The sequence below is a fragment of the Arthrobacter sp. ZBG10 genome (assembly GCF_001238605.1).
Lineage (GTDB): Bacteria > Actinomycetota > Actinomycetes > Actinomycetales > Micrococcaceae > Arthrobacter.
This window is the reverse complement of sequence record NZ_LFQH01000036.1, coordinates 1-57,479: the sequence shown is the minus strand read 5'-3', so window position 1 is coordinate 57,479 and position 57,479 is coordinate 1. Positions and strand designations below refer to the sequence as shown.

General features: G+C 67.4%; 50 protein-coding genes and 1 tRNA gene (1 of these 51 running past the window's edge). 21 read left to right on the top strand and 30 right to left on the bottom strand.

Annotation, left to right across the window (positions count from 1 at the left end):
* Both ACU18_RS09445 and ACU18_RS09440 read right to left on the bottom strand, forming a co-directional pair.
* Window positions 1–205, bottom strand: the beginning of a protein-coding gene (locus ACU18_RS09445; protein ID WP_050685299.1) for a GNAT family N-acetyltransferase. It extends 335 nt beyond the left edge of the window; 205 of the gene's 540 nt are visible here — the first part of the coding sequence; the start codon lies at window positions 203–205; the stop codon falls past the left edge of the window.
* 4 nt (window positions 206–209) lie between these two features.
* On the bottom strand, window positions 210–2,186 hold the full coding sequence (locus ACU18_RS09440; RefSeq protein ID WP_050685298.1) for an FAD/NAD(P)-binding protein: 1,977 nt from the start codon (window positions 2,184–2,186) through the stop codon (window positions 210–212).
* Window positions 2,187–2,502: 316 nt separating this feature from the next.
* Between ACU18_RS09440 and ACU18_RS09435 the strand changes: the two genes are divergently transcribed.
* Genes ACU18_RS09435 through ACU18_RS09405 form a run of 7 tightly spaced genes read left to right on the top strand, consistent with a single transcriptional unit; the run spans window position 2,503 to window position 9,803 of the window.
* A complete protein-coding gene (locus ACU18_RS09435) occupies window positions 2,503–3,543 on the top strand; it encodes an amino acid ABC transporter permease (protein WP_050685297.1) in 1,041 nt (346 codons plus the stop codon).
* The gene (locus ACU18_RS09430; protein ID WP_050685296.1) at window positions 3,543–4,352 is read left to right on the top strand and encodes an amino acid ABC transporter ATP-binding protein; all 810 of its coding nucleotides are present in this window, start codon (window positions 3,543–3,545) and stop codon (window positions 4,350–4,352) included. The genes ACU18_RS09435 and ACU18_RS09430 overlap by 1 nt, the downstream gene beginning before the upstream one ends.
* Window positions 4,353–4,362: 10 nt before the next feature.
* Complete coding sequence (locus ACU18_RS09425; protein WP_050685295.1) at window positions 4,363–5,394, top strand: ABC transporter substrate-binding protein; 1,032 nt, start codon at window positions 4,363–4,365, stop codon at window positions 5,392–5,394.
* A complete protein-coding gene (locus tag ACU18_RS09420; RefSeq protein ID WP_050685294.1) occupies window positions 5,391–6,521 on the top strand; it encodes an LLM class flavin-dependent oxidoreductase in 1,131 nt (376 codons plus the stop codon). Before ACU18_RS09425 ends, ACU18_RS09420 begins: the two co-directional genes overlap by 4 nt.
* Entirely contained in the window at window positions 6,505–7,332 is an 828-nt protein-coding gene (locus tag ACU18_RS09415) for a DUF1684 domain-containing protein (protein ID WP_050685293.1), read from the top strand. The genes ACU18_RS09420 and ACU18_RS09415 overlap by 17 nt, the downstream gene beginning before the upstream one ends.
* Entirely contained in the window at window positions 7,329–8,405 is a 1,077-nt protein-coding gene (locus ACU18_RS09410; protein ID WP_050685292.1) for an LLM class flavin-dependent oxidoreductase, read from the top strand. Before ACU18_RS09415 ends, ACU18_RS09410 begins: the two co-directional genes overlap by 4 nt.
* A gap of 9 nt (window positions 8,406–8,414) precedes the next feature.
* Entirely contained in the window at window positions 8,415–9,803 is a 1,389-nt protein-coding gene (locus ACU18_RS09405) for an NtaA/DmoA family FMN-dependent monooxygenase (RefSeq protein ID WP_050685291.1), read from the top strand.
* 72 nt (window positions 9,804–9,875) lie between these two features.
* On the opposite strand, the gene ACU18_RS09400 is transcribed toward ACU18_RS09405, so the two are convergent.
* From ACU18_RS09400 to ACU18_RS09375, 6 genes are all read right to left on the bottom strand, one after another.
* Entirely contained in the window at window positions 9,876–11,471 is a 1,596-nt protein-coding gene (locus ACU18_RS09400) for an APC family permease (RefSeq protein ID WP_050685290.1), read from the bottom strand.
* Window positions 11,472–11,517: 46 nt separating this feature from the next.
* Window positions 11,518–13,158, bottom strand: a complete 1,641-nt coding sequence (locus ACU18_RS09395; protein ID WP_050685289.1) for a GMC family oxidoreductase — start codon at window positions 13,156–13,158, stop codon at window positions 11,518–11,520.
* Window positions 13,159–14,676: an aldehyde dehydrogenase family protein gene (locus ACU18_RS09390; protein WP_050685288.1), complete on the bottom strand. Its 1,518-nt coding sequence runs from the start codon at window positions 14,674–14,676 to the stop codon at window positions 13,159–13,161. It lies immediately after the preceding gene.
* A gap of 123 nt (window positions 14,677–14,799) precedes the next feature.
* Window positions 14,800–15,402, bottom strand: a complete 603-nt coding sequence (locus ACU18_RS09385; protein WP_050685287.1) for a TetR/AcrR family transcriptional regulator — start codon at window positions 15,400–15,402, stop codon at window positions 14,800–14,802.
* A gap of 94 nt (window positions 15,403–15,496) precedes the next feature.
* Window positions 15,497–16,480, bottom strand: a complete 984-nt coding sequence (locus ACU18_RS09380; protein WP_050685286.1) for an ABC transporter substrate-binding protein — start codon at window positions 16,478–16,480, stop codon at window positions 15,497–15,499.
* A gap of 219 nt (window positions 16,481–16,699) precedes the next feature.
* A complete protein-coding gene (locus ACU18_RS09375) occupies window positions 16,700–17,569 on the bottom strand; it encodes an aldo/keto reductase (RefSeq protein WP_050685285.1) in 870 nt (289 codons plus the stop codon).
* A gap of 140 nt (window positions 17,570–17,709) precedes the next feature.
* Between ACU18_RS09375 and ACU18_RS09370 the strand changes: the two genes are divergently transcribed.
* Window positions 17,710–18,699, top strand: a complete 990-nt coding sequence (locus ACU18_RS09370) for an LLM class flavin-dependent oxidoreductase (protein ID WP_050685284.1) — start codon at window positions 17,710–17,712, stop codon at window positions 18,697–18,699.
* A 180-nt stretch (window positions 18,700–18,879) separates the two neighbouring features.
* Entirely contained in the window at window positions 18,880–21,546 is a 2,667-nt protein-coding gene (locus ACU18_RS09365) for a trehalase-like domain-containing protein (RefSeq protein ID WP_050685283.1), read from the top strand.
* Window positions 21,547–21,549: 3 nt separating this feature from the next.
* Here ACU18_RS09365 and ACU18_RS09360 read toward each other — a convergent pair whose 3' ends face one another.
* The 3 genes from ACU18_RS09360 to panD all read right to left on the bottom strand — a co-directional run bounded on the left by ACU18_RS09360 (window position 21,550) and on the right by panD (window position 24,204).
* Complete coding sequence (locus ACU18_RS09360) at window positions 21,550–22,680, bottom strand: FAD-dependent oxidoreductase (RefSeq protein ID WP_050685282.1); 1,131 nt, start codon at window positions 22,678–22,680, stop codon at window positions 21,550–21,552.
* A 49-nt stretch (window positions 22,681–22,729) separates the two neighbouring features.
* Window positions 22,730–23,656, bottom strand: a complete 927-nt coding sequence (locus tag ACU18_RS09355) for an AEC family transporter (RefSeq protein ID WP_050685281.1) — start codon at window positions 23,654–23,656, stop codon at window positions 22,730–22,732.
* A gap of 116 nt (window positions 23,657–23,772) precedes the next feature.
* A complete protein-coding gene (panD, locus tag ACU18_RS09350; protein WP_197273551.1) occupies window positions 23,773–24,204 on the bottom strand; it encodes an aspartate 1-decarboxylase in 432 nt (143 codons plus the stop codon).
* Between the two features lie 132 nt (window positions 24,205–24,336).
* On the opposite strand from panD, the gene ACU18_RS09340 reads away from it, so the two are divergent.
* Window positions 24,337–24,765: a hypothetical protein gene (locus ACU18_RS09340; RefSeq protein WP_050685279.1), complete on the top strand. Its 429-nt coding sequence runs from the start codon at window positions 24,337–24,339 to the stop codon at window positions 24,763–24,765.
* Here the strand turns inward: ACU18_RS09340 and ACU18_RS09335 are convergent.
* Window positions 24,718–25,680, bottom strand: coding sequence for a LysR substrate-binding domain-containing protein (locus ACU18_RS09335; RefSeq protein WP_050685278.1), 963 nt, complete (start codon window positions 25,678–25,680; stop codon window positions 24,718–24,720). The genes ACU18_RS09340 and ACU18_RS09335 overlap by 48 nt on opposite strands.
* 149 nt (window positions 25,681–25,829) lie before the next feature.
* On the opposite strand from ACU18_RS09335, the gene ACU18_RS09330 reads away from it, so the two are divergent.
* Together ACU18_RS09330 and ACU18_RS09325 are read left to right on the top strand one after the other, a co-directional pair.
* Window positions 25,830–27,290 carry an amino acid permease gene (locus tag ACU18_RS09330; protein ID WP_050685277.1) on the top strand — a complete coding sequence of 487 codons (1,461 nt, stop codon included), beginning with the start codon at window positions 25,830–25,832 and terminating at the stop codon, window positions 27,288–27,290.
* 233 nt (window positions 27,291–27,523) lie between these two features.
* On the top strand, window positions 27,524–31,018 hold the full coding sequence (locus ACU18_RS09325) for a bifunctional proline dehydrogenase/L-glutamate gamma-semialdehyde dehydrogenase (RefSeq protein WP_050685276.1): 3,495 nt from the start codon (window positions 27,524–27,526) through the stop codon (window positions 31,016–31,018).
* An 86-nt stretch (window positions 31,019–31,104) separates the two neighbouring features.
* On the opposite strand, the gene ACU18_RS09320 is transcribed toward ACU18_RS09325, so the two are convergent.
* Complete coding sequence (locus ACU18_RS09320) at window positions 31,105–31,419, bottom strand: hypothetical protein (RefSeq protein ID WP_050685275.1); 315 nt, start codon at window positions 31,417–31,419, stop codon at window positions 31,105–31,107.
* Window positions 31,420–31,551: 132 nt separating this feature from the next.
* The gene (locus ACU18_RS09315; protein WP_050685274.1) at window positions 31,552–32,406 is read right to left on the bottom strand and encodes a LysR family transcriptional regulator; all 855 of its coding nucleotides are present in this window, start codon (window positions 32,404–32,406) and stop codon (window positions 31,552–31,554) included.
* Window positions 32,407–32,546: 140 nt separating this feature from the next.
* On the opposite strand from ACU18_RS09315, the gene ACU18_RS09310 reads away from it, so the two are divergent.
* Entirely contained in the window at window positions 32,547–33,929 is a 1,383-nt protein-coding gene (locus ACU18_RS09310) for an MFS transporter (RefSeq protein ID WP_050685273.1), read from the top strand.
* A 2-nt stretch (window positions 33,930–33,931) separates the two neighbouring features.
* Here the strand turns inward: ACU18_RS09310 and ACU18_RS09305 are convergent, their stop codons facing one another.
* The 4 genes from ACU18_RS09305 to ACU18_RS09295 form a co-directional block, all read right to left on the bottom strand.
* Entirely contained in the window at window positions 33,932–35,182 is a 1,251-nt protein-coding gene (locus ACU18_RS09305) for an amidohydrolase (RefSeq protein ID WP_050685272.1), read from the bottom strand.
* 178 nt (window positions 35,183–35,360) lie between these two features.
* On the bottom strand, window positions 35,361–36,542 hold the full coding sequence (locus ACU18_RS09300; RefSeq protein ID WP_050685271.1) for a N(5)-(carboxyethyl)ornithine synthase: 1,182 nt from the start codon (window positions 36,540–36,542) through the stop codon (window positions 35,361–35,363).
* Entirely contained in the window at window positions 36,539–36,679 is a 141-nt protein-coding gene (locus ACU18_RS19905; protein WP_197273550.1) for a hypothetical protein, read from the bottom strand. The genes ACU18_RS09300 and ACU18_RS19905 overlap by 4 nt, the downstream gene beginning before the upstream one ends.
* 152 nt (window positions 36,680–36,831) lie before the next feature.
* A tRNA-Gly gene (locus ACU18_RS09295) sits at window positions 36,832–36,905 on the bottom strand.
* Window positions 36,906–37,137: 232 nt separating this feature from the next.
* On the opposite strand from ACU18_RS09295, the gene ACU18_RS09290 reads away from it, so the two are divergent.
* A complete protein-coding gene (locus ACU18_RS09290) occupies window positions 37,138–37,599 on the top strand; it encodes an SRPBCC family protein (protein WP_050685270.1) in 462 nt (153 codons plus the stop codon).
* Window positions 37,600–37,607: 8 nt separating this feature from the next.
* Here the strand turns inward: ACU18_RS09290 and ACU18_RS19275 are convergent, their stop codons facing one another.
* Window positions 37,608–39,437, bottom strand: coding sequence for a CAP domain-containing protein (locus ACU18_RS19275; RefSeq protein WP_082178263.1), 1,830 nt, complete (start codon window positions 39,435–39,437; stop codon window positions 37,608–37,610).
* Between the two features lie 111 nt (window positions 39,438–39,548).
* Between ACU18_RS19275 and dcd the strand changes: the two genes are divergently transcribed.
* A complete protein-coding gene (dcd, locus tag ACU18_RS09280) occupies window positions 39,549–40,124 on the top strand; it encodes a dCTP deaminase (RefSeq protein WP_050685269.1) in 576 nt (191 codons plus the stop codon).
* 29 nt (window positions 40,125–40,153) lie between these two features.
* Here the strand turns inward: dcd and ACU18_RS09275 are convergent, their stop codons facing one another.
* The 6 genes from ACU18_RS09275 to ACU18_RS09250 form a co-directional block, all read right to left on the bottom strand.
* Complete coding sequence (locus ACU18_RS09275; protein ID WP_050685268.1) at window positions 40,154–41,335, bottom strand: cation:proton antiporter; 1,182 nt, start codon at window positions 41,333–41,335, stop codon at window positions 40,154–40,156.
* Window positions 41,336–41,340: 5 nt separating this feature from the next.
* A complete protein-coding gene (locus ACU18_RS09270) occupies window positions 41,341–41,823 on the bottom strand; it encodes a cation:proton antiporter regulatory subunit (protein ID WP_050685267.1) in 483 nt (160 codons plus the stop codon).
* Between the two features lie 40 nt (window positions 41,824–41,863).
* Entirely contained in the window at window positions 41,864–42,556 is a 693-nt protein-coding gene (locus tag ACU18_RS09265) for a cupin domain-containing protein (RefSeq protein WP_231686040.1), read from the bottom strand.
* 38 nt (window positions 42,557–42,594) lie between these two features.
* The gene (locus ACU18_RS09260; RefSeq protein WP_050685265.1) at window positions 42,595–43,539 is read right to left on the bottom strand and encodes a PmoA family protein; all 945 of its coding nucleotides are present in this window, start codon (window positions 43,537–43,539) and stop codon (window positions 42,595–42,597) included.
* Window positions 43,536–44,636 (bottom strand): Gfo/Idh/MocA family protein, encoded by a 1,101-nt coding sequence (locus ACU18_RS09255; RefSeq protein WP_050685264.1) that lies wholly within the window; start codon window positions 44,634–44,636, stop codon window positions 43,536–43,538. Before ACU18_RS09255 ends, ACU18_RS09260 begins: the two co-directional genes overlap by 4 nt.
* Before the next feature lie 95 nt (window positions 44,637–44,731).
* Entirely contained in the window at window positions 44,732–46,135 is a 1,404-nt protein-coding gene (locus ACU18_RS09250; RefSeq protein WP_050685263.1) for an MFS transporter, read from the bottom strand.
* 191 nt (window positions 46,136–46,326) lie between these two features.
* On the opposite strand from ACU18_RS09250, the gene ACU18_RS09245 reads away from it, so the two are divergent.
* Genes ACU18_RS09245 through mnhG form a run of 6 tightly spaced genes read left to right on the top strand, consistent with a single transcriptional unit; the run spans window position 46,327 to window position 52,782 of the window.
* Window positions 46,327–49,344 carry a Na+/H+ antiporter subunit A gene (locus ACU18_RS09245; RefSeq protein ID WP_050685262.1) on the top strand — a complete coding sequence of 1,006 codons (3,018 nt, stop codon included), beginning with the start codon at window positions 46,327–46,329 and terminating at the stop codon, window positions 49,342–49,344.
* A complete protein-coding gene (locus ACU18_RS09240) occupies window positions 49,341–49,928 on the top strand; it encodes a Na(+)/H(+) antiporter subunit C (RefSeq protein WP_050685261.1) in 588 nt (195 codons plus the stop codon). Before ACU18_RS09245 ends, ACU18_RS09240 begins: the two co-directional genes overlap by 4 nt.
* Window positions 49,925–51,571 (top strand): Na+/H+ antiporter subunit D, encoded by a 1,647-nt coding sequence (locus ACU18_RS09235; protein ID WP_050685260.1) that lies wholly within the window; start codon window positions 49,925–49,927, stop codon window positions 51,569–51,571. The genes ACU18_RS09240 and ACU18_RS09235 overlap by 4 nt, the downstream gene beginning before the upstream one ends.
* Window positions 51,568–52,113, top strand: coding sequence for a Na+/H+ antiporter subunit E (locus ACU18_RS09230; RefSeq protein WP_050685259.1), 546 nt, complete (start codon window positions 51,568–51,570; stop codon window positions 52,111–52,113). The genes ACU18_RS09235 and ACU18_RS09230 overlap by 4 nt, the downstream gene beginning before the upstream one ends.
* Window positions 52,110–52,391, top strand: a complete 282-nt coding sequence (locus ACU18_RS09225) for a monovalent cation/H+ antiporter complex subunit F (RefSeq protein ID WP_050685258.1) — start codon at window positions 52,110–52,112, stop codon at window positions 52,389–52,391. Before ACU18_RS09230 ends, ACU18_RS09225 begins: the two co-directional genes overlap by 4 nt.
* On the top strand, window positions 52,381–52,782 hold the full coding sequence (gene mnhG / locus ACU18_RS09220) for a monovalent cation/H(+) antiporter subunit G (RefSeq protein WP_050685257.1): 402 nt from the start codon (window positions 52,381–52,383) through the stop codon (window positions 52,780–52,782). The genes ACU18_RS09225 and mnhG overlap by 11 nt, the downstream gene beginning before the upstream one ends.
* 75 nt (window positions 52,783–52,857) lie before the next feature.
* Here the strand turns inward: mnhG and ACU18_RS09215 are convergent, their stop codons facing one another.
* From ACU18_RS09215 to ACU18_RS09200, 5 genes are all read right to left on the bottom strand, one after another.
* Window positions 52,858–53,118, bottom strand: coding sequence for a DUF4235 domain-containing protein (locus ACU18_RS09215; RefSeq protein WP_050685256.1), 261 nt, complete (start codon window positions 53,116–53,118; stop codon window positions 52,858–52,860).
* A 69-nt stretch (window positions 53,119–53,187) separates the two neighbouring features.
* Window positions 53,188–55,371: a hypothetical protein gene (locus ACU18_RS09210; RefSeq protein WP_050685255.1), complete on the bottom strand. Its 2,184-nt coding sequence runs from the start codon at window positions 55,369–55,371 to the stop codon at window positions 53,188–53,190.
* Window positions 55,372–55,466: 95 nt separating this feature from the next.
* Window positions 55,467–55,652: a CDGSH iron-sulfur domain-containing protein gene (locus ACU18_RS19270; RefSeq protein WP_432246065.1), complete on the bottom strand. Its 186-nt coding sequence runs from the start codon at window positions 55,650–55,652 to the stop codon at window positions 55,467–55,469.
* 32 nt (window positions 55,653–55,684) lie between these two features.
* The gene (locus tag ACU18_RS09205) at window positions 55,685–56,743 is read right to left on the bottom strand and encodes an iron-containing redox enzyme family protein (protein ID WP_050685254.1); all 1,059 of its coding nucleotides are present in this window, start codon (window positions 56,741–56,743) and stop codon (window positions 55,685–55,687) included.
* A gap of 171 nt (window positions 56,744–56,914) precedes the next feature.
* Window positions 56,915–57,479, bottom strand: a 565-nt coding sequence (locus tag ACU18_RS09200; RefSeq protein ID WP_269430532.1) for a UTP--glucose-1-phosphate uridylyltransferase, incomplete at its 5' end; no start/stop codon positions are given.

Sequence of the window (57,479 nt, the reverse complement as noted above, 5' to 3'; positions counted from 1 at the left end):
CGGGGGCGGCGAACTCGGCTGCCGGGTACCGGTTCAGTTCGTCGGCCACCTCCCGGTCGCCGAAGAGGTCGTTGTAGCGGGTGCCGTATTCGACGGCGAGCTCGTCCAGGAGCGGGCGGACCCTGGGGTCATCCATGGGCAGGCTCAGGACGGCCAGCGAGGCCGGGTCGAGGGGGCGGTGCGCCACAGTGGGTTCGGCAGTCATGGTTTCAGTTCTTTCCGACGGCGGCTGGTTGGGGATGACGGGTTGGTTGCGGATACTGCGTTGGTGCGGTCGCCGAAGCGGCGGCGGATGCTGCTGCGAGCGATTGCGCTGCGGCGAGGATCCGCCGGGCCAGGGCATCATTCTCCCGGAACGGTGCCGCGTTGGTCGAGGGCCGCGCAAACGCGCCGGCGCCCCAGCCCGAGGTGCCGGGCCCGATTCCGAAGACCGCCGCCTGGGGTTGGCCGCAGGCGCCCACCAGCTGAAGGTCCCCGTTGACCAGAAGCTTGCCGGTGGAATGGATCCCGTCCGCCGTCAGCAGCTGCTGCTCGGTGCCGAGCCCGGTCCGGTGCAGGGCGGCCAGGGCAGGGTTGCGGGTCCGGGCCAACGAGGTGGCCGGCAGCCGGGCCTCGATGAAGGCGGTGGCGCTGATGCCCGCGCCGGACTGCCGGGACGTGGCGTGGAAGGCGCCGGTTGTTTCATCGGCTGAGACTTCCAGGCCGGGGCCAAGGAACTGCAGCAGCCCGGCGCGGTGCAGGGCCAGCATCTGCCGGAGCCGGTGCGGGGGCGGGCCGGAATCCACAAAGCTGAAGAACCCGTGCCACCAGCCGTGGACGGTCTGCTGCGACCGGGCATTGAGCCGCTCCGCGGGAACCACCCGGCCCAGTTCCATGTAGACGCGCAGCAGGGCCAGGAACAACGCCAGGGTTTCCGGATGGTCCGGGCTGTCGCGGAGGGCCAGGTCATGCTCGATGTAGCCGGCCACGGCGGCCTGGACATCCTCGGCGTCCTCGAACAGGCGTCCCTCAAACGGGCGGTCCAGCTGTTCCAGGTCAAGGTGGAGCGCGGCATCGGGTACAGCGGCGGCCACCAGGTCCCGGCGGGCGTCGCTGTACCAGTCCAGGCCCGCGTACTTCACTGCGAACGTGTCCCAGGCCAGGGCGCCGCGTCCGGGTGCACCTGTCAGCAGCTCGCGGTAGTAGCCGTACCCGGCCTCCTTGGCGATCAGCGGCCACAGGTGGCTGCGGAAGTCCAGTTCCCCGTGCTGTTCCAGCAGCCCGGCCACCGCGTCCGCGGTGAAGAACTCCAACGGACCCGGCGCGTCACCGGCAAGGGCAGCGGAGATCTTCGAGTGATAGGGAACACCGCGTCGGGACCCGGCCCACAACCGCGGTTCCCGTCCGGACGGAAGGTAGCGGAGCCCGCCGGCGGCCGCTTCTTCAAACCTGCCGCCGCGGCCTTCCATCAGGATGACCAGGAGGTCCACAAACGCCAGGCCCATGCCGGCCACAATGACGTCCTGGCCCGGTGCGATGGCCGAATAGTCGACGTCGGTGGTGTAGCTGGGTGCGGCGTGGAACCCGCCGTGGCGCCGGGCGAAGTCCTGCCACCCCTCGGACGCGGCATCAGGCAGGGAATCGGTGTGGCCCACCGCGGTGACCAGGAGGTCGGCGTGCAGGACCCGGCCGTTTGCCAGCGTGACGTCGTGGCCGCCGCCGTCGGAGGCGGTGATGTCCTCCGCGGTGGTCCGGTGCACCGTCAGGCTCCGGCCGAAGGTCCTGGCGGTCCTCCGGAAGAACCACTCAAGGTACTGGCTCTGCAGGCGGCGGGTAGGGAACGTGGCGCCGGTGAGGGTGCGCAGTTGCTCCTGGAGGGGGCGGGGAAAATCCGGGACGTCCGTGATGCTGCCGGACAGGATCCCGGCGCCCCACTCCGCCAGCGACGGCCCGGGCAGCGCCGGGCCGTCGCAGCTTACGGAGTCGTCGGTAAACATGGTGATGTCCGCGGCCATGGAGTTCAGCAGCAGGCCCGGGTCCTGGTCGTAGCGCCAGATCCGGCCCGAACCTGGGACATGCGGCTCCACCACGTGGATCTTTACGGGGCCGGCGAAAACTTCCGGCCGGTTGGCTGCCAGCCTCTCCAGGACGCCTGCCGCACGGGGCCCGCCGCCAATAAAGACGATGGCCGGGATGGTGGCTGGCATGGGGGCTCCTGGTGGCAGGCGGTGGTGGGTTGCGGCAGCGGGACCTTCGGACATTGAAGGGGCTGCCGGAGTGCCATGGTAGGCAGCGTTCCCGACGGCGGTCGAGCGCCTTGTTCACGCCCGTTAACTCCGCGTCATCCCGCGTCAAGAAAGGCAAAAAACGGACTCATGACGCCGTGCGAAGCCAGGTGAAGGAATGCAACCTGCCGCCTTGCCGGGCCTCTCGGCGCGGTCCTAGATTTGCAGCCAGCAACCGCGGCAGAACGTCGCGGACCAGGGCGGATGCTCCGGGCACAGACCAGAAGCGAGGTGGCACATGAGTTCAGCAACAACAAGGGTGGCGCAGCCGGAACAGGCTGCGGACCCGTCCGCAGGACCTGCGCCGGCTGCTGCCGGTGCCGGGAGCCAGCCGCCGGCAGGTGGCCCGGGGCGGCAGGCCGCCGATTACTCCGCTTACCGCGTGGTGGCGGCCAAACACCCGTGGCGGTGGGTGGGCACCGCGGCCGTGGCGCTGGGCGTGGTGGCGATCGCCTGGTCGCTGGCCACCAACCCCCGCTGGGAGTGGGGCGTGGTGGCCCAGTGGTTCACCGCGCAATCGGTCATCAACGGCCTGGTGGAAACGCTGAAGCTCACCGCCATCTCCGGACTGCTCGGCTTTGTGCTGGGCTTCATCCTGGCGCTGATGCGGCTCTCTGCGTCCCCGCTGCTGGTCTCGGTGTCCTGGACGTTCTCCTGGATTTTCCGGTCCACCCCGCTGCTGGTGCAGATGCTGCTCTGGTACAACCTGGGCTACCTGTACGAAAAGATCAGCCTGGGCATCCCGTTCACTGATGTCCGGTTCTTCGAAATCCAGACCACCACCCTGATCAGCCAGTTTGCCGCTGCCGTCCTGGGCCTGACACTCAACCAGGCTGCCTACTCCGCGGAAATCATCCGCGGCGGCATCCTCTCCGTGGACCAGGGCCAGCTGGAGGCTGCAGCGGCGCTGGGCATCCCGGCCTGGCGGCGGTCCACCAGGATCGTCCTGCCGCAGGCCATGCGCGCCATCCTGCCCACAGCCTTCAACGAGATCATCGGCCTGGTCAAGGGCACCTCGATCGTCTACGTGCTGGCCTACTCGGAGCTCTTCTACACCGTCCAGGTCATTTACAACCGCACCCAGCAGGTCCTCCCGCTGCTCCTGGTGGCCACGCTCTGGTACGTGGTGATCACCTCGGTGCTCAGCGTCTTCCAGTACTACATCGAACGGCACTACTCCAAGGGAGCGGTCCGCAACCTGCCCCTGACGCCGTTGCAGAAGGCCCGCAAATTCTTCGCCACCCACGCCGTGGACAGCAACCGGGCAAGGAGCCTCTGATGACTGAAACACCAACCCGCGGCCTGGTGGAAATCACCGGGGTCAGGAAATCCTTCGGCACCACTGAAGTCCTTAAAGGTGTCAGCCTCACCGTGGAACCAGGCGGCGTGGCAGTCATTGTGGGCCCCTCCGGCTCCGGAAAGTCCACGCTGCTGCGCACCATCAACCACCTCGAAAAGATGGACGGCGGCCACATTTCGATCGACGGAAAGCTGGTGGGCTACGAGGTCCGCGGCGAACGGCTGCACGAGCTGCGGGAAAAGGACATCCTGAAGCAGCGCACCGAAATCGGCATGGTGTTCCAGAACTTCAACCTCTTCCCGCACCTGACGGCGCTCGAGAACGTCGCCGAAGCCCCGGTGGTGGCACAGCGCCCCGGAAAAGCCAAAAGCACCAAGGAGGAAGCACGGCGCCGCGGCCTGGAACTCCTGGACCGCGTAGGGCTCAAGGACCGCGCCGACGCCTACCCCCGCCAGCTCTCCGGCGGCCAGCAGCAGCGCGTGGCCATTGCCCGGGCACTCGCCCTGGACCCCAAGATCCTGCTGTTCGACGAGCCAACGTCCGCACTAGACCCCGAGCTGGTCAACGAAGTGCTGGACGTCATCCGTGAACTGGCCAAGTCCGGCACCACCCTGATCATCGTCACCCACGAAATGGGCTTCGCCCGGGACGTCGCGGACACCGTGGTGTTTATGGACCAGGGCCAGATCGTGGAACAGGGCACACCCCAGGAACTCTTCACCAACCCCCGCGAACCGCGCACCAGGAGCTTCTTCTCCAAGGTCCTCGAACCCGCCTTCAACATCTAAAGGATCCACCATGGCTTTCTCCTCCAGTCTCCCCGGCGCCGGCCGCCGGCACCCGCGCCGCGTCCGCACCCTTGCCGCCCTGCCCGCCGTCGTCCTCCTGGGCACCGCAGCCTTGTCCGCGTGCGCCGACCCCGGCGCCTCCGCCGCTGGAAACGCCTCGGCCCCGGCGGAGCCGACGGCGGCCCGCAACGGAGTGGTCTACAACACTTCGCCGGACCAGCAGCGCATCCGGGCAGAGAAGGACGCCGCGCTCGCCGCCAAGGTGCCGGACCTGATCGGCAAGGACGGCAAGCTGACCATCGCCACCACGGCAGGGTCGATTCCGCTGACGTTCCACGCCACGGATGACAAAACGCCCATCGGCGTGGAGATCGACATCGCCCAGCTGGTAGCGGACAAGCTGGGCCTGGACCTGGACATCCAGGTGACCTCCTGGGAAAACTGGCCGCTGAAAACCCAGTCGGGCGACTTCGAAGCCGTGTTTTCCAACGTGGGCGTCAACAAGGACCGGGTGAAGCTCTTCGACTTCGCCACCTACCGGGCCGCGTTTATGGGGTTCGAAGCCAAAAAATCCGCAAGCTACGACATCAAGGGCTCCGACGACATTTCCGGCCTGAAGGTTTCCGTGGGGTCCGGCACCAACCAGGAAAAGATCCTGCTGGCCTGGAACAAGGAACTTGAGGACAAGGGCAAGGCCCCGGCCACGCTGCAGTACTACTCGTCCGACGCCGATACCATCCTGGCGCTGTCCTCAGGCCGCACGGACCTGAACATCGCCCCCTACCCGTCCACCGTGTACCGGGAAAACACCCGCGACGACCTCAAAGTGGTGGGCAAGGTCAATGCCGGCTGGCCGGCAGAAACCCTGGTGGCAGCCACCACGCTCCGGGGCAACGGCCTGGCCCCGGTCATCACCGAGGCGCTGAACGCCGCCATCAAGGACGGCAGCTACGGGGACGTCCTGGAACGTTGGGGTTTGAGCGAGGAAGCCCTGCCGGAGTCGGCAACGGTCACGGCGGAAAGTTTCGGGGCCGCAAAATGAAGTTCCAGGTCCTGGACATTATTCCGCACCTGAAGAACCCGCTCACCGGGGACATCGTTTCCACCGCGGACCGGCTGAACCAGGTGGTGCAGACCGCACAGCGGGCCGAGGAACTGGGCTACGACGGGTTCTCCGTGGGTGAGCGGCATGCGGGGGAGTTCATCTCCTCCTCGCCCACCACGGTGCTGGCGGCCATCGCTGCCGTCACGGAGCGGATCCGGCTGCAGACCGGTGTCGCCGTCCTTTCCGTCCTGGACCCGGTCCGGGTGGCCGAGGACTACGCCACGATCGACCAGCTCAGCCGCGGCCGGCTGGAACTGGTGATCGGCAAGGGCAATGAGGTGCTCCAGTACCCGCTCTTCGGCCTGGACCTGGACCACCAATGGGAGCTCCTGGCCGAAAAGTATGAACTGCTGCGCCGGCTGTGGCGCGAGGAGAACCTCACCTGGTCCGGCCGGTTCCGGGCACCCCTGACCGAGCCCACCACCACCACGCCCCGTCCGTTTGACGGCCCGCCCCGGATTTGGCACGGCTCTGCCACAACGCTGACATCGGCGGCCCTGGCCGCCAAGTGGGGGGACCCGCTGTTCACGGCGAACGCCATCCAGCCGCGGGAAAACTACCATGTGCTGATCCAGCACTACCGGGACGAATACGAGCGCCACGGCCATGACCCGAAACACCGGTATGTTGGCTCGGGCAGCGGCGCCGGTGGTGTGTTTATCGCGGACACCACGCAGGAGGCCATCCGCCAGTTCGGGCCTGTGTACGAGGCGCTGACCCGCAACCGCAACGTCCCCGGCAACAACTCGCCCTTCCGGGACATCAACCACGCGGTGGCGGAAGGACCGGCCCTGGTGGGCAGCCCCGAACAGGTGGTGGACAAGATCCTGAGCTACCACGGGCTGTACGGCCACGACCTGCAATCCATTTCCCTTCCCACCACCCTTCCCTTCGGGCAGCAGCTGGACATCCTGGAGCGGTTCGCCCTTGAAGTCATCCCCGCCGTGCGGGCCGCCGCTCCCACCACCTTGTGGGAGGCCGAAGACCCGTACGGGCTGCGCCCCGAACCTGCTGTCCCAGCCACTTCCATCCAGACCAGGAGCACTCTTGACTACGCACGCTGAAACGACGCCGTTCGCCGCTGAGTGGGAAGAATGGCACACAGCCCACGAACAGCACCGGGCCTCCCCGCACGGCTTCCTCGCCGTCACCCACCTGCATTGGCTTGACGCCACGCCCACCCCGCTGGACGGCGCACCGGGCACCTGGAGCGCGGATGCCGACACCGTCACGGTGGTCCTGGCGGCCGGCGAAAGCCTGGAGCAGGACGGGCAGGAGCTCAATACTGCAACGGGCACCACCATCACCTTTGGCCCCATTCCGGAACGCGGCGGGATCAACCTCGCAGCCGGTAACGCAGTGGTGGAACTGGCTAAACGCGGCGGGCTGTACATCGTCCGGCCGCGGCACCCGGACAACGCCCTGCTCGGCACCTACCAGGGGACCCCTGCCTACGCCCCGAACGCGGCCTTTGCCGTCCCCGCGACGTATGTGCCCTTCGAAACGCCGCGCACCACCACCGTTGGCGCCGCCGTCGAGGGCATCCAGCACGTTTACGAAGCCCCGGGCGAGTTGCGTTTCCGGCTCGAAGGCCAGGACCTGGCGCTGACCGCGTTCAACGGTTACACGGCCGGATCCCTCACGGTGCTGTTCACGGACCAGACCTCCGGAAAGACCACCTACGCCGCCAACCGGTCGGTGTCCGTGGCTCCGGCCGCTGATGGATCGGTGGAGCTCGACTTCAACCGCGCCGTTAACCTTCCCTGCGCCTACACCGACCTTGCCACCTGCCCGCTGCCGCCGGCCGAAAACCGGCTTCCGGTGGCCATCGAAGCCGGCGAAAAGACACCCTACGAACGGAAGGACCAGCAGTGAGCACCGCAGCTACAGCACGCCCCGGTTTCCTGGCCATCGAACTCGACGGCGCCGGCTGGGACGGGGCCGGATCCGGCACCCTCGCCGCCGCCGTGCTGGCAGTGGAATCCGCAGGTTTCCACGTGGCCACGTTCAAGGACGCCCCGGAAGCGGGCCGTGCCAACGCGCTGCAGCGCGCAGCCTTTGCCGGCCCCGTGACCCGGTCCATCGCCTTGGTTCCCGAAGTGGACACCGTGTACACCGAACCGTTCCACGTCTCCACCCAGCTGGCCAGCCTGGACTACGTTTCGGGCGGCCGGGCCGGCTGGATTGCTACGGCAACCGAATCCCCGGCGGCCGCCGCAGCTGTGGGCCGGCGCAGCGTCACCGGCGAAGCCCTGGCCAAAGAGGCTTCGGCTGCGATCGAGGTTTCCCGCAGGCTCTGGGATTCCTGGGAGGACGACGCCGTCATCCGCGACGTGGCCACCGGCCGCTACATCGACGTGGACAAGCTCCACTATGTGGACTTCACCGCCCCGGAAGAGGCCGGCCCCGGCTATTCCATCAAGGGCCCTTCCATCATTCCGCGGCCGCTTCAGGGCCAGCTGCCGGTCATCGCCCCGCTGGGCCTGCTGGGCAGCGGACTGGTGGACGACGCCGCAGTTGACGCGGTCCTGGTGACCGCACCCACGCCCGAACTGTTGACCGCAGAGGTCCGGGATGCCCGCAGCCGGCTGCGCACCGGGGTGGCCATCATCGCCGAACTTGACGTGGTCCTGGACTCACGCGGGCTGGCAGCGGCAGACCGCCCCGCGCCGGCGGACAGCGGCCGTGCGCTCTTTACGGGCAGCGCGGCCGGGCTTGCCGCTTTACTGGCACCGATCCTGGCGGTAGCCGACGGCGTCCGCCTCCACCCGGCGTCGTTCGATGTGGAACTCGACGAGCTCTCCCGCGTGGTCCTGCCGGAGCTGCGGCGCAGCGGCGCCCTGCGCGCACCGTTGCAGGATGCCACCTTCCGGGACCTGCTGGGCCTTGACCGCCCCGCCAGCCGCTACGCCGACGCCGCCGCAACCGCCATTGCCGCCGCAGAATAAGGAAAAACCATGACTTCGCACAGCAGTGCTAAATCCGATCCCACCGTTTTTGCGCCCTCGGGCACCCTGCAGTTCGGCATCTTTTTCCAGGGGGTGAATTCGGGCACCATCTGGAAGGCCGCCGAATCCGGCTCGCAAACGGACTTCGAATCCTTCCGCCGGCTGGTGCAGACCGCAGAGCGCGGCCTGTTCGCCGCCTTCTTCCTGGGCGAAGGGCTGCGCCTGCGCGAGCACCTGGGCCGGCCGCACGCCCTGGACGTGGTGGGCCGCCCCGACGCACAGACCGCCCTGGCTGCCCTCGCCGCCGTCACCACCAACATCGGCCTGGTAGCCACCCAGAACACGACCTACAACGATCCCGCGGACCTGGCACACCGGCTGGCGAGCCTCGACCTGATTTCCGGCGGCCGGGCCGCCTGGAACATCGTTACCACCGACAACGCCTGGACCGGAGCGAATTTCCGCCGCGGCGGCTACCTTGACCACGCTGACAGGTACAAGCACGCGGAAGCCTTTGTGGAGACCGCCAAACGGATCTGGGATTCGTGGGAGACCCCCGCCGGCCCGGCCCGCCACGTACGCCACGAGGGCCAGCACTACACCGTGGACGTCACGCCCCGCCTTCCGCGCAGCGCCCAGTACCGCCCGGTGCTGTTCCAGGCCGGGGATTCCCCGGAAGGCCGGGACTTCGCCGCCCGGCAGGCTGACGTGATCTTCTCCGCGCATCCCAAGCTGGAGAAAGCCATTGAATTCCGCACCGACCTGGTGGCCCGGACACTGGCGGCAGGCCGTCCTGCCAACGCCGTCCAGATCATGCCGGCCAGCGAGTTCATTCTCGCGGCCACCGACCAGGAGGCCCAGGCCAAGAAGGAGTGGGTCCGCAGCCTGCAGATCGGGCCGCAGCAGGCCCTGGCCTACCTCGAACAGTTCTGGGGCCGGGAGCTCTCCGGCTACGACCCCGACGGGCCGCTCCCCGAAATCGATCCCGTGGTGGAGGAGACGTCCGAGACGCGCGGCAGCGGATTCCACGGCGCCAAAGCGCGGCAGCTCGCGGACCAGTGGCGGGCCGAGGCGAAGGACAAAGGCCTGTCCATCCGGCAGTTCGTCTCCGCCAAGACCTCCCGCATGGACGCCACGTTTACCGGCTCCTACTCCGCCGTGGCCGATCACCTCGCGGAATTCGCCAGGGTGGGGGCTGTGGACGGCTTTAACATCTCGCCGTGGCTTATCCCCACGGGCCTGGACGACATCGTCAACCACCTGGTGCCGGAACTGCAGGAACGCGGCGTCTACCCCACGGAGTACCGCGGCACCACGCTCCGGGAAAACCTTGGCCTGGCGACGCCTGTCCGTTCCGGCGATGCCGTCACCGCCGCCGGCCCGGTCCGGCATGCGTGAGCAGGACAGCTCCGCGGCGGAATCCACCGCGGAGCTGGTCCGGCTGGAGCTGACCGTGTGGGAACAACTGCTCTAGGGCACCTTGGCCTCCAGTCCGGCGGCGGCAGCCGGTGCTTCCTCCCCGCCCGGACCCGACGAAGGATGGGCTGCGACGGCCGCGGCATGCTCGGCCAGGACACCCGTTTGATGGCGGATCTTCAGGCGGTACAGCAGGGCGCCGCCAGCGGTGACGGCGGCGACGAAGATCACCCCGCCCCACTGCAGGTACCACTCGAACGGAGGCACCGAGTTGTAGATCTCGGGGCGCGGCCAGATCAGGTTCACTGTCATGGCGGCGCCCCACAGGACGGCGAGGATGTTCACCGGCAGCCCCCATTTGCCCATGCTGAAGCCGGCGTCGGAATTTTCGCCGGGCCACCTGCCCAGGAGCCGGTTGCGCAGCATGGGCGCAGTGACCAGGAGATATGACAGGTAAATCAGCACGATGCTGATGCTGGACAGGATCGTGAAGATCGCCGGTTGCATAACGTTGATGAGCAGCGGCATAACGGCCAGGGCGCCGATGACGATGGCCGCGACGGTAGGGGTCCTGCGGACCGGATCCACTTTGCTGAGCTGCCTGCTGAAGGGGAGGTTGTTGTCCCGCGCCATGGCGAACATCATCCGGATGGCGGCCGCGTGGACGGACAGGGTGCAGACCACCACGGCCACCACGATGCAGACAAGGAAGGCTTTGCCGAAGGGTCCGCCCAGGACGGAGAGCACGATGTGCTGCAGGCCGCCGTCGGCAGAACCGATTTTGGGATCGGTGAGGTCCGGCGCGGCGAGGATGCCAAAAAGCAGGATCAGGCCACCGAGCAGGAACGAGGCGGTGACGGCCCGCAGGATGGCCTTGGGTGCCGTGCGTTTGGGGTCCTTCGTCTCCTCTCCAAGGGAGCTGGCGGTATCGAAGCCGTACATAACGTAGCCGGACGCCATGGCCCCGATCAGGAAGACGCCGAAGAAGCCCAGGTCATGGCCTTCCCCGAAACCGGTGGTGTCGAAGAAGACCTCAGGCCCCCGCACCACATGCCAGCCAAGCGCTAGGATCAGCAGGACGGCTGCCACCAACTCCACAAAAACCCCAACGCTGTTGATCCGGGTCATAAGCTTCACGCCGAACGCGTTGATGAGGGTGGAGATGGTGATCATGATGGTGGCCAGCACCACGCCGTTCATGGCAAAGTCGAACGGGCCGGTGCCGTCACCAACGAACTGGAACCCGGACCAGAGCTGCGGCAGGGTGAGCTGCAGCGCCAGGGCCACGGACCCCAGCGCCATGATGGAGGACAGCAGCAGCAGCCAGCCGGCCAGCCACGCCGAGGTACCGGACGCCAGCCGTTTGGCCCAGTTGTAGACGGATCCCGCCACGGGGTAGCGGCCGGCCAGTTCGGCGAAGCACAGCGCCACCATCAGCTGGCCAACGAAGACAGTGGGCCAGGACCAGGCATACGCCGGTCCGGCCATGGAAAAACCAAAATAGAACAGTTGAAAAACGCCGGTGAGGATGGAGATGTAGCTGACGCCTGCTGCAAAGCTGGCGAACTTGCCGATGCTCCGGTCCAGGGTCTGGGTGTAGCCGAACTCGTCCATGCCGCTTGAATCAATACTCTTGCTGGGTTCCAACATTTGGACTCCTCGATCAGAAAAGCACGATGGTGATGACGCCTGGTACTCAGGCGTGGGAGGCGCTGAACTCCAGTTCGGCCGTTGTCGTTTCGCCGGTGCGGCCGGCGCGGATGAGGTCCGCGCAACGCTCGCCGATCATCATGACGGTGATGTTGGGGTTGACTGTGATGTGTTCAGGCATCACGGAGGCGTCAGCGACGCGCAGTCCTGTGACGCCCTTGACCCGCAGCTCTGGATCGAGCGGCGACATCCCGTCGTCGGGCGGGCCCATCCGGACGGTGCCGACGGGGTGGTAAACCGTGTTGTGCGTCTTGCGGATGTAGTCCTGAAGTTCCTCGTCGCTTTGTGCCCCGATCCCGGGCGACAGCTCACGCCCGGCCCACTCGGCCATGGCCGGCTGGGCGGCGATCTCGCGGGCCTTGCGGATGCCGGCCACCATGACCCGCATGTCGTGGCCGTCGGGATCCGTGAAATAGCGTGGATCCACCATCGGCTTGTCGCGGAAATCGCGGCTGCGCAGCCGGACGGTGCCGCGGGAACGGGCGTGCGTGACGTTCGGGGTGAGGGAAAAACCGTTCTCGGTGGTGGGGTAGCCGTACCGCAGGGTGTTCATGTCGAACGGTACGGAGCCGTAGTGCATCATCAGGTCCGGGCGGTCCAGGCCTTCCTCGGTGGGGGAGAAGATGCCGATCTCCCACCACTGCGTCGAGCTCTGCACCATCGGCTGTTTGGCCTCGAATTGGACCACGCCCTCAGGATGGTCCTGCAGGTTTTCGCCTACGCCGGGGGAGTCCACCAGGACTTCGATCCCGTGCCCGGCAAGGTGCGCCGCGGGGCCGATGCCGGAGAGCATCAGCAGCTTGGGCGAGTCGATGGCGCCGGTGGACAGGATGACCTCGCGGTGGGCGGACAGCCTGTGGGTCCGGCCGAACGCCGAGTCCACAACGTCGACGCCGGAGCAGCGCTTGTCCGCGTCGAACACCAGCTGGCGGGCGCGGAGGCCGGTCAGCAGGGTGAAGTTTTCGCGCTCCGTGATGGGGTGGATGTAGGAGACCGAGCTGGAGGACCTGGTGCCGTCCGCGCGGCGGTTGATCTGGAAGAAGTTGGCGCCGTTGACCACCGTGGTTCCGGTGTTGAACTTTGCCCGGGGGATGCCGGTCTGTTCGCATGCATCCAGGAGCGCGACGCCGGCAGGATCCACCGGGGGCACGTTCATCAGGTGCACGGGGCCTGAGTCACCGTGGTGCGGCGCGTCAGGGCCGGCATCCTCGTTGGTTTCCAGTCGCTGATAGAGCGGCCAGGCGGTTGCAGAGTTCCAGCCGGTGGCGCCGTACTTCGACTCCCACTCGTCCAGGTCCTCGCGCGGGGCCCAGAACGCGATGCAGGAGTTGTGGCTGGAGCAGCCGCCCATCACCTTGGCGCGGGCGTGGCGCATAAAGGAGTTGCCGTTCTCCTGCGGTTCCACCGGGTAGTCCCAGTCATAGCCGGATTCCAGCAGCTCCATCCAGCGGTCCAGCTGCAGGATCTCGGGCAGGCCGCGGTCGTCCGGGCCGGCCTCCACGAGGGCCACGGTCACGTCCGGATCCTCGCTCAGCCGGGCGGCCACTGCGGCTCCGGCGGATCCGCCACCAATAACGACGTAGTCGAACCCGCGCCCGGGAAGATCCCCGATGTTTTCCACGTGCATCTAGTTCTCCTTGCTGTGGTCAGCAAACCAGCCGGTTACCTGCGGGCTGGTGTTCTGGTAGGTGTGCTTGGCTTCCTGGTACTCGGCCAGGCCGGTCGGGCCCAGCTCGCGGCCGACGCCGGACTGGCCGAAGCCGCCCCACTCGGCCTGGGGGAGGTAGGGGTGGTAGTCGTTGATCCAGATGGTGCCGTGCCGCAGCCGGGACGCCACGCGCTGCGCCTTGCCCGCGTCCTGGGTCCAGACCGCTCCGGCCAGGCCGTAGACGGTGTCGTTGGCGACGGCCACCGCCTCGTCCTCGGTGCGGAACGTCTCCACCGTCACCACCGGGCCGAACGCTTCGTCGGTGACCACGGACATTCCGCTGGCAACGCGGTCCAGGACGGTGGGCTGGTAGTAGAAGCCGGCGTCGTACTTTTCCCCAACAGGTGCCGCGCCGCCGCACCGCAGCCGCGCGCCCTCGTTGATGCCGCGCTGGACGTAGGCGTGGACCTTGTCCCGGTGGGCCGCGGAGATCAGGGGGCCGGTTTCTGCCGCCTCGTCGAAGGGGCCGCCAAGCCTGATCGCCTGTGCGCGGCGGACCAGTTCGGCCACGAAGCTTTCGGCGATGGATTCCGCCACCACCAGCCGCGCCCCGGCCGAGCAGACCTGCCCGGAGTGGACGAACGCGCCGTTAAGGGCGTTGTCGACGGCGGCGTCAAAGTCCGCGTCCGCAAACACCACGTTGGGGTTCTTGCCGCCGAGCTCCAGTGCCACTTTCTTGACGGTGCCGGCTGCGGCGGCCGCGATGCGCTTGCCGGTTTCCAGGCCGCCGGTGAAGGAAACGAGGTCGACGTCGGGGTGTTCGGAGAGCGGCGCGCCTGCCTCCGCGCCGGCTCCGGTGACGAGGTTGGCGACGCCGTCCGGCAGGCCGAGGTCCTGCAGCAGCTGCATGGCCAGGATGGCGGTGGACGGGGTCAGCTCGGAGGGCTTCAGGACGAAGGTGCAGCCGGCGGCCAGGGCGGGGGCGATCTTCCAGGCCGCCTGGAGCAGCGGGTAGTTCCAGGGCGTGATCAGGCCGCAGACGCCCACGGGTTCGTAGGTGATTTTGCTGACGACGGCGGGGTCCCCGGCGTCGACGATGCGGCCCGCCTGCTGCCCGGCGAGCCGGCCGAAATATTCGAAGCAGGCGGCGATGTCGTCCATATCGATGCGGCTTTCGACCATCCGCTTGCCGGTGTCCAGCGACTCGGCGCGGGCGAACTTTTCGCGGTGTTCGCGCAGTCCGGCAGCGACCTTCAGAAGGAAGCTGCCGCGATCCGGGGCCGGGACGTTCGACCAGACTCCTGAATCGAAGGCGGCCCGGGCTGCAGCGATGGCGCGTTCAGCGTCTTCCTGCCCGGCTTCGGATACGGTGGCGGCCAGTTCGCCGTCGGCCGGGTTGCGGATGTGGCGCACCGCGCCGGATGCGGCAGGCTCCCACGAGCCGTTGATGAACAGGGTGGCTGCTGGCACGTCGTCATTAGGTGTGGCGTAGGTCATACGGAGGACATTAGCTGAAGTTGAACGACTGTTCAATGCTTTTTTGAACAAACGTTCAAGATGTCTCAGGCCGATACCGGTTGCTGGAAATGGTCCGCCTTGGGGCGGGGCTGGGCCCGACGCCTAGGTCTGGCTGCCGGCCTGTGGGGCGAAAGCGATCTCTTCCGTGCGGGCGATGCTTCGCTGGATGGAGGCCTCATCCACGCCCAGCAGCGACGTCAGCCACATGCCGTTCTGCACCACCACAATGTCTGCGGCCCGCTCCCGGCATTCCTGCCAGGCAAGCCCGGGGATGGCCTTCGAGACGAGCGCCGCGAGCCCGTCGAGATACCCGTCGAAGGCGGCGGCATTAATCTCGGCATAGTCTGCATCGGCCTGGGCGAGGGCCCAAAGGTGAAGGCGCAGGGACAGGTACCTGGTGGTCAGGAGGTCGGCACCGGCGATCCGCCGCAGGGCCCTGCGGAGTTGTTCATCCGGTTCGGCCGAGGGGTCCGGTGCCAGCAGCAGGAGGTCCTGCTCCTCAACCCGGTGCAGGGCGGCCCGTATCAGGCTGGTTTTGTCGTCGTAGTAGTAGTTCACCAGGCCCAGCGCGACGCCGGCCTCCCGGGCCACCGCACGCATGCTCACACCCGAAATGCCGTGCCGTGACAGCAGTTCCAGGGCCGCCTCGAGAATGCGCGATTGCCTGTCAAGCTGCTCACCTGAGTTCACGGTCTTTGTCCCCATCTGGCCAGAGTATGCCAAACCCGCCGGGAGCCCACATTCGAAGAATCCCAGCCCCGCCGGAGCGGGGCTGGGATTCAGTCGGCGGGAGGTCCCGTTATTTTTTGGGTAGGCCAGGCGGGTTCAGCTCGGACTTTTCGATGGCTTCGGAGGTGAGGCCCCAGCGGTCCAGGATCTTGGCGTAGGTACCGTTGTCGATCAGTTCATTCAATGCCGCCTGGGCGGCCACGGCGAGGTTGTTGCCCTTTTTGGTGGTGAACGCGATCTCGGCCGTCAGGGGCCAGCCGCCGTTCAGGGTGCCCACCTGCTTGGTTTTGCCGTCCAGGGCGGCCTTGTAGGCCGAGCCCGCGTTGGGGGCAAACGTCAGGTCCGCCCGGCCGGACTGCAGTGCCAGCGTGGAGGCCGAGTCGTCGTCGTAATACTGGAATTCCACCGGCGCCAGGCCGTTCTTTTTGTTTTCCTCGTCCCAGCGCACCAGGATGGCTTCCTGGTTGGTGCCCGAGCCCACAATGATGCGCTTGCCGGCCACGTCCTTGGCTTCCTTGACCTCGCCGACGTCGGAGTCCGTCTTGGCGTAGAAGCCCAGTAGGTCGTTTCGGTAGGTGGCGAAGTCGAACTTTTCCTTGCGGGCCTCGGTCACGGTGACGTTGGACAGCACGGCCTCGTACTTGCCGGACTCAACGCCCAGCGGCCAGTCGGCCCAGGCCACCGGAAGCACCTCGACCTGCAGGCCCAGGGTCTCACCCACGGCGTGGGCGATGTCCACTTCGCTGCCGATCACGGTTTTGTTGTCCGTGGCGAACAGGCTCAGCGGCGCGGTGCCGCCCGTGGACACTACCGTCAGCTTGCCGTCGGCCTTGATGGCTTCGGGGACCAGGGCGGCTGCCTCGGCGTCGACAGACACCTTGAACCGGTCCTGCTCGGGCGCCAGGTTGAACTGCTTGCCGGCCGCGGTGGTGGCGGCGCCGGTGGCCGGCCCTGCGGCCGCGGAGGCGCCGGGGTCCGAGCAGGCGGCGAGCCCCAGCAATGCGGTGATGGTCAGGGCCGCGGCCGCGAGCGGCTTTGCCTTAATGGTGGCCATTTTTTCTCCTGGGAGGTAAGGGCTGATGCAGCGGAAGTGTGCTTGTGCAGCAACTATCCGGCAGCCCTCCCCGCCAGGCCAAAGGCCTCCGCAACCCGGAGATACGCGGCGTAACCGCCGTTAACCGGGCGACCGCGGCGGTCATATTCGTGGCGGCATCACCCGGCGCCGGAAAAGGCCCGGTCCGCCGTGGCCGGGCCTTTCCGCATCCGAGTGGTGCTACTTGCCGGCTGCTTCGAGCTCAGCGTACGTGGCGTCGTCGAGGCCAACACCGGCCGAAGCCAGGTTCTCCTCGAGGTGTGCCACGGAGCCGGTCCCCGGGATGGGCATCATCACGGGGGAGCGGCGCAGCAGCCACGCCAGCGCCACCTGGGACGTGGTGGCCCCCAACCGCTTGGCGGCAGCATCCAGCGGGCCGCCGGGCTGCGCCAGTTCACCGGCGGAGATGGGGGCCCAGGGGATGAACCCGATGCCGTTCTTTTCCGCGTACTCCAGCACGTCCGCCGAACTGCGGTCCGTCAGGTTGTAGCGGTTCTGGACAGTGGACACAGTGAAGTGCCGGCCGGCCGCCTCCAGTTCCGCAACGCTGACCTGCGACAGGCCCAGCGCACGGACCTTGCCCTCGTCCTGCAGCTCGCGCAGCACCCCGAACTGTTCCTCGGCGTCCACTTTGGGATCGATCCGGTGCAGCTGCAGGAGGTCCAGGGTGTCCACCTTGAGCTTCCGCAGGCTCAGCTCGGTCTGCTGGCGCAGGTATTCCGGCCGTCCCACCGGAACCCAGCGGTTCGGCCCGGTGCGGGTGAAACCCACCTTCGTGGCGATCTTCAGGCCCTCCCGGTACGGGTGCAGGGCCTCGGCCAGGATCTCCTCGCTGATGTTCGGGCCGTAGGAGTCTGCCGTGTCGATGAAGTCAACACCGAGTTCGACGGCGCGGCGCACCACCGCGACGGCGGCCGCCCGGTCGGTGGGCTCGCCCCAGACGCCATCGCCGACGATGCGCATGGCGCCGAAGCCAAGTCTGTGCACCGTGCCGAGATCCTTAAGGCTGATGGTGGCGGAAAGTTCCAGCTGGTTCGTATCAGGGGTCATAGAGGCGGCAACAGCCCCAGTGTGCCGGGTATTCCGGAAACCCGTCGAAATAAGCCGGGCGCCGCCGTCGTTATACCTGCTGTGCCTGCCGTGACCCGGCCGGCATTTCCAACGCAACGCTCTGAAAGGCCGGCAGCACCGTGACTCTTCCCCTCTCCATCCTTGATCTGGCAACCATCGGCAAAGGCCAGACGGCTGCGGAGAGTTTCGCTGGCAGCGTGGCCATGGCGCAGGCGGCCGAGAAGCTGGGATACCGGCGGGTCTGGTACGCGGAGCACCACAACATGTCCTCCATCGCGTCGTCCGCCACCAGTGTGCTGATCGCCCACGTGGCGGCCCACACGGAAAGCATCCGGCTGGGTTCCGGCGGCGTGATGCTGCCCAACCACTCGCCGCTGACCATCGCCGAGCAGTTCGGCACCCTGGAGACCCTGCACCCGGGCCGGATCGACCTGGGCCTGGGCCGCGCGCCCGGCAGCGACCAGAACACCATGCGCGCCCTGCGCCGCGATCCGATGTCCGCAGACAGCTTCCCGCAGGACGTCCTGGAACTGCAGGGCTACCTCACCGGTCCCACCCGGGTCCAGGGCGTGGAAGCGACCCCCGGCAAGGGCACCGACGTGCCCCTCTACATCCTCGGCTCCTCGCTCTTCGGCGCCCGCCTGGCTGCCCAACTGGGATTGCCGTACGCCTTTGCCTCGCACTTCTCGCCGGCGGCGCTGCAGGATGCCGTGGCCACCTACCGCCGCGAATTCAAGCCGTCCGCACAGCTGGACGCCCCGCACGTGATCGCCGGCGTCAACGTCATCGCCGCAGACTCCGCCGCAGAGGCGCAGGCCATGATGCAGGCCACCAAGCGTGCGCGCGTGTCCCTGTTCTTCGGCGGCGGCCGCGAGTTCACGGACGATGAGGCCGACATGGTGCTGGATTCCCCGCAGGGCCAGCACGTGTCGCAGATGATGACGTACTCCGCCGTGGGCACCCCGGATGTGGTGCTGGACTACCTGGACTCCTTTGGCCGGCACGCCGACGCCGACGAACTCATCGTGGCCCACCAGAGCACCGGGACCGATTCCCGGCTGCGGTCCGTGGAGCTGCTGGCGGAAGCCGCCGGCCTGCTGCGGGTCTGATTCCCACCGGCGCCCCGACTTAACATGGCGGCAATCACCCCGATATTCAGGTGAAACTGGCCGGCGGGACCATGGTCAGTGTCCCCTCCGGCGTCCGTGGATGCCGGGGCGGGGCACCACCCGGCAGTCCGCAGCCCGCGGCAGTTCCCCCGGGCCGGGCCTGCCGCGAGGAGCACCAGGATGGCGACGCCGTTGAACCAAAGCGTGGCGGACTCCGCGCTCCTCACCCGGTCACTTCCCCTGGGCCTGCTGCGCGCCTTCGTCCAGACGGACGCAGCGGATGACGGACTCACGCCGGCACTGCTTGCCGAACTGAAGGTCCTGGCCCGCGTCCCCGGCCTGCTGGTGGCCTGCAACTACGGCGGCACCCTTTGCGACGCGGAGGGCATTTCCACCGAAACGCTGCCGCTGGGCAGCGCCGCGATCGCGCTGCGCGCCCTGGCCGCGTTGCCCAACACCCACGCCGCCGTCATCTCCGGCCGCTCGCTCCGCGACCTTGCCGCCGTGTCCCGGCTGCCCGCGGAAGTGCACCTGGTGGGCTCCCACGGCGCGGAGTTCGACATGGGTTTCGCGCACGCCCAGACCCTTGCCACGGAGGCCCTCCTCCAGAAGGTCGGCGCCGAACTCAACGAGGCGGTGGGGTTCATGAAAGGCATCTGGATGGAACGCAAACCCGTTGCCGTCTCAGTCCACACCCGGCCGGCCGCCCCGGACGTGGTTTCCGCCGTGACGAAGGCCGCCCGGGAGATCGCCGCCCGGCACGGGCTCGCCTTCATCGTGGACGGCTCGGTGCTGGACCTGTCCATCCTGGAGCCGGCCAAAGCAGACGCGCTGGAGAACCTCCGGTCCCGGCTGGGCGCCAGCGCCGCGATGTTTGCCGGGGACGCCGCCAGCGATGAACTGGCCATGGCAACGCTCCGCGGCCCGGACATGGGCCTGCGGGTGGGCGCCGGGAAGTCGGTGGCCGCGCACCGGCTCCGGGACCCGGAATCCTTTGCCCGCGTGCTGGCCATCCTGTTTGAACTGCGCCGGGCCTGGCTCTTCGGCGAGGACGCCGTGGGCCTGGAACGGCACTCGATGATCGGCAACGGCTCCGTCACGGCCCTGGTCACGCCGGACGCCAAGATCTGCTGGATGAGCCACCCGCTGCCGGATTCAGGCTCCCTGTTCGCCCACATCCTGGGCGGGGACGCCGCCGGCCACTTCACAGTGGCCCCTGTCAAGGCCTCCCAGGTCCTGGGGCAGCGCTACGTGGACAGCACCATGATCGTGGAAACGCGCTGGGCAGACGTCACCGTCACCGACTACCTTGAACCGGCCCCGGACGGCATCACCAGCCTGGTCCGCGTCCTGTCCGGCCATGGCGCCGCCACCATCACCTTCGCCCCCAGGCCTGACTACGCCACCGCCCCTTTCAGCATGGAAGCCCGGAGCGATGAAGTGCACGTGATGGGCACCTCGGAGCCCATCATCCTGCTGGCACCCGGCGTCACGTTCAACATCACCTCCGATGGCCGCCACGCCACCGCCACGGCCGCCGTAAACCTGGCCAACGGGCCCGTGGTGCTGAACCTCCGCTGCGGTGACACCGAGCCGCAACCCGCCGATCCGGCGGGCGAGACCGGCCGCCGGGCCGGCGTGGCGCTGCACGCCCGACAATGGGTGCAGAACCTGGCGCTGCCCGCCGTCAAGCCGTCCCTGGTGCGCCGCTCCGCGCTGGTACTGCGCGCCCTGGTCCACCAGCCAACCGGCGCCGTGCTGGCCGCCCCCACCACGTCCCTGCCGGAGGGCATTGGCGGAACCCGGAACTGGGACTACCGCTACTGCTGGCTGCGGGACGGGTCCATGACCGTCAACGCCCTGGTTGACCTGGGTTCCACCAGTGAGGCCGCAGGATTCCTGGCCTGGCTGGGCCGGATCCTGGCCAACGCCCCAGGCCCCGAGTGGCTCCACCCGCTGTACTCCGTGACGGGCGCGCCGCTGTCCACCGAGGCCGTCATCGACAGCCTGCCCGGATACGCCGGCTCACGGCCGGTCCGGATCGGGAACGCCGCCGACCACCAGGTCCAGCTGGACGTCTTCGGTCCCATCGCCGAGCTGGTGAACAGCCTCAGCGAGCGGGAGGACGCGCTCGCCGATCCCCACTGGGAACTCCTGGTGCAGATGGCTGCTGCCGTCCTGGCCCGCTGGCATGAGCCGGACCACGGCATCTGGGAAGCCCGCAGGGCCCCGCGCCACCACGTCTACACCAAGGTCATGTGCTGGGTCACCCTGGACCGGGCGCTGCGTACCGCCGAACGCCACGGAAGGGCGCCGAAACCGGAATGGGCTCCTGCCGCTGCGGCCATCAAGGCCGAAGTCCTGCAGGAAGGCTGGGACGCGGCGGCTCAGTCCTACACGGTGGCCTACGACAGCCCGGACCTTGACGCGGCCGTCCTGCACATCGGCCTTTCGGGCCTGCTGGACGTCACGGACCAGCGCTTCCTGGACACCGTCACGGCTGTGGAACGCGAACTGCGGGTGGGGCCTACGGTTTTCCGGTACAGGTACGACGACGGCCTGCCGGGTTTGGAGGGCGGGTTCCACATCTGCACCACCTGGCTGATCGAGGCTTATGTCGCGGTGGGCAGGATCGAAGAGGCCTGGGACCTGTTTGACCAGCTGGTCAACCTGTTCGGGCCCACCGGGCTGCTGCCGGAGGAGTACGATCCCGGCACCGAAACCCACCTGGGCAACCACCCGCAGGCATACTCGCACCTGGGCTTCATCCGCTGCGCCAGGATCCTCGACGCCCACCAGGACCAGCACGGCACCCGGAAACGGCACGACGAGCCCAGCCGGGGCTAGCCGTCAGCGGGACGCGTGGAACATTTCCGGCGCCGGCCGGGTGCCGGTGGCCAGGTCAGCGAGGATCCGGCCGATCACCGGGGTGAACTTAAACCCATGCCCGGAGAAGCCCGCGCCGATGACCACCGGACCGATCCGGTCCAGCACAAAGTCCTCATCGGGGGTGCTGGTGTAGGTGCAGCTGATGGCCTCGAACGCGTCCGCGTCCACCCCGGGAAGCCAAGCGCGGGCGTAGGACTGCAGGGCGGCCAGCTGCACCGGTTCCGGCAGGAAGTTGCGCCGGTCCGGGTCCACCTCGGGACCCACCCCGTGCCAGCCGGCCTTGATCCCCTCGCCCGGGGTCTGCATGCCGTACACCGGGGAATACCAGTTCGCGTAGGCTGACCCGGCACCCGGGTAGTGGTTGAACCCTGGCCAGAGCGCTCCATCATCGGTGACGCGGAAATGCGCCGGCTGTTCCTGCGTGACCCGCAGCCGCGGGAACTGCAGCCCCGCTCCGGACTCCCTGCCCAGCAGCTTCCCGGTCCAGGCGCCGGCGGTAACCACGGCCTGGGCGGCGGTGACCACCTCCGTGCCCGTAGCGGATTCGAGGACCAACCGGACGCCGTCGGACAGGATCTCCAGGGCAGCCACTCTGGTGTGGTGCCTGATGTCTGCGCCGCGGGCGGCGGCGAGCCGCTGGAAAACCGGGAGGGCCGCATCCGGGTTGAGCTGGCCGCCGTCGGGCATGTGGAGCACCTGCCGGTCGAAGCGGATGCCGCGCCAGCGCTCGGCCGCGGCGTCGGGGGAAAGCATCTCCGCCCGGATGCCGGCCGCCTCCAACGCCGCCGCCACAGCAGGAAGCCGCGGGTGCGGGCCGTGGCTGGCGATGCCGGTGCGTTCCAGCAGCGTGGTGCCGCCCTCCTGCTCAAGGTCGTCCCACAGGGCCAGTGACTCGGCGAGCATGGCGATGTATTCGGGCCGCTCATAGCCGGGGTTGAGGTTCCGGGTGGCACCGTGCGAGGCCCCGATCTTGTGCCCCGGGCCGAACTGCTCCACCAGGGTGACCTGGCGGCCCCGCCGGGCCAGCGCCCAGGCGGCGGCGGAGCCCATGGCGCCGCCGCCGATAATGACGGTGTCGAGGATGGTGGCCATGGGTTCTCCGGTTCTGGTTCGGTGGGTAAATCCGTTGGGCGCTTATGGCTCAGGCGAGGAGCAGGGCGACGCCGATCATGGCAGGGACGGCCACTACGGTGGTGATCAGCACGGTGTCCTTGGCCACCGTCAGCCCTGTTTTGTAACGGCTCGCCGCCACGAATACGTTCTGGGCCGTGGGGAGCGCCGAGGTGACCACCACGGCGAACAGAGCATGCCCCTCCATACCCAGCGCAAAGCGGGCAAAAACGTACGCCAGCGCGGGGTGGACCACCAGCTTGAACGCGCTGGCCAGCAGCGTGTCCACGCGCCTGCCCGCGTCGGCCTGCAGTGGCCGGGTCCCGTTCAGGCTCATGCCGAACGCGATCAGCATCGCGGGGATCGCGGCCCCGCCGATGAGGTGGATGGGTTCCATCACCAGGGCCGGGATCTGCACTCCCGTTCCCGCCACCAGCAGGCCCAGCCCCGAGCCGACGATCATGGGGTTGCGCAGGATCATGAGGATGAAGCGCAGGGGAGTGGTGCGGTGCGAGCTGGTGCTCGAATCCAGGATCATCAGGAATAACGGGGTGAAGAAGGCCAGTTGGAAAATGAGCAGCGGCGCCACGTAGCTCGCGTCGCCCAGGACGTAGACAGCAATGGGGATGCCCAGATTGGCTGAGTTGGCCAGCGAAGCCGCCATGGAGGACATCAGGGCTTCCGGCAGGGAGCGCTTGAGCCACAACCTGGCGATGGTGAAAAATATCAGCGCGGTGGCGATCGCGCCCACGGCTGTGACGAGCAGGGGAGCCGCGAAGACTTCCTGCAGGTGCGCTTTGCTCAGGGTTTCGAACAAAAGAGCCGGGCTGGCCACGAAGAAGGTCAGCGAACTGAGGACGTTGCGGGCGTTCTCGCCCAGGATTTTCCGTCGGCCAACAAACCAGCCCACCAGGATGATGGTCCAGACCACAAAAAAACCCGCCAGCACGCCTAGCACGGCACGCGCACCGCGGGGCGGAAGGTCAACAGACGGGGGTTCACAACCCCCAGCTAATCAGATTTAAGCCTGAAGGGCGGGTGCGGACGGCGAAAATACCGCCATCCGGACAGGGACTACGCGGGCAGGGCCGAGTTGTCCAGGGCGTACGGCGGCCGCACCAACCCAGGGGTGATGCCCTCGGCGGGGTCGGTGCCCAGCTGGATGATCCTGTTGCCGGCGTCCACATGGACCACGCGTGGAGTGTACGCGCGGGCTTCCGCGGAAGTCATCTGGGCGTACGTAATGAGGATAACAACGTCGTTCTCCTGCACCAGGTGCGCTGCCGGGCCGTTGATCCCCAGGACGCCGGAACCGCGCTCGCCGGCGATGGTGTAGGTTTCCAGCCGGGCGCCGTTGGTGACGTCCACGATGGCCACGAGTTCCCCGGGCAGGATGTCGGCAGCGTCAAGCAGGTCCAGGTCAACCGTGACGGAACCTACGTAGTGCAGGTCCGCGTGCGTGACGGTGGCCCGGTGGATTTTGGACTTGAACATTGTTCGATTCATAACGGACCAAGTCTACGCCGGAGCCCAGCCGTGGCGCTGTGACGCAACCGACAGTGGCGCGCTATGACCCGTCCCTGCCGCTGGCCATCGCCATCGCCCGCCACTTCCACCGCACTGTTGAGGAGATCTTCCATGCAGACTGAACGATTCCCTGGCCAAAACAAGCCGCTGATGGTGGGTCTTTGCCTGACGGGACACGAGACCGTTGTGGTGGTAGGGCTCCTGCTGCGCGAATACGGGCCCGGCAACATGGGAAATGGCTTCCTGGTGGGTGGTGCGCTGGGGTTGGCCGCGGCAGGCATCGGCGTGTGGCGGGCCATGCGCCGGCCGCAGTCCGTCACCACCTTCGAGCGGGCCTTCGCGCAGACCGGGGATGAACGCGATAACGCCGTCTTCACCAGGGCGCTGGCGGTGATGGGCCCGTTCTCGGTCCTGTTGACCTGCGCCGCCGTGGTGGCGATCGGCCTGGGCGCCCCGGTGGAGGTGGCTCTGGCGGTCCTGCTGTTCACCGAACTACTGACCGGCGCGGTGGCCTTCCAGGTCATCAACAGGCGCAGCTGAGGACCGGCCCGCCCCGGCTGCCACCGCTGCGGCCGCGGCGGCAAGGGTTTCCCGGGCCGCCAGGATGGCCGGCCGCTGGGCGCTGGAGCGGCGGACCGACGTGAAGATGGTCCGGTGCGGCCTGCCGGGGAGCTCCACCAATTGGGCCGTGGTGCCCCGGCCGGTCCACACCAGGTCCGGCATCAGCGCCACGGCGTTGCCCGACTCGATCAGGCGCGCCTGTGCCTGCAGGTCGGCGGTCTCAAAGCGGACGTCCGGTTCGAAGCCGGCGCTGCGGCACGCCTGTTCCGCCCAGTGCCGGGATGCGGCACCCCGCGGTTCCATGACCCAGGCGAGGTCCGCGGTGTCCTCGAGCGAGCGGATGGTGGTTCCGCCGTCGGCCGCCGGTGGAACCGCCAGCCGGATGGCATCCGTGGTGAGCTTCAGCCGGTCCAGTTCCGGATACCTGGGCGCGGCGTGGCCCGGATACTGTTCCGCGATGACCAGGTCAAAATCGCGCGCCCAGGTCTCATGCAGGGCTGTTTCGGGCTCCCGCTGGATCATTTCGATCCGCACCTCCGGGTATGCGGCAGCCATCCGGGTCAGCGTGTCGGGCATCAGGGCCAGGGCTGCCGACTGGAACACGGCGATCCGGACGGTTCCGGTGACGGTGGTCAGGGACGCGGCCAGGTCCGCTTCGGCCTGCTCCATGGTTTCAAGCAGTTGGGCGGTATGGGCCACCAGGACCTCCGCCTGCGGCGTCAGCTGGACCCGGCGGCCGGTCTTGCGCAGGAGCTCAACCCCCACTTCCTTCTCCAGCAGGGCCAGCTGCTGGGATACCGACGACGGGCTGTACTGCAGGGCCTCCGCCACCTCAGCAAGCGTCCCCCGGATGCTCAGCTCCCGGAGGAGCCGCAGCCTGCGGACATCAAGCATGGAATTCCTTATCGAATCTAATGAATATCGGTTAGAAGTAGTCACTTTATCTAACGGAAGCCGCTGTGCATACTGTTGGAACCCAGTTACCCCCGTCACAGCCATCTCCGGGCGCCGCGTCGGGGTCGCACCCCAAGCAGGAGTAATCCATGACCAGCAAAGACCTGAGCCAGTCGATCATGCGGCGCAAGCCCATTGACGACATCGAAGAAGAGAGTAAACACAGCGGCCTTTTCAAGTCCCTGGGCCTGTGGCAGCTCACGGCCATCGGCGTCGGCGGCATCATCGGCGTGGGTATCTTCTCCCTCGCCGGCCTGGTGGCAGCCGGCAGCGAAGGAACACCAGGGGTGGGGCCCGCGGTGCTTATTTCCTTCCTGATTGCCGGCCTCGCGTCCGCGGCGGCCGCGCTTTCCTACGCGGAATTCGCCGGCATGATTCCGCGGGCCGGCTCGGCCTACACCTACGGTTATGTGGCCCTGGGCGAAGTCATCGGCTGGTTCATCGGCTGGGACCTGCTGCTGGAGTACATCGCGATCGTGGCGGTGGTGGCCATCGGGATCTCCGGCTACCTTGAGGCCTTCCTCTCCGGCATCGGCGTCCACATGCCCGTCTGGATGACCTCCACCGCGGACGAGGGCAAGGGCGGGCTCATCAACCTCCCTGCCATCCTCGTGTGCCTCCTGGTCACCTGGATCCTGTCCCGCGGCACCAAGGCGTTCGGCCGATTCGAACTGGTGGCCGTGGCCATCAAGGTCATCCTCATCCTCTTCATCATTGGCCTGGGCGTCTTCTACATCGACACCAACAACTACAACCCGTTTATGCCCAGCGGCTTCGGCCCGGTCCTGGCCGGTTCCGCCACGGTGTTCTTCGCCGTCTTTGGCTACGACGCCATGAGCACCGCCGCCGAAGAGGCCAAGGACGGCAAAAAGCACATGCCCAAGGCCATCATCCTGTCGCTGATCGTGGCCATGCTGCTCTACGTTGCCGCCACCCTGGTGCTGACCGGCATGCAGAACTGGAAGGACATCGACCCCAAGGCCGGCTTTGCCTCCGCCTTCACCGGTGTGGGGCTGCCGGTGATCGCCACCATCATCTCCGTGTTCGCGGTGCTGTCCATCCTGACCGTGATGCTCACGTTCCTCCTGGGCGTCACCCGCGTCTGGTTCGCCATGAGCCGCGACGGTCTCCTTCCCGGCTGGTTTGCCAAGACGGACCGCCACGGCACCCCGCAGCGCGTCACCTGGATCGCGGGTGTCGCCTCGGCCTTCCTGGCCGGCGTTTTCCCCATCAAGGAAGTGGCCGACCTGACCAACATCGGCATCCTGGCCGCCTTTGTGGTGGTCTGCCTCTCGGTGATCATCTTCCGCTACAAGCGCCCGGATGCCCCACGCACCTTCCGCCTGCCGCTGATGCCGCTGGTTCCCGCCTTCGGCGTCCTGGCCTCGGCCTTCCTGATGTTCCAGCTGCACTGGGAAACCTGGGTGCGGTTCGGCGTCTGGCTGGTCATCGGCCTGGTGATCTACTTCGCCTACGGCCGGCGCAACTCGCTGATGAACCCCAACAGTCCGCGCCGCCACGAAGCCGTAGGGGCCCGCCCCGCCGACTGACCTGGCCCCCTCCCGCCTTGTCCCACTCCCTCCCCGTTGCCCTATCACTTATGGTCCCCAAACGCCGCGTTTGGGGACCATAAGTGATAGGGCAATTCGGGGTTAACGGGGCGAAAGAAGAGTTGGCTTTTCTAACCTGTATTGCTTAGAAAAGATCGCTTTATCTTATGTGAGTGCGAGCCCATACTGGTGGAAAGAGACTCCTCACCACCTCAGAAAGAACGGGGCTAACCATGACCCACCTCGCAATGGAACCGGCAGCGACTGCGCAGCATGTCGACGTCGACGTGCAGCAGGCGAAGGGACTCGCCACCGAGGCCATCGCGTTGGTCCGGCACTGGCTGACGGAAGCCTCGAAGGTCCCCGTTGACGCGTCAGCCCAGCAGTTGGCCGGTGTCCTGAAAGACCCCAACGGCCTCGAATTCACCGTGGGATTCGTGGACGGCGTGGTCCGGCCCGAGGACCTGCAGGTGGCAGCACGCAACCTCGCAGCACTGGCCCCCAAGGTGCCGGCCTTCCTGCCGTGGTACATGCGAAGCGCCGTTCACCTGGGCGGCACCATGGCCCCGATCCTGCCGCAGGTGGTGATCCCCGTGGCCCGCAAGGTGCTGCGCGAAATGGTGGGCCACCTGATCGTGGACGCCACGGATGCCAAACTGGGCCCGGCCATCGCCAAAATCCGCAAGGACGGCATCAAGCTCAACGTGAACCTGCTGGGCGAGGCAGTCCTGGGCGAGCACGAGGCCTCCCGCCGGCTCGAAGGCACCCATACGCTCCTGGCCCGTCCCGACGTCGACTACGTCTCCATCAAGGTTTCGTCCACCGTTGCACCGCACTCCGCCTGGGCCTTCGACGAGGCCGTGGAGCACGTGGTGGAAAAACTCACCCCGCTCTTTGCCCGCGCCGCCTCCTTTGCCGGCCCCGGGACCAAAGCCAAGTTCATCAACCTGGACATGGAGGAGTACAAGGACCTGGACATGACCATCGCGGTGTTCACCCGGATCCTGGACAAGCCCGAATTCAAGGACCTGGAAGCCGGCATTGTGCTCCAGGCCTACCTGCCGGACGCACTGTCCGCCATGATCCGGCTCCAGGGCTGGGCGGCCGGACGGCGGGCCGCCGGCGGCGCCGCCATCAAGGTCCGAGTGGTCAAGGGCGCCAACCTGCCCATGGAACAGGTGGAATCCTCACTGCACGATTGGCCGCTGGCCACCTGGGGCAGCAAGCAGGACTCCGACACCAGCTACAAGAGCGTCATTAACTATTCGCTGCACCCGGACCGGATCCACAACATCCGCATCGGCGTGGCCGGCCACAACCTCTTCGACATCGCCTTCGCCTGGCTGCTGGCCAAGCAACGCGGTGTCGAGGCCGGCATCGAATTCGAGATGCTGCTGGGCATGGCCCAGGGCCAGGCCGAAGCCGTCAAGAAGGACGTGGGCTCCCTCCTGCTCTACACCCCGGTGGTGCACCCTGCCGAGTTCGACGTGGCCATCGCCTACCTGATCCGCCGGCTGGAGGAGGGTGCCAGCCAGGACAACTTTATGTCTGCCGTCTTCGAACTGAGCGACAACGAAGTGCTGTTCGAACGCGAAAAGCAGCGCTTCCTGGCTTCCCTGGACACCCTGGATGAGACCGTTCCGCCGCCTAACCGCCGCCAGGACCGCAACGCGGCCCCCGCGCCCGCGCCCCGCGACGGGTTCGACAACACTCCCGACACTGACCCGTCGCTGCCCGCCAACCGAACCTGGGGCCGCAGCATCCTGGCCAGGGTTGAAGGTTCCACCCTGGGCAACGCAGCGGTACAGGCGGCAACCATCACGGATGAGGCCGCCCTCAACACCGTGATCGGCACCGCCGTCGAAAAGGGCAAGGCCTGGGGCGCGCTGTCCGGCGCCGAACGCGCCGAGATCCTGCACCGCGCCGGCGACGTCCTCGAGGCCCGCCGCGCCGACCTGCTCGAGGTGATGGCCAGCGAGACCGGCAAAACCATCGACCAGGGCGACCCCGAGATCAGCGAGGCGGTGGACTTCGCGCACTACTACGCCGAGTCAGCCCGGAAACTGGAAACGGTCGACGGCGCCACGTTCGTCCCAGCCAGGCTCACCGTGGTCACCCCGCCCTGGAACTTCCCGGTGGCCATTCCCGCCGGCTCCACCCTCGCGGCCCTCGCCGCCGGCTCCGCCGTGGTGATCAAGCCCGCCAAGCAGGCCGCCCGCAGCGGCGCCGTGATGGTCGAGGCCCTCTGGGAGGCAGGCGTTCCCCGGGATGTCCTGGCCATGGTCCAGCTGGGCGAGCGGGAACTCGGCCGGCAGCTCATCTCCCACCCGGACGTGGACCGCGTGATCCTCACCGGCGGGTACGAAACCGCTGAACTGTTCCGCGGTTTCCGGCAGGACCTGCCGCTGCTGGCGGAAACCAGCGGCAAAAACGCCATCATCGTCACCCCCAGTGCAGACCTGGACCTGGCGGCCAAGGACGTGGCGTACTCCGCGTTCGGGCACGCCGGGCAGAAATGCTCCGCCGCGTCACTGGTGATCCTGGTGGGCTCCGTGGCCAAGTCCAAGCGGTTCCACAACCAGCTGATCGACGCGGTTTCCTCGTTGAAGGTTGGCTACCCGCAGGACCCCACCAGCCAGATGGGGCCCATCATCGAACCGGCCGGCGGGAAGCTGCTGGCTGCCCTCACCTCCTTGGGCGACGGTGAAAACTGGGCCGTCGAGCCGCGGAAGCTGGACGGGACCGGCCGGCTCTGGAGCCCGGGTGTGCGCTACGGCGTCAAGCGCGGCTCCTACTTCCACCTCACCGAGTTCTTCGGCCCCGTCCTGGGCGTGATGACGGCGGATACCCTGGCCGAAGCCATCGCCATCCAAAACCAGATTGAATACGGCCTAACGGCGGGCCTGCACTCCCTGAACCCCGACGAGCTGGGCACCTGGCTGGATTCCATTGAGGCCGGCAACCTTTACGTGAACCGCGGCATCACCGGCGCCATCGTCCAGCGCCAGCCCTTCGGCGGCTGGAAGAAATCCGCCGTTGGCGCCGGCACCAAGGCAGGCGGACCGAACTACTTGGCCGGCCTGGGCACCTGGACCCCGGCCACCGGCACCGCCACGGCCGACATCAGCCACCCGGGCGTGCGCCGGATCATCAACGCAGCCAGTGCCGCTCTTGCCCCGGCCGAGCTGGAGTCCGTCAACCGGGCCCTGGCGTCCGACGCCGAGGCCTGGGCCAACGAGTTCGGCACTGCCAGGGATGTCTCCGGCCTCAGCGCGGAACGGAACATCTTCCGCTACCGCAGCCTCCCGGTGACCATCCGCCTCTCAGAAGGTGCGCCGCTGGCTGACCTGGTGCGGACCTCGGCCGCCGGAGTCCTGGCGGGCTCCGCGGTTACAGTGTCCACCGCCGTCGAGCTTCCGGCGCAGCTGCGCCCTGTCTTCACCGCGCTGAACATAGGCGTTCTGGTGGAGTCCGACGCCGGCTGGCTGGCTTCGGTGGGCCTGCTCGCCGCGTCCGGCAAGCTCACCGGCGCCCGGATCCGCCTGATCGGCGGCGACTCGGCTGCCCTGGCCGCGGCCACCGGCGGCCGGCCCGACGTCGCTGTCTACTCCCACCCGGTCACGGAAGCCGGACGCGTGGAACTGCTGCCGTTCCTCCACGAGCAGGCCATCAGCATCACCGCGCACCGGTTCGGCACCCCGAACCACATCTCGGCAGGCCTGATCTAGGCTTCGGCAGCGTCCAAACCGGCACAGGCCGGGCCGCCCCGTTGAAAGGGGTCGGCCCGGCTTTGCCGGTTAACGCCGGCCGCGGTTCAGCCCAGGTACCAGCCGGGCGGCGTCCAGGTGGCCGGGACACTGTGGGCGGAAAAATCCTCGCAGCGCGTGCAGGTGTAGGCCACCTCGCCGAGGACAGCGATGCTGCCGTCGCGCCGGTAAGAGGGCGGGATAAAGGACTCAAGGTAGATGAATTCGTCGGTGCGGCACTTGTCACAGGTCGGCTTGCCCACATAGGCGTTGTCTGTGGTGGGGTACCTGGTGCCGGTCGCGGCCGGGCGGGCGGCGTGCCGGAGCGCGGCGTGCGGGCGCGCATGCGCCTGGCTGGGCTGGATGTTCCTGGCGGTCGTCATTGGCTGCCTGTCCCGGGCGCGGAAGCGAACAGGTGCGCGCGCCCGTAGTGCTGGAGGGCCGCTGCTTGACCATGGAAAGCCCAGCATATGCCAGCAAGCCCGTGCCATCAATGGATTTCCCGCTTCAAGGGGTCAGGCCTGCCGGTTGATGGTCCTGCCCACGATCGAGGACGTCAGTGCATCGATCACTTCCGAGTTGGCCAGTGGATTGCGGATCAGCGTGAAGTCCACGTCCCCCACGGCGGGAAGGTCGAAGCGGCGGGTGATGATTTTCAGGTCCCCTGGCACCAGCGAGGACGGCATTACCGCGACGCCGATGCCTGCCCGGACGGCCGCCAGGACGCCGCTGATCTGCCGTGTTGTGCAGGTGATACGCCACGTCCGGCCGTGGGCCTCAAGCGCATCGATGGCGAGCTTGCGGCTCAGGCTGGGGGAGGGATAGGCGATCAGCGGAACCGGGGCGCCGGGCTCAAGAACAGTCTGCTCCAGGCCCACCCAGGAAAAGGAATCATGCTGGACCACCGTGCCGTCCTTGGCTCCGGCCACCCATTTCACGAAGACAAGGTCCAGTTGGCCGGCGTTGAGTTTCCGGTACAGCTGGTCGCTCTGGCCCACAGTGAGTTCCAGGTTGATCTGGGGGTAGATCTGGCGGAACTCCCGCAGGATCCGCGGCAGACCCGTAATGGCTAGGTCGTCAGCCGTACCGAACCGGAGCCGGCCGCGCATGGCGGAGCCGGAAAAATAACGCGCCGCCGCATCGTGGGCCGACAGGATGTTGCGGGCAAAACCGGCCATCGCGTCCCCGTTGTCCGTCAGCCTGACATCGCGGGTGTCGCGGCTGATCAGGACCCGTTTAGCGGCCGTTTCCAGCTTCCGGATGTGCTGGCTGATGGTGGGCTGGGCCAGGCCAAGGCGCTCGGCGGCCTTGGTGAAGCTCAGGGTCTCGGCGACTGCCAGGAAGGACCGCAGCTGTGCGGGTTCAAACATGGGACGGCTCCGGGGAAGGTGGCTTGGCTGAGGTATTGCGGATCGCAATACTAGTTATAGGGACAATACGTCTCCATAATCGCTGTTGCCAGCCTAACGTTAAGGGCATTCCCACCCGCACGCTATCCGAGGATATTTCCGTGGCACCCCCACCGCCGTCGCAGGCAACCGTCGCCCAGCCCGTCATCGATTCCGCAGCAGCCGCTCCGCCGGCGGACCGGACCCAGCCCATTCCGGTTGTGGCTGAACGGCTGCCCTGGCGGCATACGTTCATTTCGCTGCAGGTGCCCAACTTCCGCATCTTCGCCGTGGGCCACTTCATCGCCGTGATAGCCATCTGGATGCAACGGATCGCGCAGGACTGGCTGGTGCTGGAGCTCTCCGGTTCGGTCACCGCCGTCGGCTTCACCGTGGCCCTCCAGTTCCTGCCCTCACTCCTGCTGGGCCCCTGGGGCGGCATGATCGCCGACCGGTTCGCCAAACGGAAAATCCTGATCCTGTGCCAAAGCATGGCAGCAGTCCTCGCGGCTGCGCTGGCCGCACTGGCCCTCACCGGCGCCATCGCCGTGTGGCACGTCTACGTGATTGCGCTGGTCCTGGGCCTGGTGACAGTCCTCGACCAGCCGGCCCGGCAGGTTTTTGTCAACGAACTGGTGGGCCCGAAGTACCTCCGCAACGCCATCAGCGTCAACTCCACCACGTTCCAGCTGGGCGGCCTGATCGGCCCCGCGCTGGCCGGGCTGCTCCTGACTGCCGTAGGTGCCGGCTGGGCCTTCGCCGCCAACGCTGTGGCCTGCTGCTCCACGGTGGCCATGCTCCTGGTGCTCCGCAAGGACCAGTTGTTTGTCAGCGCGCCGGCACCCAAGAGCAAGGGAATGCTCCGGCAGGGCCTTCGGTACGCGTTGAGCAAGCCCACCATCTACTGGCCGTGGCTGATGGCCGGCTTTGTTGCCGTGTTTGCCATGAGCCTGCCCGTGATCCTGGCTGCCTTCGCCGACCACGTTTATAACATCGGCGCCGGCGGCTACGGACTCCTCAACGCACTGGTGGCGCTCGGTGCCCTGGTCGGCGCGGTTGCCTCCACCCGGCGGCGGCAGCTGCGGCTGCGGTCGGTGGTGTTTTGCGCCGGAATGTACGGTGCCATGCTGTGCCTCGCGGCGCTGATGCCATCCATGGTGTGGTTCGGCGCCGTGATGGTCCTCTCCGGGTTCTGGTGCCTGATGTTCCTGACCGGCTCCAACCAATTGGTCCAGATCAGCTCCAACATGGGGATCCGCGGCCGTGTGATGAGCCTGTACATCATGGTCCTCATCGGCGGCCAGGCCCTGGGCGGGCCGATGCTCGGCTGGATCGCCGAACATGCGGATCCGCACGTGGCGTTGCTGGTTTCCGGCGGCGTGCCGGCGCTCGCCGCCCTGACGGTCGCGATTGTGCTCGCCAGGAAGGGCTCACTGCACCTGAAGGTGGATGTGCGGGACCGGCGCCGGCCGGTCCGGATCGTGGACCGGCCGGCGGCCACGTAGCCCTATCCCTCGGGTTTGCCCACCCAGGCGAATGCGGCCACCACCAGCGCCGAAATGCCGGCGTCGAGCGTGGGGCGGATGACGGGGGCAAAATGCGGGGAGTGGTTGGACGGGATGGTGGACGCGACCGTCCCGTCCTGCACCGCCTTGCCGTAAACCACGGGATCGGTGCCGCCCAGCAGCCAGTAAACGAGGGGAGCCCCGGCGGCTGTGGCGAGGGTGCCCACGTCCTCACTGCCGGTGACGGGGCCGGGGTCGACGGCGCCACCCAGCTCCGCGGCGAACGCTTCCCGCACGCGGGCCGTGGCGTCGTGGTTGTTGACCACCACGGGGAAGTGCTCCCCGGCGGTGATCGCCGGCGGCAGGGGAGCGCCGGAAGCCGCCGCCTCACCGTTGATGATGCGGGTCATCCCGCTGATCATCCGCTCCCGGACCGCCGGATCCGCGGTCCGCATACTGATGCCCAGCTGGGCTTCTTCGGGAATGATGTTGTCCTTGGTGCCGGCGTGGAGCTGGCCGACGGTCAGGACGGCTGTCTCGTTGCCGCCGATTTCGCGGGATACCAGCGCCTGCAGCCGCATGATGGTGGCCGCGGCCATCACCACAGGATCAACGGTGGTTTCCGGCCGGGAGCCATGGCCGCTGCGGCCGAACAGCGTCACCGAGAAGCTGTCGGACCCGGCGAAGGCAGGTCCGGCATGCACGCCCAGCGCACCGGCGGGGAACGGGGCCACATGCTGTCCCAGGACAACGTCCGGCACCGGGAAACGGTCAAAGAGGCCGTCCGCCACCATGTCCCGGGCGCCGGCGCCGGTTTCTTCGGCCGGTTGGAACACCGCCACGATGGTTCCGGCCCAGGCCGGCCGATGGGCGCTGAACAGGGTGGCCGCGCCGAGGAGGCAGGTGACGTGGACGTCGTGGCCGCACGCGTGCATTACGGGAACATCGGCCCCCGTGGGCCCGGTGCCGCGCGCGGTGCTGGCGTAGCCCAATCCGGACTTCTCCAGGACGGGAAGGCCGTCCATGTCCGCACGGAGCATCACTGTGGGTCCGTCGCCGTTCCGCAGGACACCCACGACGCCGGTCCCGCCCACTCCGGCGTGGACCTCCCAGCCCAGCCCGGTGAGCCGTTCGGCCACGATTCCTGCCGTTCGGACTTCGGCGCCGGAGAGTTCGGGATGCCGGTGCAGATCCTCGTAAACTCCGGTGAGGTCCTGTGCCAACCCTGCAACGTCGTCCAAAACCTTTGTCATGCCAGTCCTTACTTCCGGGTTCGCTTGCCTTGCGACCCTACGCCCGCAGGCTGGCGAAGGCCGGGCCGAAGGCTGGGCGTTCACCGATCGCAAAACCGCCGTCGGAAAAGGGAAAAGTGTGGCCTTGCCCGCGCCGGCCGGTCCGGATCGTGGACCAGCCGGCGGCCGGGGCCGAGGGTCAGGGCTGCGCGGCGGGGGCGGCCTGGTTCCTGGCGGCGTGCGGATAGTCCGCCTCCCGCTGCTGGAACTTGAGCACGTCCTTGTTGAGGATCACGCCGGCGCGGATTTCGATGGCCCGTGCCAGGGTTTCGTTGCGGTCCCATTCCGCCGGGCCGCTGATCACAGGCTCGAGGAACGGCAGCAGGGCCTGGCTGATCTCCCAGCTGGAGGAATTCCAGAGGTACGACGGGCTGTGGTCCACCGCGTAGTAGTTGATGTGGTCGCCCACCGTGAACATGGGCTCGGCGAAGGTGGTGGAACGGGCCCAGCTGAACCCCATGCCGTCATCGCAGGAGACGTCCACAATCAGGCTGCCCGGGCTGAACGCCGCGAGGTCTTCCGTCCGGAGATAGGTCAGCGGATTGTTCGGATCCTGCAGCGTGCAGTTGACCACGATGTCGCTTTCGGCCAGGAACGGCGCCAGCGGCAGCCGGCCCCGGTCGGTGATGACCTGGCTCAGGAAGGGCGCTTCGTCGTCGTGGTCGAACTGCACGATGTTCACCGAGTGGATCGGGGCGCCCACAGCCGCAATTCCGCGGTTGGTGAGGACCTTGACGTCGTGGACGCCGTGGGCGTTCAGCGCGGTCACGGCGCCCCGTGCGGTGGCGCCGAACCCGATCACCACGGCACTGAGCCGGCGGCCGTAGTCGCCGGTGGAACCGGTGAGCGAGAGTGCGTGCAGCACCGAGCAGTAGCCGGCCAGTTCGTTGTTTTTGTGGAACACGTGCAGGCCGAAACCGCCGTCGCTGGCCCAGTGGTTCATGGCCTCAAACGCGATCAGCGTCAGTTTTTTGTCGATTGCCAGTTGGGTGATGGCCCGGTCCTGGACACAGTGCGGCCATCCCCACAGGACCTGGCCGTCACGCAGTTCCGCCAGATCTTCGGGTTGCGGTTTGGGCAGCAGCACAACGTCGGCCTCCGCCAGCAGTCTCTCCCGTGACACCATTTTGCCCACGAGGGTGGCTAAGTGCGCATCGCCGACGCCGAACCGTTCGCCGTAGCCGTGTTCCAGGATGATGTGTTCGCGCAGTTCCGGGGCGATCCGCTCGAAATGGAGGGGATGGATGGGCAAGCGGCGTTCGTCGGGTTTGCGCGTGGAGGCCAGGACGCCCAGGCTCAGCCGGGTCTGTTGGCCGCTCACTTCTTTTTGGCTGCCTTGCCGGGGGTGGTGTCGATGGAGCTGGCCGGCGCAGAGGCGGCCTTCTTGTCTGCGCGCTTTTCCTTGATGGACTTGCCGGATTTTTTGGATGCTGCTTGACGCGGGGACTTGTCAGCCATTTGTGCTCCTGTAGCGGAACCGAATAGGTTCCTGGCTTCTGACCCTACACGGGCGGACCTAATGGCCGGCTGGCGGGCATACGGCGGCAGGTGACCCGCGCTGCCGGGCCGGGTGCCGGCGTCGTCCGTGGTGCCGGTGAAGGCGGGAAGATTGGAGCGGCTGACGGGAATCGAACCCGCGTATCAAGCTTGGGAAGCTAGCGCTCTACCATTGAGCTACAGCCGCAATGCCGCCGCCTCAGCGGGGCAGAACTTAGCTTAGCGCAGATGTCGGGCCCCGGCCGCCCATGCCTTCCCGCCGTGTCACGGGCTGCGCGTCATCTGCGTAACTCTTCCATAACGTCCCCTGCTGCAGGTGGAACGGGCACCGCGGCGCTGGTTAACCTGAAGCGGTAGCTGCGGCGTCGGGGGACGCAGCCAGTCAACAGCCAGGCACGCATCGATCACGGGAAGGATCCATGGCAACCGCAGAACATGAGGTCCTCATCAGGCGCGATGCGATGTCCGTGTACCTGTACCTGCTGGACGTGACCAACCTTCCGGTGTGGCGCGACGGCGTCCGGAGCGTCGCCCTGCTGAAAGGTTCCGAGGGCACCAAAGGCACTGTGTACCGGCAGATGGTGGCCGGGCGGTCCGGGCTGAGTATTCCGGCCGAATTGGAGATTACCGAGGCCAGGCCGGGGGCCGAGATCCAGTTCCGGATCACGTCAGGTCCCGCGCTCCGCCTGGGCGGCTACTTCCTCAGCACCGAAACGGCCGGCACGCGGGTCCGGTGCGCACTCGAAGCTCCGCCCGAAGGCCGGTTCGGGTTCCTGAACCGGTCTGCTTTCCGGAGCAGGCTGCTCCAGCGCAGCCTTCGCTCCGAGGCGGCGCAACTGGAAAACCTCCGGGCAGTGATGGAGCTCCAGCCGGCCGCTTAGCTGCTGCCCTACTGGGCCAGCCGGTGTCCTGCCCACGGGCCGGGAATGTTGGACGGTGATGCGAGGCGGCCCGCGCTGACATCCCAGAACTGGACAACATCACCTGAGCGTTTGAGCGCCAGTCCCGTGGAATTGGTGCCGGTTACTCCGCGCAGGGGCCTGATCCCGGTGACGTCCTGCCACCCCGCCGCGATCACGGGCCTGGCCTCCGCGCGCAGCGCCGGGGTTCCCCAGCCGCGGTAGAGCCTGGCGGTGCCGTCGTTTGCGACCGCGACCAGGTCCTGGAATCCGTCGCCGTCGAAATCAACCATTGACAGTTTCCGGGCGGGGTTGATCGTGGCCACCAGGGTCCTGGCCGAGAGGTCGCCCAGGCCCTTGTTGGGATAAAGGAAAACATTCCCGGCCGTGTCCTGGGCGAGGATCTGGGGCAGCCGGTTATTGGCACACCAGCCACCCACCGCGAGCGACAAGGTGTTCCATCCGCCGCTGCCCACTGTCACGGCGGCGCGAAAGCCGCCTGCCTGGATGCCCTGGTGCACGGTCAGGTTGCCGTTGGTCCACTGGACCAGCAGGTCGTAGGCGCCGTCACGGTTCCAGTCCGTGACAAAGACGTCCTTGGCACCGCCGAATCCCGTACCGATGGTCTTGGCCGCGCCGTATGACCTGGCGCCGTTCGATGCCCGGTTGACCAATTGCCCCGATGCGTTGACGCTGACCAGGTCTCCAGGGCCTTTGATGGCCGCAGCGGACAGGTTGAGGGTGGGCGGCATCTGCTTGCCCGGCGCGTCGCACATGGTGGGCGCAGGAGCAGGAAGCGGCGGTGTGACGGCGGCGCCGCCCGGGCTGTTGGTGGTTCCGGCCGGAAGCGTGGTGTAGCCGAAGAAGTTCACCACGCCCCAGATTCGGTACTGCCGGTCCGTGTAGGTGATCCCGGCGCCCATAACGTTGAAGCGTGGATCGAGCAGCATGGCGTTGTGGCCGGGGGAGCCTTTCCACCACTCCACCAGCTGCGCGGCATCCCGGTCCGTACGGATTGCAATCACTTCACCCGCGCCGTTGTTGGGGTTCATGGCCCGCGGATCGGTCCAGAAGTTTGCCCGGTGCTCGATGACCTCCCGGGAAGCGATGTTGTTGGACCATTCCTGGGCCAACCCGGCAACGGTGGCGTGGTATTTCAACGGGTTCAGGCCACGCGAAACACGGTATTCATTGATTTTTGTGAAGACCGTGAGGATCGCGGCTGCGTTGCTGTCCGGGACCAGTGACTCGGTTTGCAGGCTCCTGGCTGTGGCCTCGGGAGCTGCGCGGCGCTCGGCCTGGTTCGCGGCGAGCTCCTCGTCCGGTGCCCAGAGCGGGCCGATGGACGGGACAACCGGCTCGGCTGCGGGTTTTGGGGCCGGGACCGGGTTGGTTGCCGGCTTAGCAGCCGGCTGGGGCGCGGCCGGTTGGGCCGGGGCCGCCGGAACGGACGCGGGAGCCAGCGCCGTGTGTGGGGTGTCCGGAGCTGACGCCTCCGGGTCCGGAGCGTCCACCGCGGGAAGGACCGGCACCGAAAGGTCGGGTGCCAAGGGGGCAGGTGCCGCAGCGTCCGTTTCTCCGGCCGGGGCAGTTTCCGGAGCGTCGACCGTCAATGCTGCGGGAGCGGGCTGTGCCGCCGTGCCCGTCAGGCTGCCGGGTTCCAGCCCCGCCGTCGACCCGGCCGGGGCGTCCTGCGCCTGGACCTGGCCGCCGGTGCCGGGGCCGGCGTCGAGCTGCGCGGCGGAGAGGCCTGCAGACGACGAAACGAGCGCAAGGGCGCAGAAAGCGCCAACAATTGAAGGCGCAAAGAATTTATTCACTATTTTCCCCAGCTAAATTGGGCCATCCGGGAGACCATCCGGCGCCTGAGATCCTGAGGCAACATTAGCCGCGCCGTGCAGCAGGAACAATGCATACGGTAATTTGGGATCGTGCTGATCTCTGACCGCGACATACGTGCCGAAATAGACTCCCAGCGGATTGTGCTGGAACCGTACGATCCCGCAATGATCCAGCCGTCCTCAGTGGACGTCCGGATTGACAGGTTCTTCCGGCTTTTCGACAACCACAAGTACGCGCACATTGATCCGGCCGAGGAACAGCCGGAGCTCACGCGCCTGGTGGAAGTGGAGCAGGGCGAGGCATTTATCCTGCACCCGGGCGAGTTCGTGCTGGGCTCCACCTACGAAACGGTGACGCTGCCGGATGACATCGCCGCCCGCCTGGAAGGCAAGTCTTCCCTGGGCCGGCTTGGGCTGCTGACGCACTCCACCGCAGGCTTCATCGATCCCGGGTTCTCCGGCCACGTGACCCTGGAACTCTCCAACATGGCAACCCTGCCCATCAAACTGTGGCCCGGTATGAAAATCGGCCAGCTCTGCTTCTTCCGGCTGACGTCCGCAGCGGAGCACCCCTACGGTTCCGGCGAATACGGCAACCGCTACCAGGGCCAGCGCGGTCCCACCGCCAGCCGCAGCCACCTGAACTTCCACCGCACGGACATTTAGGACCCGGCCGGGTCCGGCGCCGGCTTCCGCTACGCCTTGGCGGCGACGCGGGGACCGCCCAGGATGGCCTTCATCAAAGGTTCCACAAAGCGGGCGGCCAGCGGTCCCACCACGGCCATGATCAGCACGTACGCGGTGGCCAGGGCCGCGAGCTCGTCCGGGACGGCGCCTGAAGTGACCGCGAGCCCGGCGATGACGATGGAGAACTCACCGCGTGCAATAAGGGCTGCCCCGGCCCGGAACCGGCCGGGCCGGGCGATGCCCGCCCTTTTGGCTGCCCAGATGCCGGTGACCATCTTGGTGGCTGCGGTGACAAGTGCCAGCGCCAGCGCCCATCCCAGCACCGGCGGGATGGACGTGGGATCGGTGTTCAGCCCGAAGGCCACAAAGAAGATGGCGGCAAACAGGTCCCGGAGCGGCTCAAGGATCCGGGTGGCGTTATGGGCGGTGGCTCCGGAGATGGCGATGCCCAGCATAAAGGCGCCCACCGCCGCGGAAACCTGCATGGCCGAGGCGACGCCGGCCACCAGCAGCGCGGCCCCCAGCACGTTGAGCAGGAACACCTCGGAGTTCTCGCTGTGCACCGCCTTGGATACGTGGTGCCCGTGGCGCAGCGCCACCACAAGGACGAAGGTGACCACCGCCAGGGCGATGCCCACGGTGGTCAGGCCGCCCAGGAAGCTGACGCCAGCCAGGGTGGCGGTCAGGATGGGCAGGTACACGGCCATGGCCAGGTCCTCGAACACCAGGATGGACAGCACCACCGGCGTTTCGCGGTTGCCCAGCCGGCCCAGGTCCGTGATCACCTTGGCGGCGATGCCGGACGAGGAGATGTAGGTGACGCCGCCCATCACCATGGCGCCTACGCCGCCCCACCCCAGCAGCAGGGCCAGGGCGGCGCCCGGCAGGAAGTTCAGGACCAGGTCAAGGACGCCGGCCTGCCAGGACCTTCGCAGGCCGGTGAAAAGCTCGGCTGCCGTATATTCCAGTCCGAGCATAAGCAGCAGCAGGATCACGCCGATTTCGCCGGAAAGGTGGGCGAACTCGTGCATACCGTCGAGTTTGATGACGCCGCCGGCACCGAAGGCGAGGCCGCCCAGGAGGTACAGCGGGATGGGTGACATTCCGATCCGTCCGGCCAGCCGGGCCAGCAGACCCAGGCAGAACACAACGGCCCCCAGTTCAATGAGGGTCAGGGCCAGCGGGTCCACCGGGATCAGCCGTTGCGCAGGATATCGGCCGCGGAGTCAAGGCCTTCCTGGGTTCCGACAGCCACCAGCAGGTCACCGGTGTGGAGGATGGCATCCGGGCCGGGGGAGGGCAGGACTTCGCCCTCCCGCATGATGGCAACGATGGATACGCCGCACCGCGTCCGGATGCACGCTTTTCCCATGGGCTGGTTCTGGAACGGGGAGCCCGGCGTAATGGAGAACTGCCGCGTGACGATCCCGGGAATGTCCTTGTGCTCTTCCGTCAGTTTCATGGCCAGGTGCTGCCCGCCCAGGAGGTTTCCCAGGGTGGCGGCCTCATCGCCGGTCAGCGGGATTGAGGCCTGGCAGGTATCCGGATCGTCCCAGGTGGAAACGATGAGTTCGGTTTGCCCCTCGCGCAGCTCAACGACACCGATCCGGCGTCCCGTCGCCGTCATGAAATCCTTCCGTCGGCCAAGGCCGGGAAGGTCTGTCTCATCCACATTCATGCGTCCAGCCTAGTCTGCGCCGGCCCCTTGTGGGGTGGATTCAGGACTGCCGGGAATCCGCCCACGTGGTCAGCCGGCCGCACATGCCGTAGCCCTCCTCCGGGCGCTGCCGGGCGGTGGCCACGGCGGAACCGGAGAGCGGCGCAGCGGAGCCCGCAGCCAGGTCTGCCAGCGCCTGCCCGGTTGCCTCCACCTGCCGGCGCACCGTGTCTTCCCAGATTTTTGTCCACTGGGCCACTTTGGGGCGCACCAGTGCTGCCGCGAGGCGGTGGAAGGCCGTCAGGGCCGCCGGTCCCTCACGCCGCACCGATGTATGCAGTTCGGCGTACCCTTCCAGGGCGAGGTCCCGCCGCCGCCGGGCTGCGGCGGCCACCGCGGAGTCTGCAGCGCCCGCGGGCAGGGCCGCGGCTGCGGCATACAGCGCCGGATCCTCGAGGATCCGGCGCGGAAAGGTCAGCACGGAGTCGCCGGCCTCGGGCAGTCCGGCGTTGGACATGATGACGGTCAGGGTGAGGCCATCCGGGTTGACCAGGCGGTGCACGGTGCCGGGGCTGAACCACAACAGGGAACCCGGTTCCAGGACGTGCTCTTCAGCGCCGGCCATGGTCAGGGTATGGACCGCCCCCGAGCCTGCCGTGACCAGGTATGCCTCGGCGGAAACGGTGTGCAGGTGAGGTGAGCCGCCGCATAACCCATCCGCCGCCTCCCAGTCGTAGACGCGGAGGCCGGTCACGGCCGTGCCGCCCGGAAACCCTGGAACCGGCGGCCGGGTCACCGGTCCGCCCCCACGGCTGAGCCGGCGGCCAGGGCCTCCAGCGCGGTTCCGGCCAGGGCTTCAATCCGGCCGGCGTCCGACTGGCCATCGGCGATCACCACTGCGTGGCGGAAGTGCAGCGTGGCGCCGGCGGCGAACAGGACCTCGGTGCTGAAGAACGGGGCCGGCCCCATGCAGGCGAACGGCTCGGACCGGGCAAACCATTCGGGCTGGGGGTTTCCGGCGGCCGGATCGTCCACCATGACCAGGGTGGAGTAGCGGCAGGTTTCGTCGTGCTGGCCCACAAAGGAGAGCCACGGTGCGCGCTTGCCGCGCAGTTCCTCTCCGGTGGCGCCGCCGGGAGCCAGGATGGTGCCGCCGGCAAATGCCCGGGGCCCCCGCCAGAACAGCCCACCATAACCGGCGTTGTCGCGGCCTTCTGTGGTGGGGGAGCCAATCTGGATATCGGCCCCGGAAACATTTGTCATGGCCGTGGCAAACACCAGGGTGTAGCTGCTGTCAGGGCCGGGCACTACGTGGAAGGAACGCTCCTCCGCCACCACCATGACGTCCTGCTGCGTGATCCAGTCCAGGGCGTGGGCAAAACGGAACGTCCCGCCGTCGTCCGTCACGGCTGCCGGCCCCCGGTGCCGCATGGCTCCGTTGTTGGGCAGCCACTGGTAGTCCTTGCCGCGCCGGTAACTGGGCCCGCCCCAGAAATTGTCGGGCCCCAGGTGCGGCAGGGACCAGGCGATGCCCTTGTGCCAGGTGTGGTCGTGCGGACGGTACGCCGTCACCACATCCCCGGCGGGGGTCCGGACGGGGTGGAAGTAGGAGCGCGGGGACTCCACCTGCGGGTCGTCCGCCGCGTAGGTGTAGGTCAGGACCTGGACGCCGTCGAGGGAAAGTTCGACGGCGGCGCCGTCGTCAGTCCACGAGAACGGGCTGGCGGAGGTGCTCATGCGGTGCTCTTTTCAAGTTTCCAGGGTTCGAGGTTGCCGTCGGCGCGGTCGAAGAACGGGTTTCCGTCCGTGATTTCGCCGCGTCGAACGGTGCTGCCGCCGATGGCGGACGCGTAGATGGCGGCGGCGAGTTCCATGGTGCGGTATGCATCGGCCGGTGGTACGGGCAGCGGAGTGCCCGCACTGAGTGCAGCGACGATGTGCGCGTACTGGGCGGCGTGTCCGCTGGGGGTCACCGGCTGGCCGTCGGCCCACGCTGCGGCAAGGTGCTCCTTGCCCGGGGCGGGCGTGAAACGCCAGTGCGCGTCGTCGTAGCCGTAGAGGTGCTCCAGTTCAACGGTGGCGTTTTCGTAGTCCAACCGCAGCTGCGAGGTCTCCCGCGGGGAGATGACGGAGTTGATGACCGTGCTCAGCGCGCCGGATTCAAACCGGACAATTGCGGTGGAAACGTCCTCGGTTTCCGTGCGCCGGGCCAGCCGGCCGGCAAATGCCGTGACTTCCTGCCACGGCCCCCACAGGTGGAGGAGCAGGTCGAACTGGTGGATGCCGTGCCCCATGGTGGGCCCGCCGCCTTCAACATCCCACTTACCGCGCCACGGCACATCAAAGTAGTCCTGGTCCCGGAACCACAGCGTGTTGCAGTATCCGGTCAGCGGGCTGCCCAGGGCGCCGCTCTCCTGCAGGGCCGCAAGTTTCCTGGCGCCGGAGCCGAACCGGTGCTGGAAGATGCAGCTGACCTGCCGGCCTGAGGCCCGCGCCGCAGCTTCAAGTTCCTGCATCTGCAGCAGCGACAGCGCCGGCGGCTTTTCCAGGACCACGTTCAAGCCCAGCGCCAGGGCTTCCAGTGCCAGGGGGGCGTGCGACGACGGCGGCGTGCAGATTGCCACCAGGTCCAGGCCGGCGGCGGCGGCGTCAGCGAGGGTCGGGGCAGTGGCGTTGATGCCCCACTTTTCGGCAAAGGCCGCGGCGCGGCCGGAATCGATGTCCACTGCCACCGCCAGTTCGGCGCCCGCCGCCAGCAGTGCTTCAGCATGGGCGTTGGCGATCCCGCCCGTGCCGACTATTCCCGCCCGGGGGCGGGGAAGGGGTGGTGTCATGGGCGGAACTCCTCGTCATTGAAGCAGAATGTTATCGATCACCTTTATTATGTGATCGATAACGTAATGCCGTCAAGGGCTGGTTCGGAGATGCGTCAGGACGACGGGACCACGGCGATGGGCGCTTTGCCCGGCGATTTCACGGGAAGCAGTACCAGCAGGCCGGCCAGCAGGACCACCATGATGCCAAGGATCCCCCAGCGCTGGGCCTCTCCGGCCGCGACCAGCGGGGTGGCGATGGCGATGCACAGGGTGAACAGCGCCGGAGCCAGGAAGCTGACGGCCCGGCCGGTGGTGGCGTACAGGCCAAACAGTTCGCCGGATTCCCCGTGCGGGGCAAGCCGCGCCAGGTACGCGCGGGACGAGGACTGCGCAGGGCCCACAAAGAGGCAGAGGAACAGCCCGAACACCCAGAAGGTGGTGCTGCCTGCCCACGCCGTGCCGAAGAAGACATGGTCGGCGTTGCCCAGGACCAGGATGAGCGTGCCGGCAACCAGGAGCCCCACCAGGGAGCCGATGATCACGGCCTTGGGCCCCACCCTGTCGTCGAGGAAGCCGCCGAGTACCGCCCCTGCGGCTGCCACCACGTTGCCGAAGATGGCAAAGAAGATCACCTGCGGCAATGCGAACCCGAAGGTGCCGGCGGCGATGATGCCGCCGAAGGTGAACACGGCGGCCAGGCCGTCGCGGAACACGGCGCTGGCGAGCAGGAAGTAGATGGTGTGCGGGCTGGTGGCGTAGATGGCCTTGATCCGCCGGAACAGCAACCCGTAGCTGGCAAGGAACCCCAGCCGCCCCGCCGCGGCCGTTGCCGGCAGCTCGGGGACGGCGAAGAGGACAGGCAAAGCGAAAATGAGGAACCAGAGCGCCGAGAACACGGCCACCAGCCGGATGTTCAGGCCGTCCGCGGTGGCGGAGCCAAACCACTCGAAGCTGGGCTGGACGAACAGCTGCAGCACGATCAGCAGTGCAACGATGCCGCCCAGGTACCCCGAGGCCCAGCCGAATCCACTGACCTTGCCGATGTTTTTCGGCGTTGAGATCTGGGCGAGCATGGCGTTGTAGTTGACCCCGGCAAACTCAAAAAAGACGTTGCCGAGCGCAATCAGGGTGACGCCCAGAATCAGGAACCCGGGCTGGGGGAAGACAAAAAAGCACAGCCCGGTGAGCAGTGCCACGGCGGCCGTGTTGACCCCCAGCCACAGCTTTCGCCTGCCGCCGGCATCAGAGCGTTGCCCGGTGACGGGGGCCAGCAGGGCAATGGCAAGGCCCGCGATGGCCAGCGCACCGCCCAGCACCGCCGAGGCGCGGTCCTCGCCGCCGAACGCATCCGAGGTGAGATAAACGGTGAACACAAACGTGGTCATGACCGCGTTGAAGGCAGCGGAACCCCAGTCCCAGGCCGCCCAGGCCACAATCCGGCCCCTGCTGGAAGCCTGGCTGCCGGTTTCAAGTTCCGAGGACGGGTGCGGTGCCCCGGACACGCTGGCGCTGTTCATAGCTGCATCGTATCCGCCCGTGGCGAACACCAGGTGGACGCAGCCCCGCGATGCCGGGGCATTATGCGCCCGCAACGGCGCAATGTTAAGGACTAACCCGCAGGCCTTGATAAACTGGCCACTCCCAAACCTTACTTTTGCCGTCTGCTCCAACCATTGACAATCGAATTCCTGACGTTGCGGAGATACCAGTGATTACAGTCCTTGCCGTGCACTTTACGGTGGCTGTCCTGGCGCCGCTTATGTTCAGGGCCTGGGGCCGGAACGCGTTCTACGCACTCGCGGCCGTTCCCGCCGGTTCCTTTGTCTGGCTGCTGCTCCAGCACGGTCCCGTCTACTCGGACGCCGGGGCCATCGCCGAGGTGAACCCCTGGATCCCGGGCCTGCACCTCGAATTCGCCTTCCGGATGGACCCGCTGGCCTGGATCCTGTCGCTGCTGGTCCTCGGCGTGGGAGCCCTGGTGCTGGTGTACTGCGCCAAATACTTCGGGAAAAACGACCAGGACCTGGGTGGCTTCGGCGCCCAACTGCTCGCGTTTGCCGGCGCCATGTTCGGCCTGGTGGTGGCCGATGACCTGCTCCTGCTCTTCATCTTCTGGGAACTCACCACCATCCTTTCCTACCTGCTGATCGGTTTCGCCCGCACCCGGCTCGCCGCCCGCAGGTCGGCGTTGCAGGCGCTGATGATCACCACAGCCGGCGGCCTCGCCATGCTGGTGGGCCTGATCATGCTGGGCCACACGGCCGGGACCTACCGCATCTCCGCCATCATGGACATGGCCCCCCAGCTCGTCGCCGGCAGCTCCGGCACCCTGGTGAGCGCCGCCGTCGTCCTGGTCCTGGTAGGTGCGATCACCAAATCAGCGCTGGTCCCCTTCCACTTCTGGCTCCCCGGCGCCATGGCCGCGCCCACCCCGGTCAGTGCGTACCTGCACGCCGCGGCGATGGTGAAGGCAGGCATCTACCTCGTGGCGCGGTTGGCCCCCGGCTTCTCCGAGACCGCGTACTGGCAGCCGGTGGTGCTGGGCCTGGGCCTGGCCACCATGCTGGTGGGCGGCTACCGCGCCCTGCGCCAAACCGACATCAAACTCATCCTGGCCTACGGAACCGTCAGCCAGCTCGGCTTCCTCACCATGGTGGTGGGCCTCGGCACGCCGGACGCTGCCCTCGCCGGACTGGCGATGCTGCTGGCGCATGGCCTGTTCAAAGCGACACTCTTCCTGGTGGTGGGCATCATCGACCACCAGTCCGGCACCCGCGACGTGCGCAAACTCTCCGGCGTCTTCCGGTCCTCCCGGGCCCTGGCCGTGGTGGCCGGCATCGGCGCCGCCTCCATGGCCGGCGTGCCGCTGCTGGCCGGCTTTGTGGCCAAAGAGTCGGTCCTCGAAGCCTTTGTGCACCACGCAGCCGACCCCGAAGCAGGCCCGTGGGGCATGGTGGTCCTGGCCGGGCTGGTCCTGGGATCGGTCCTGACCTTCGCCTACAGCGCCCGGTTTATGTGGGGCGCCTTCGCCAACAAACCCGGCGTGGAACCCACCCCGTTCAAGGCCATCAGCCCCGCGTTCCTCGCGGCGCCGGCCATCCTCAGCCTCCTGACCATCGGGTACGGGCTGTGGCCCGTCCCGGTGGACGCGTGGATCCAGCCGTACGCGGCCCTTTTCGCTTCACCAGCGGCCGACGCCGGCACTCCCGCCGAGCAGGCAGGGCACCTTGCGCTGTGGCATGGACTCACCCCGGCACTGGGCCTGACGGCGCTCACCTTCGTGCTGGGCCTGGCCATGCACTTCGGCCGCAACGCTGTGGCCCGGCTGCAGTCCCTGGTCCCGGCCTGGGTGGACGGGGACCGGGGCTACCAGCTGACCATCGGCGCGCTGGATGACGTCGCTGTGTGGATCACCGGCCGGACCCAGCGCGGTTCGCTGTACTTCTACCTTGCCGTGATCCTCAGCGTGGCCTTCGCACTGCCCCTGACGGTGATGCTTCTCTCCGGCAAGGCCCTCCCGGACAACCTGTACGTGGTGGATCCGGGCTCTCCGCTCCAGATCGTGGTGGGCGCGGTGATCGTGATCGGCGCCCTGGCCGCCGTCAAGGCCAACAAGCGCTTCCTGGCGGTGCTGATGGTGTCCGTGACCGGCTACGGCATCGCCCTGATGTTCGCACTGCAGAGCGCCCCGGACCTGGCGCTGACGCAGATGCTGGTGGAAACCATTGTGCTGGTCGCGTTTGTGCTGGCCATGCGCAGCCTGCCGGCCGAGCTGCGGGACCGCACGGGCGGCAAGTACCGGGTGGCGCGCGTCATCATCGGCCTGGCATTCGGCACAACAATGGTCTTTGCCGCGATCTACGCCATGGGCGCCCGCGTCGCCACACCGGTCTCGCTGCAGTTCCCGCAGCTGGCCTATGAAGGCGGCGGCGGGTTGAACATCGTCAACGTCACACTCGTGGACATCCGGGCCTGGGACACGTTCGGCGAAATCACCGTCCTGGCGCTGGCAGCCACCGGAGTCGCCAGCCTGATCTTCGTCCGCGGCCGCGGCGACAAGATCCAGATGTCCGCCTCCGTGGCCGAAGGCACCGTGGGCCGGCGGCACGGAGTGGATCCGGGTTCGCGTGAAGCCGCCGCGCTGGCCATCAGCCGCAAGTTTGCGTCGGCTACGCGGGATGCCTGGATCGTGGCCGGCCGGACCCTCGCCCCGGAACGCCGCTCCATCATCTTCGAGGTGGTCACCCGGCTGGTTTTCCACTCGATGATCATCTTCTCCCTCTACCTCCTGCTCGCAGGCCACAACCTTCCAGGCGGCGGATTCGCCGGCGGCCTGATGGCCGGCCTGGCGCTGACCATCCGCTACCTCGCCGGTGGCCGCTTCGAACTCCGCGAAGCCACCCCGGTCAGCGCGGGCGGGCTGCTGGGAATCGGGCTTGCCGTGGCCGCGCTGTCGGGGATCGCCCCGCTGCTTCTCGGCGGCCAGGTCTTCCAGAGCGCCATCGTCGAGTTCTGGCTGCCCGTCTTCGGGGACATCAAGTTCGTCACCTCCACACTGTTCGACATCGGGGTCTACATCGTGGTGGTGGGCCTGGTCCTGGACGTGCTGCGCAGCCTCGGAGCCGAAATCGACGAGCACTTCGATGAACGGTCCATGGCGGCCGCCGAAGACGAAGAAGAAACCGGCAGCATTCCTGCCGGGACCACCGTAGAGGCCAAAGCATGAGCGTTAACCTGACCCTCCTGATCATCATGGGAGCGCTGTACGCCTGTGGGATCTACCTGATCCTGGAACGCAGCCTGACCCGGGTGCTGCTGGGGCTGATGCTGCTGGCCAACGCCACCAACCTCCTGATCCTCGCCACCGGCGGCTACGCAGGCCTGGCGCCGTTGTATTCGAAGGACACCGCAGCCGGGGACTACAACGATCCGCTGCCGCAGGCGCTGATCCTCACCTCGATCGTCATCTCCTTCGCGGTGACGGCCTTTATGCTCGGCATCATCTACCGGACCTGGGTACTGGCACGCCGGGACGAGATCCAGGACGACGTGGAGGACCTCCGCGTCGCCGAGACCCCCAGCTTCGACGCCGAAGACGACGCCGAGATCCCCATCGAAACCTCCGAATTCCCGCTCACCATGGTTGGCACCGACGGCGGCGACGTGTCGGATCACGGCAGCCCCGGAGACCCCGCGGACAGGGCCAAGGTGGTGGCCGGCGGCAAGGAAATGCCCGCAGAGGACGCCGCGGCGGAAGAAAAACCCGGCTCCCAAAACGTTGCCCCCACCCCGGAAGGAGACGCTAAGTGAACATCGCAAGCCTGGCTCCACTCGCCGTCGTCCTTCCCATCCTGGGCGCCGCGCTCACCTTCCTGCTGATCCGGCACTCGCGGGCGCAGCGGGCCGTCAGCATCGCCCTGCTGTCCGTGACGCTGCTGCTCGAGTGCTTCCTGCTGGCCAGCGTGTGGGACGGCGGAACGTTCGCCGTGACCCTTGGCGGCTGGATCCCGCCCTTCGGCATCGTTATGGTGGTGGACCAGTTCTCCTCGCTCATGCTGGTGGTTTCCTCCGCCGTGAGCCTTGCCGTCCTGGTCTACGCCACCGGGCAGGGCATGGCGGACGGGGACCACGACGCACCCGTCTCGATCTTCCACCCCACCTACCTGATCCTGGTGGCAGGGGTCTCCAACGCCTTCCTCTCCGGTGACCTGTTCAACCTGTACGTGGGTTTCGAAATCCTGCTGACCGCCAGCTACGTGCTGATGACCCTGGGCGGAACCGGCCCGCGGATCCGGGCCGGCGTCACCTATGTGGTGGTGTCGGTGGTGTCTTCGGTGCTGTTCCTGATCTCCATCGCCATGATCTACGGGGCCACGGGCACCGTGAACATGGCGGACCTGGCCATCAAGCTGGGTGAGCTGGACCAGGGCACGCAGACCCTCCTGCACGTGATGCTGCTGGTGGCGTTCGGGATCAAGGCCGCGGTGTTCCCGCTGTCCTTCTGGCTTCCCGACTCGTATCCCACAGCGCCCGCACCGGTCACCGCCGTTTTCGCCGGCCTGCTCACCAAGGTGGGTGTGTACGCGATTGTCCGCACCGAAACGCTGCTGTTCCCCGGTGACTCGCTGAACACGCCGCTGATGGTGGCGGCCCTGCTGACGATGGTGGTGGGAATCCTCGGTGCGCTGGCGCAAAGCGACATCAAGCGTCTGCTGTCCTTCACCCTGGTCAGCCACATCGGCTACATGGTGTTCGGGCTGGCCATGTCCTCCAAAGCCGGGTTGGGTGCCGCTGTGTTCTACGTGGCACACCACATCACCATCCAGACCAGCCTGTTCCTGGTTACGGGCTTGATCGAACGCCGTGGCGGCAGTTCCTCCGTGGACCGCCTGGGCGGACTGGCCAAGCTCTCGCCGCTGCTGGCGCTGCTGTTTTTCATCCCCGGCATGAACCTGGCCGGCATCCCGCCGTTCTCCGGGTTCCTGGGGAAAGTGGGGCTCCTGCAGGCAGGCGTGGAACTTGGCACCCCGCTGGCGTACGCCCTGGTGATTGGCGGCGTCGTGACCAGCCTGCTCACGCTCCTGGCCGTCGCCAGGGTCTGGAACCGTGCCTTCTGGCGCCGGCCCACAGATGCCGAACATCCGGACCCCGTTCTGCTGGCAGACCCCGAAGACCCGGAGGCCCTGCAGCCCGCCGGAGCCGGCCGGACCGGCATGATGGTCTCCAACCGCACGGGAACGGCGCGGCGCGCCATGCTGATGCCCCGGACCATGGTGGGCTCCACCCTGGGGCTGGTGGTGCTGGGCGTGGCCCTGACCGTCTTTGCCGGGCCGCTGTTTGAACTCTCGGACCGGGCCGCGCAGGACATGCTGGACCGGGCGCCGTACATCCAGGCAGTCCTGGGCGATGACACGGTGGTTCCGCCGGCACCCGCCCTTGGAGGAGGAAAATGAGCCGCCGCCGGATTTCGCTGCGCCAGGAACTGCCTCTGCTGGTGTGGCTGGTGATTGTGTGGGGCGCCCTGTGGCAGGACTTCAGCCCCGGAAACCTGCTCTTCGGCGCCTTGCTGGCCATCGCCGTCGCCCGGTTGTTCTACCTTCCGCCGGTTGAACTCAGCGGCCGGTTCAACGTCCTGCAGGCTGTCCCGTTTGCGTTGTCCTTCCTGGGCAAGGTGGTGGTGGCCAGCGGACAGATCCTCTACCTGGCGCTGGTCCGAGGCCCCAAGGTCACCAACGCCGTGGTGGCGGTGACCCTGCGGAGCCGCCAGGACCTGATGGTCACCGCCGTGGGGCACGTGATTTCGCTGATTCCCGGTTCCCTGGTGGTGGAGGTGGACCGGTCAACCTCCACGCTGTACCTGCACGCCATCAACATCAGCTCCCCGGAAGCCGTGGAGAACCTGAAAAACGAGGTGCGCGGCATCGAAGCGGCACTGATCCGGATCATGGGCACCCCTGAAGAGCTTGAACTTGTCCGGACGGAGGCGGCCGCATGATGCAGGCAGTCCTGGTGGCTACCGCCATCATCTTCTCTCTGGCCGCCGCCGGCGCCATCCTCCGGATCGCCCGCGGACCGTCGCTGCTGGACCGCGTGCTGGCGGCGGACGTGCTGCTGGCCATCCTGGGTGGTGCGCTGTGTGTGGACATGGCCGTGAACCGGCACCTGAACAACCTGATGCTGGTGGTTGCCATTTCCATCATCGGCTTCATCGGGTCCGTCACCGTGGCCCGGTTCGTGGCTGACCGAAGGGAACAACAGCCTCATGAATCCTGATTTCACCGGAGTGGACGCCTGGGTGGACCTGGCCTCGGCTGTGTTTATGATCGTGGGCGCCATCATGTCCCTGGGCGCAGCGATCGGGCTGCTCCGTTTCCCGGACCTGCTCAGCCGCATGCACGCCGCCACCAAACCGCAGGTGCTGGGCCTCTTCCTCCTCCTGGCGGCCATTGGCCTGCAGATGCGCACCTGGTGGGTATGGCCCGTGCTGGTGGTGGCCTGGATCTTCCAGCTGCTGACGGTTCCCGTCTCGGCCCACATGGTGGGCCGCGCCGGCTACCGCACCAAGCACCTGCACCGGGAGCTCCTCACCTCCGACGACCTCGAGGAAGTGGTGCAGAAAGCTGCCGCCAAGGCCGCCGCCGACGAAACCCGCGACGGCGACTGAGCCTTAAGACACTGACGGCGGGTCCGGATGATCCGGGCCCGCCGTCAGTCGCTTAAGCGGTGCTGCCTGTGCCTGTCAGACGACGTCGGCGCTCTTGGCGAACCTGGCGATCGCACGCTGCGTGCCACGGTTGGTGAGCACCTGGATGATGGTGCTGACGGAAGCCGAGATCAGCGCGAAGGTCAGCGCCGAGCGGAGGCTGGTGGGCGTGTCGTCCTTGCCGGTGGGGGCCTGCTTGCCGGTGGACTTTTCCCAGACGGCGTTGACCAGCTTGGTGCCGACCAGGCCGGCGCCGAGGCTGATGCCGGTGCCGAGCAGCTTGATGAAGAGGTTCATTCCTTATACTCCTTGCGGACGGAAAACATACTCCCCCAGCCTAGCGGCAAGCAGCGGCGCACGAGTTCCCTACGGCGACCGGACCAGGCCCTCCCAGGCAACGTCCCAGTCGGCGGGGAACCCGGGGGCGGACCGCTCCGGCCCGTCGTCCCAGCCGGCAGCCATCAGCGCCACCGCAGCCAGCAGCCCGCCGTTGCCCGGCAGGTACAGCGGCAGGGAATCTGTTTGCCGGTTGTGCCCGTTGGGAAGAATGAGGTTCTTGCCGGCATCGAGCAGCAGGGCGTCCACCGCCGCTTCCGGATCGTCCAGCCGGGCGGCGGTCATGGCCAGGACGGGATAGTCCCAGCCCCACGTGCTGTCCCAGTCCCAGTCCGCGAGGACCTCCCGCAGCGTTGCCCGCATAATCGCCGGGTCCACCAGCCCGGTCTGCGGCAGGACGCCCAGGGCGCACAGCATTGACGGATGGTCGGTGCGGATGGTGAAGGGTTCGACGTCGATCGCCGCGTACGTGCCGTCCATAACCTTGGGGGGCACCATGCCGGCCGCTACGGCTTCCCAGTCCTCCCGGGGCGGCAGGCCGAGCCGTTCGCGCCATGCCGAGGCCAGCCTGAGTGCCCACTGCCAGTACGCGAGTTCGAAGGTGGGATTGCTGGCCGTCCCCCGGACTGATTCGTAGCTTTCCTGGGCCGGAACCAGGGGCGGGCCCAGTTCGAAGCCACGGGCAGTGGGGTGGGCGAAGGACGCCATGAAGTCGGCGGTGGCGAACACCACCTCCGCGAACTCGGCCAGGAGCTCACGGGACGGCTCGGCGCGGTAGGCCAGTTCGGCCAGGTGGATCGGGTGCGGCTGCTGCCAGATCAGGAAGGTGCCGATCGGGCTGGGGCTTTCCCGCCCGTCCGGACCCACTTGCTTGGGCCAGCGGACGCCGTCGAACCCCTGGTCCTTGGCCGTTTGCCGCCCGCTGTCCATCACCGTGGCGTACCAGCGCAGCGCCGGCAGCAGCAGGGCCGTCCGGTTCCAGGTGGCGAAATGAGCCGCGTGCCACCAGTGCATCTCCAGGTGGAAGCGGCCGCGCCAGGAGTTGCACACCAACCCGGTTTCCTGGGGCGGCAACGATCCGGAGCAGTTGATGGCGGTGAGGTACTGCGAGAGGACGGTGCGGCGCTCCACTTCCAGGGCGCGGGGATCCGCCGTCCCGGAAAGGTCGACTGCGGCGCCGGACTTCCAGAAGGTAGCCCAGCCTTGGCGGGACGCATCGATCACGGCGGTGCCGGCTTCCGCTGCGGTTGCCGCCGCCGGGGCAGCGGCTGGTTCCGGTGTGGCGGGTTTGCCGATGCCGCTGATGCCGCCCGTTCCGCGGGGCAGGCAGTCGCCTTGCCCGGCGCTGACGAAGTGGACCGCGAAGTCCAGGACTTCCTGCCCGGGTTCGGCGCGGATCAGCACCTCGTGCCTGCCCGTCTGCTCAACCACCAGGCCGGTGCCGGTGATGGCCACCTGGTAGCCGGAACCGTCAAGGTCCCGCTGAATCACCCAGCGCTGTGGTTCGGCTTCCGCCACCCGGGTGGAGTGGGCTGCCGGCTGGTCCCAGTCCGCGGCGTTATGCCAGGCTTCGGAGCCGTACGGGAAGGCCAGCGTGACGGCCAGGCCCTGGTCCAGCGCCGCCGATTCGATGCGGAACCCCAGCAGGTCTTGTTCGGGGTGGCACGCAGTGGTGACATGGGCGGGGTGCCCGCTCAGTGCGAAGGTGCTGGTTGCTGTCCCGGTCCAGAGGTCCAGTATCTGCCGGGGGTCCACGATGTCCGCGGCCTGGATGTCCGGGTTGTCCCTGTCCGGAAGGCTGAAGCCGATTCGGCCCAGGTCAAGCCGGTGCGGGTTGGCCCGCAGCCAGGTTTCGGCGCGGGACGTGTCCGTCTCGCGGCCGTCAACAATGTCACCCACCATGTCCACGTAGGGCACCGGGCCGCGCGGCGAATCGTACGTGACGGTGGAACCGGCCAAGGAGTACTCGCCGTCGGCCGGAACGGCGTGCCAGCCCCATTGGGACTGGGTGCCCAGCAGCGTGCCCGGTGGGAGTTCACTGCGGGCACCCACCGGGTAACGGCCAGGCATGCTTTGCATTCCGGTCAGGTCCAGGGTGAAGCAGAACTCCCCGTTCCCCACCGAAACAGGGCTCCGCGGGTCCAGGCTTTGCTGGTGCACGTTATGGCGGCGCACCAGGGATTGACGGTCAATGGCAGTGTGCTGGCTGCGCAAGGCGCACGCCCTCCTCCGGTGAGAAAACGCTTTCTAAGCATCCTTTCCCGTGGCCCGGCGTCTGTCAACCACGGACCGCCCAGGGGGTGGTCCGTTCAGGCGGCAGGTGGTCCGCTGCGGAACCTGACCATCTTGTGCGAGCCGTCGCAATAAGGCTTGATGGCGGATGCGCCGCAGCGGCACAATGCCACGGTTTGCCGGTCGCGGGGGACTGCATCCCCTGACGGCGTGACAATCTCGAAGCTGCCGCGGATAATCAGAGGCCCATCCGGGCAAACCACGATTGAGCTTTCGGCCGGCCCCCCATCAGGGTTCACGCCGCAACCGCCACGGTTGGCCGGAGGGACGTTCCACCGTTTTCCCAGCAGGAAAGCAGGTGGCTGGACTGCCGGAGGTCCAGGGCAAGGGCAGCTGTTGCACCGAAGAGGACGTCGCCCAGCAACCTGGGCTCCGCCTCCACCAGGCCACCCGCCAGGTCACGGCCGGCGATTTGCTCGTGGACTGCATCGGCTTCCACATGCTCGTCGAAGTAATGGGTTACGGCTTTGTTGTAGCCATGCCTGCGGAATCCCTGGCTGTAGAGGCGGTTGGGCTGTGACGAGGTCATCTCATACATGGCCAGGTGCCCGGCGATCGCCCCGCGCAGCCGGCGGTTCAAGCCGCACAGGGACATGAAGTTCACCGCCGCCAGGGATACGGCCGGTACGGTGTCCAGATATCCGCCGTAGGTGTCGTCCAGGTCAAGGCCCCGCATGGTCCGGGCGAACAAGGCGGCGTGCATCCGCTCAGGCCGGCCGCCGCCGTATTCATCCGCCTGGATCTCCACCAGGGCGGCTTTTGGCCGGCCGCTCAGGCGGGGAATCGCCCAGGTGTGGGGGTCGGCTTCCTTGAGCTGGTAAACAGACTTGTGGATCAGGAATTCCCTCAGTTGGGCCAGGCTGGCCTTCTTCGCGACGAAACGCGAGACGCTGGGGCCGGCGTCGCGGCCGGCCAGGCTGAAGAGGATGTCCGCGACGCCGTCGCTGGTCATCGGTTCCCCATGATGGGGAAGCCCGTGGACCAGCGGGGCGGCCTCGTTGCGCACGGAATCTTCGAAGGGCTTCTCCAGGAGCTGGCGTGCCCCAATCAGGTCCGGCTCCCATTCCCAGGCGTCGTCCACCCCGTCCAGGCCGGAATAGTGCAGCTCGTAGAGGCAGAAGAGCGTGAGCTGGATGTCATCGTCCACCACAAGGTCCCCCGCTGCGGCCAGGCGGGCGTGGATCTCCTGCCGGAGTCCGGCCAGTCCTAAAGCGGTCCGTGTTGGCTCCGGACCGCGGGCAAGGACGCGGAACAGCTCGTGGCTGATGGGCCCTCTGGCTTCTGGAATCTTCATGGTGCTCCTTTGACGTGATGACCTGGCGCCCCGTCTGGTCCGTTCGCCAGACCCACGCCCAGGTGCGGCCGGTTACGCCAGCCTCTCCAGTCGATCACCTTAATAGTAAGCATGATTACTATATTAAAGCGAAGTGCCGGGTCCGGATTCCGCGGCAGGCCCGGCCGCCTGTTAGCTGACGAAGGCCTTCATCCAGGTTTTGAGGTCTTCGCCGAATTCCACGCGCTCGGAGGCCAGGGTGATGACGGCCTTGAGGTAGCTGAGCTTGTCGCCGGTGTCGTACCGGCGGCCCTTGAAGACCACCCCGTACACGCCGGAGCCGTTGCCCTCGCCGGCGGCAAGGGTCTGCAGCGCATCGGTCAGCTGGATTTCGTTACCGCGGCCGGGAGTCGTGTTCTCCAGGACACCGAACACGGCCGGGTGCAGCACGTACCGGCCGATCACGGCCAGGTTGGACGGGGCCTCGCCCACGGCGGGCTTTTCCACCAGGGAGTTCACGCGGACGTAGTCCTCGCCTTCCACCACGGAGATGTCGGCGCAGCCATAGGCGCTGATCTGCGAGGGGTCAACCTCGATCAGGGCGATCACCGATCCGCCGGTCTTCTGCTGGACCTCCATCATGGTGCTCAGCAGGGACTCGGCCTCATCGATGAGGTCATCCCCCAGGAGCACCGCGAACGGCTCGTTGCCCACGTGCTGGCTGGCGCACAGCACCGCATGGCCCAGGCCCTTGGCC

What these genes read in the sequence shown, in the direction of transcription:
- ACU18_RS09240 (WP_050685261.1), top strand. Translation starts at nt 49,341, where the DNA reads ATGAGCGTTAACCTGACCCTCCTGATCATCATGGGAGCGCTGTACGCC.
- ACU18_RS09290 (WP_050685270.1), top strand. Translation starts at nt 37,138, where the DNA reads ATGGCAACCGCAGAACATGAGGTCCTCATCAGGCGCGATGCGATGTCC.
- ACU18_RS09270 (WP_050685267.1), bottom strand. Translation starts at nt 41,823, where the DNA reads ATGAATGTGGATGAGACAGACCTTCCCGGCCTTGGCCGACGGAAGGAT.
- ACU18_RS09315 (WP_050685274.1), bottom strand. Translation starts at nt 32,406, where the DNA reads ATGTTTGAACCCGCACAGCTGCGGTCCTTCCTGGCAGTCGCCGAGACC.
- ACU18_RS09420 (WP_050685294.1), top strand. Translation starts at nt 5,391, where the DNA reads ATGAAGTTCCAGGTCCTGGACATTATTCCGCACCTGAAGAACCCGCTC.
- ACU18_RS09365 (WP_050685283.1), top strand. Translation starts at nt 18,880, where the DNA reads ATGGCGACGCCGTTGAACCAAAGCGTGGCGGACTCCGCGCTCCTCACC.
- ACU18_RS09395 (WP_050685289.1), bottom strand. Translation starts at nt 13,158, where the DNA reads ATGCACGTGGAAAACATCGGGGATCTTCCCGGGCGCGGGTTCGACTAC.
- ACU18_RS09250 (WP_050685263.1), bottom strand. Translation starts at nt 46,135, where the DNA reads ATGAACAGCGCCAGCGTGTCCGGGGCACCGCACCCGTCCTCGGAACTT.
- ACU18_RS09430 (WP_050685296.1), top strand. Translation starts at nt 3,543, where the DNA reads ATGACTGAAACACCAACCCGCGGCCTGGTGGAAATCACCGGGGTCAGG.
- ACU18_RS19905 (WP_197273550.1), bottom strand. Translation starts at nt 36,679, where the DNA reads ATGGCTGACAAGTCCCCGCGTCAAGCAGCATCCAAAAAATCCGGCAAG.
- ACU18_RS09380 (WP_050685286.1), bottom strand. Translation starts at nt 16,480, where the DNA reads ATGGCCACCATTAAGGCAAAGCCGCTCGCGGCCGCGGCCCTGACCATC.
- panD (WP_197273551.1), bottom strand. Translation starts at nt 24,204, where the DNA reads ATGAATCGAACAATGTTCAAGTCCAAAATCCACCGGGCCACCGTCACG.
- ACU18_RS09325 (WP_050685276.1), top strand. Translation starts at nt 27,524, where the DNA reads ATGACCCACCTCGCAATGGAACCGGCAGCGACTGCGCAGCATGTCGAC.
- ACU18_RS09400 (WP_050685290.1), bottom strand. Translation starts at nt 11,471, where the DNA reads ATGTTGGAACCCAGCAAGAGTATTGATTCAAGCGGCATGGACGAGTTC.
- ACU18_RS09255 (WP_050685264.1), bottom strand. Translation starts at nt 44,636, where the DNA reads ATGACACCACCCCTTCCCCGCCCCCGGGCGGGAATAGTCGGCACGGGC.
- ACU18_RS09440 (WP_050685298.1), bottom strand. Translation starts at nt 2,186, where the DNA reads ATGCCAGCCACCATCCCGGCCATCGTCTTTATTGGCGGCGGGCCCCGT.
- ACU18_RS09405 (WP_050685291.1), top strand. Translation starts at nt 8,415, where the DNA reads ATGACTTCGCACAGCAGTGCTAAATCCGATCCCACCGTTTTTGCGCCC.
- ACU18_RS09435 (WP_050685297.1), top strand. Translation starts at nt 2,503, where the DNA reads ATGAGTTCAGCAACAACAAGGGTGGCGCAGCCGGAACAGGCTGCGGAC.
- ACU18_RS09360 (WP_050685282.1), bottom strand. Translation starts at nt 22,680, where the DNA reads ATGGCCACCATCCTCGACACCGTCATTATCGGCGGCGGCGCCATGGGC.
- ACU18_RS09320 (WP_050685275.1), bottom strand. Translation starts at nt 31,419, where the DNA reads ATGACGACCGCCAGGAACATCCAGCCCAGCCAGGCGCATGCGCGCCCG.
- ACU18_RS09340 (WP_050685279.1), top strand. Translation starts at nt 24,337, where the DNA reads ATGCAGACTGAACGATTCCCTGGCCAAAACAAGCCGCTGATGGTGGGT.
- ACU18_RS09260 (WP_050685265.1), bottom strand. Translation starts at nt 43,539, where the DNA reads ATGAGCACCTCCGCCAGCCCGTTCTCGTGGACTGACGACGGCGCCGCC.
- ACU18_RS09330 (WP_050685277.1), top strand. Translation starts at nt 25,830, where the DNA reads ATGACCAGCAAAGACCTGAGCCAGTCGATCATGCGGCGCAAGCCCATT.
- ACU18_RS09205 (WP_050685254.1), bottom strand. Translation starts at nt 56,743, where the DNA reads ATGAAGATTCCAGAAGCCAGAGGGCCCATCAGCCACGAGCTGTTCCGC.
- ACU18_RS09390 (WP_050685288.1), bottom strand. Translation starts at nt 14,676, where the DNA reads ATGACCTACGCCACACCTAATGACGACGTGCCAGCAGCCACCCTGTTC.
- ACU18_RS09230 (WP_050685259.1), top strand. Translation starts at nt 51,568, where the DNA reads ATGAGCCGCCGCCGGATTTCGCTGCGCCAGGAACTGCCTCTGCTGGTG.
- ACU18_RS09305 (WP_050685272.1), bottom strand. Translation starts at nt 35,182, where the DNA reads ATGACAAAGGTTTTGGACGACGTTGCAGGGTTGGCACAGGACCTCACC.
- ACU18_RS09215 (WP_050685256.1), bottom strand. Translation starts at nt 53,118, where the DNA reads ATGAACCTCTTCATCAAGCTGCTCGGCACCGGCATCAGCCTCGGCGCC.
- ACU18_RS09385 (WP_050685287.1), bottom strand. Translation starts at nt 15,402, where the DNA reads ATGGGGACAAAGACCGTGAACTCAGGTGAGCAGCTTGACAGGCAATCG.
- ACU18_RS09425 (WP_050685295.1), top strand. Translation starts at nt 4,363, where the DNA reads ATGGCTTTCTCCTCCAGTCTCCCCGGCGCCGGCCGCCGGCACCCGCGC.
- ACU18_RS09335 (WP_050685278.1), bottom strand. Translation starts at nt 25,680, where the DNA reads ATGCTTGATGTCCGCAGGCTGCGGCTCCTCCGGGAGCTGAGCATCCGG.
- ACU18_RS09225 (WP_050685258.1), top strand. Translation starts at nt 52,110, where the DNA reads ATGATGCAGGCAGTCCTGGTGGCTACCGCCATCATCTTCTCTCTGGCC.
- mnhG (WP_050685257.1), top strand. Translation starts at nt 52,381, where the DNA reads ATGAATCCTGATTTCACCGGAGTGGACGCCTGGGTGGACCTGGCCTCG.
- ACU18_RS09375 (WP_050685285.1), bottom strand. Translation starts at nt 17,569, where the DNA reads ATGACCCCTGATACGAACCAGCTGGAACTTTCCGCCACCATCAGCCTT.